The following is a 57,516-nucleotide window of genomic DNA, read 5'->3' on the forward strand; positions in this document are numbered from 1 at the left end:
CCGATCATGGCTAATCTCTTGGCAGAGCCATACTCCGCTATTGTGGATACGACTGGCAAGAGCGCATCTGATAAGGCTCCTGTCGGAACTGGACCTTACATGGTGACCAAGTACACTCCTGAGAGCGGAGCAGAGCTCAAGGCTTATGACGACTACTGGGATGGCAAGCCAAAAGTTGCTAATCTGAAGATTAAATACTTCTCTGATCCGACAGCTATTTCTGCAGCCCTCAAGTCTAAGGAAGTGGATGCTGTCTATGGTCTGCCTTATGCAAATCTAAGTACCTATGCTTCCGATAAGAACTACAAAATTTCTGAAGTAGAAGGTTCCCGCTACCTAGCATACTACTATAACTTTGAAAATCCTTACGTAGCAGATGACAAGTTCCGTCAGGCTTTAGATACCTTGGTAGACAAGAAGACCTACTCTGAATCCCTCTTTAAAGGCTCAGCTGTGCCAGCTGTTGGACCTTTCCCTACTAGCTTTGCCTTTGCCCTGCAAAAGAGTGTCCATGAATTTAACGTAGACAAGGCTAAGAAACTCTTGGATGAAGCTGGCTACAAGGATACTGACGGCGATGGTTATCGTGAAAAAGACGGCCAAAAAGTCAGCATTGAGCTGCTGTCCTTCACCCGTCTGCCTGAAATGCCGCTGGCTGTAGAAGCAAGCCAACAACAGCTCAAGGAAGTCGGAATCGAAGCGACTATTAAGAAAGTTGAAGTCAGTGCCGTTGCCAGTGAAAAGGATTATGCCTTCACACCTTACGCGGTGGTAGCAGCTCCGATTGGTGATCCGTATGCCTTCTTCAACAGTGCTGTTAAGACCAATGGTACAGCCAATATCGGTCACTACAGCAATCCAGAAGCGGATAAGAAAATCGAAGAGCTAGCGACTGAAACTGATCCAGCTAAGCGCAATCAGCTCAGCAAGGAAATCCAAGAAATCATGGATAAGGACTACGGCTTTACTATTATCGGCTTCTTCAAGGTCGCTCTGGTGATGGACAAGTCCGTCTCTGGTTTGGAATCCCATCCGACAGATTACTATCACGTCAGCAACAAACTATCAAAGGAATAAAACATGCTGGAAATGAAAGATCTGCTGGTGCAGTCAGCAGATAAAGTCATTCTCGATCGGGTCTCCCTCTCTCTTGCTGAGGGGGAGTCCCTTTCGATTGTGGGCGAGAGTGGCAGTGGCAAGTCTACCCTGCTCAAGATGCTGCTGGGCCTCCCTCTTAGGGGGCTGACAGTGACAGAGGGCAGTATTACCTTTGAGGGGCAGGAAATTCATCCCCAGGACCATCGCATTTATCTGCCTTTTGTAGGCCGAGAAGTGGCCTGGATTAGTCAGCATGCCAGTCTCAGCTTCAATAACCGTCGTAAGATCAAAAAGCATTATCAGGACTTGGTGAAAAATCAGGGCCAGCAAGCAGCAAATCTCCGTCCCTTGGAGGAATGTCTAGAGATGGTGGGACTGCTGCCTGAAAAAGTCGTCAATAAGTATCCTTTCGAGCTCAGTGGCGGTATGATGCAGCTGGTCGGTGTAGCGCTAGCTCTAGCCAGCAGGCCCAAACTATTGCTGGCTGATGAGCCGACTAGCGCTCTGGATGTCCTGTCGAAAATGAAGCTGCTTGATCTCTTGAGCAAGCTTCATCAGGAGGAAAAAATGGCCATTCTCTTTGTCACACATGATATCAGCGTAGCTGAGCATCTAGCGCAAAAAGTAGTTGTCATGAAAGAAGGGCAGATTGTCGAAAGTGGTCCAGCCCATCAAGTTCTTCGCCATCCTGAGCAGGTCTATACCCAGAAATTGTTGAAGGCCGTACCCAAGCTGGCAGAGTTTAGAGAAGGGGAGCAGCTATGAATCAAGTATTAGTCGGTCGCCAGTTGACCTACGAGTACAGTCAGATAGGCGAGCGGAGAATCGGTGTCTTTGAAATTGACATTAGCTTGGAAAAGGGACAGGCTTTGGGTCTGGTCGGTGAATCTGGCTCTGGTAAGAGCACCATTGCCAAACTCATCTGCCGCTTTTTAAAGCCGGACCAAGGGGAGCTGACCCTACTGGGCCAGCCAGTCTCTGCCTACAAGGATAGAGACTACTATGCTCGGGTCCAGTACATTGCCCAGCAACCCCAGTCAACCTTTCATCCCAAGCGCAGCATTCAGCAGAGTCTAGAAGAGGTCTGTCGTAACTTCTCTCTCTATCAGCAGCCGTCTGATAGGAAGCAAGTCATCCATGACTTGCTGAGATCGGTTGGTCTGACACCTGAGCTTGCTCAGAGGCTGCCACACCAGCTGAGTGGAGGAGAATGTCAGCGGGCAGCTATTGCCCGTGCCTTGCTGATTAATCCCGATGTGCTCATCTGCGATGAAATCACCAGTGCTCTGGATGTGACCGTTCAGTATGAAGTCATGCAGCTGCTGGCAGACATCAAGGAGCGCTCGCAGACCTCCTTTCTCTTCATCTCTCATGACATCGCTCTGGTCAGCAATTTTGCGGAAGATTTGGTCGTCCTCAAGGACGGAATCGTGCAGGAGAAGGGCAGCATGCGAGAGGTCGTCTCTGCTCCCAAGAGTGACTATACCAAGCTCTTGCTCAGTCAGTACAGGGAGGATAAAGATGAGGATTAAGCAACAACTAGACTCTATGGCTCCATGCAGCAGCTATCAAGGAAGTCTGCCCATCACGGATGAGCTGGCTATCCAGTACACTCTGCTCAAAGGACAGGCCTCCCAGCCCTTGCTGACCATCAGTGCTGCAGTCCATGGCTGTGAGTATGTCGGGGTTAAAGCGCTGATGGACTTGGCGCATGAATGGGACTTTAACTTTCAGGGCTCTGTCCTCCTCCTGCATGCAGTCAATGTCAGCGGTTTCTGGGCTCGGGAGACGACGCTTGTACCTGAGGACGGTCTCAATCTGAACAGGATTTTTCAGGACCAAGAGCCAGTTTCCAGCCTCAGCTATCAGATTCGGTCTGTGATTGAGAGCCAGGTCTTTAGTGTCAGTGACTTCCTGATTGACCTGCACAGTGGCAATCGGGAAGAACTGCTGACACCGCATGGTTACTACTCTCTGCGGGCGAATCCAGAGGTGGTCGAAAAGTCCTATCAGATGCTGCAGGCTTCTGGGACACCGATTATCTATCAATCTCAGGACCGCGGCAATCTTTATCACGCTGCCTCGGTGGACTATGGTTTGCCTAGCATCCTGCTGGAGCGGGGAGAAAACGGCACCTGTCTGCCAGAGGATGTGCTGGCCATGAAAGAGTCGGTCAAACAAGTCGCCCGCTATCTTTTTGAAGGGGTTATGCCCTATTATAAGCAGGCGCCGCTGATCTTTGACGACAGTTACTATCTGACCTGTCAGAGGTCGGGCTGCTGGATGTGCTTTGTCCGGCCCAATCAAACAGTACAGGCTGGTCAGGTCATCGGCGAAATCTGTGATATTTATGGCAATATTTTAGAAAAGGTGACTGCTAAGGAAGACGGTCTGGTCCTCTACCAGAAAGCGACCTTGGTCGTCCACCAAGGCGAAGTGCTGTTGGCCGTAGCTAGCAAGAAGCCTGAAAGCTACCAGACATCTGAAAGGGAGGCGCATGATTAAATTTATTATCAAAACGATTCTGCAATTCGTCCTCATCCTGCTCTGTGTCAGCTTTATCTCCTTTTTACTGGTTTATCTAGCACCGGGAGATCCGGCTGAGAGCATTCTCAACGCTCAGGGAATTCCTTTTACCAAGGAACTGCTGGAAATCAAGCGGGCGGAAATGGGCCTGAATGGCAGCTTTATGGAGCAATATCTGGCCTGGCTGGGCAGGATTGTCCATGGCGACTTTGGTGTGACCTATAATTCCGGAGCTTCGGTCTGGGAGCAGCTGGTTTTCTATTTTCCCAATACAGTCTACCTAGCTTTTTATACCCTGCTAGCAACTCTGGGAATTTCCCTGCCAACAGCTCTCTACACATCCTACCATGCTGGAAAGCCGGTTGATCGCTTCCTGATGGCAGGTCTGGCCTTTCTGAATGCCATTCCTAGCTTTGTTATGGGGATTATCCTGATTCTGATCTTTTCTGTTCAGCTGCACTGGTTTCCCATTCAGGCAACGGCCAATGAGCTGGGCTTGGTCTTACCAGTCATAACACTGGCCATGATCATGTCCACTCGCTATATTCCGCAGCTGCGAACCGCTTTGATTGAAGTGTTGCATTCGCCAGAAGTCGAAGGTGCGCGTGGTCGGGGGATTCGAGAGGGACATATCCTGTTGCACGATGTGATTTACAATGTTCTGCCCTTTCTCCTGACCCTAGTCAGCCTCTCTCTGGGTTCGCTCCTAGGCGGCGTGGCTATTATTGAGCATCTCTTTTCCTGGCCTGGCATCGGTAAGATGCTGATAGGAGTCGTCGCCAAGCGGGATTATCCCCTCATTCAGGGGGCGGTCCTCTTTATTACAGCTGGGGTCTTGACTGTAAATCTAGTCTTTCAGCTGCTCACGGTTTGGCTCAATCCTCGCGTCCGACTGGCTCAGGAAAATCCCAAACTGCTGCCGCGCACGAAGAAATTAAAAGCAAGCAAGGAGGGTTCGTATGGATAAGAAAATCAATCGAAAACTTCTGGTCTTGGGCGGTCTCATCGTCCTGGCCTTGATCCTCTCCTCCTTGGCTCCTCGTCTCTTGGGTGACAGTTTGACCAAGGTCAATCTGGGACAAGCCTTGCAAGGACCGAGCAGTAGTGAGTGGTTCGGAACAGACGCCCTGGGACGGTCTGTCTTTGCGCGTGCAGTGAGCGGGGGTGCGGAAACAGTTCTGCCAGCCCTGATGATTCTGATGCTAATTGCGGCGGTAGGCACCTTTATAGGCGTGACCAGCGCCTTCATTGGCGGGAAATTCGACCAGTTCATCTTGCTGCTTATCACGGCTTTTCAGTCTTTCCCATCTATCATTTTGGTCATTGCCATCGTCAGTATCTTGGGCATCGGTCTCCAGCAGACCCTCATCGCTATCTGCCTAACGGCCTGGACCAAGTATGCCTACCTGATGCGCTCCATGACCCTACAGCTGAAAAATGAACCCTATATCCAGTCCTCTAAAATGTATGGCAATAGTTTTTGGACGACTCTGAAAAACTATTATTTCCCCAGTCTTTTCCCTCAGATTCTGACGACCATGAGCTTTGACATCAGCACCATTATCATGGAAATCGCTGGTCTCAGCTTTGTTGGATTGGGAGCTCAGGCACCGTCGCCTGAGTGGGGAGCCATGATAAATGACGGACGGATCTACATTCAGGAAGCCCCTTGGATTGTGGTCTTCCCTTGTATCTTGCTGATTTTGACCATTCTCCTCTTTACCAAGTTTGGAGACGCTCTGAACAGCAAGTACAACCGCATGAATTGATCATCAAAAAAACATAAACTGCATCCCCTTATCTCTTGGGACTGCAATCATAAAAAAATATGAATACAAGAAAGTGATTCAATAAAAATGAGAAAAAAATTATTTTTATTAGTTGTCCTCTTGCTGCCTTTATTCCTGGTAGCCTGCCAGCAAAACTCAAACTCTTCCAAACAAGCCAATGAGAAAGACAAACTCACCATGGTCTGGGGCGAAGACTTTGGGGATGTCAATCCTCACCGCTATAATCCAGACCAATTTGTCATTCAGGATATGGTCTATGAAGGCCTAGTCCGCTACGGTGACAATGGTAAAATCGAGCCAGCCTTGGCTGAAAGTTGGGATATCAGCGAAGATGGTAAAACCTATACCTTCAAGCTGAGAAAGGCAAAATTCTCAGACGACTCTGACTTTAACGCAGAAAATGTCAAACGGAATTTCGATACCGTCTTTTCAGAGGAAAATAAGAAAAACCATACTTGGTTTGACTTTACCAACCAGTTGGAAAGCTATCGAGTTGTAGATGAGCATACCTTTGAGATTAAGCTCAAACAAGCCTACAGTGCAACTCTCTATGATTTATCAATGATTCGTCCAATCCGATTTATAGCTGATGCTGCCTTCCCTGATGGAGACGACACGACCAAGGACAATCTCAAAAAGCCAATCGGAACCGGTCAATGGGTTGTCAAAGACAAGAAGCAAAACGAGTACATTACCTTTACCCGTAACGAAAATTACTGGGGTGAAAAGCCTAAACTGAAAGAAGTAACGGTCAAGATTATTCCAGATCCACAAACTCGTGCTCTTGAGTTTGAGTCTGGCAATGTTGACTTGATCTATGGAAATGGCGTTATCGGTTTGGATAACTTTGCTAAGTATGCCAAGGATGACAAGTACACGACAGACGTATCTCAGCCAATGTCCAGCCGCCTTATGCTCTTGAATGCCAAGCAGGAAATTTTCAAAGACAAGACTGTCCGTCAGGCTATGAACCATGCGGTTGATAAGAAGTCTATCGCGAAAGACATTTTCCGCGGAACAGAAACACCAGCTGATACCATCTTCTCTAAGTCTACACCTCACTCTGATGCCAATCTGACTCCCTATGACTACGACATCAAGCAGGCTGAAAAGATGCTGGATCAAGCAGGCTGGAAGAAAGGTTCTGACGGTATCCGCGAAAAAGATGGCAAGAAATTAAGCCTGAATGTTCCTTATATCTCTTCTAAGGCGACAGACAAGGACTTGGTTGAGTACTTCCAAGGCGAATGGAAGAAAATCGGAATCGATGTTCAGCTCAAAGCTATGGAAGAAGATGACTACTGGGAAAATATTAAGACGGGCGACTTTGATTTGATGCTGACTTTCTCTTGGGGAGCACCTTGGGATCCGCATGCTTGGATGACTGCCCTGACTTCACCAGCTGACCACGGTCACCCAGAAAATGTTTCCCTAGAAGCTCTGCCATCTAAGCCAGAAATTGATAAAATTATCAAGGCAACTCTGGTCGAACCAGATGAGGCAAAAGTTGATGAAGGCTACAAGAAAGTTCTCACCATGCTCCATGATGAAGCTATCTATATCCCTCTGACTTACCAATCCGTTGTTTCCGTTTACCGCAAGGGAGAAATCGAGGGCATGCGCTTTGCTCCAGAAGAAAATGCTTTCCCACTGCGCTATATTGAGAAAAAATAAAAACTGGCTTCATAACTACAAATTTTAATATAAGGGGAGTAGTGCTGCTAAGTTGAAAAGCTTATCAGTCGCCCCTTTTCTTTTAAGGACTATGAAAAAAGATTTATTTAAAAAAATAGTTTCTTTCCTAGCTGCCCTGTTGATGATATCAGTATTGACCTTTCTCTTGGCCAAGCTATCCTCGGCTGATCAAGCAGAAAATTATTTAAGGGTATCTAAGATTCAAGTGACTCCTCAATCCTTGGAAAAAGCCAGAGAATATCTGGGGCTCAATCAACCTTGGCCTCAACAGTATCTAGGTTGGCTGACCAAGGCCCTTCGTGGGGATTTTGGAACGTCTTACCTATTAAAGGTTCCTGTCCTGCCTTTGGTGCTGGAACGTTTCCAGTCGACCCTTTCTCTAGGCCTGACATCTTTTGCTCTCATTTTGCTTACGTCCATTCCTTTGGGAATTTTTAGTGCAGTCTACAAGGGTTCTCTCTTTGATAAGGTCACTCGCTTTCTATCCTTTTCCAGCGTTTCCATGCCCAGCTTTTGGCTAGGTTACATGCTGATTGTGATTTTTGCTGTTCAGCTCAGATGGCTGCCAGTTTCGGGCAAGCAGGATTTTAGCAGCTTGATTCTTCCTAGTCTGACCCTAAGCATGTCATTGATTGGTCAATATATTGCTTTGATCCGCAAGGCTGTGCTGGAGCAGATGAACAGTGTCCATGTCGAAAATGCCCTCCTGCGCCGAGTCAGTAAGTTCTTCCTGGTCAAGAATCATCTCTTGAGAAATTCCCTGCCAGCCATTGCGACAGGCCTGAGCCTGACCTTGGTCTATCTCTTGACAGGTTCCTTAATTGTCGAAGAAGTCTTCTCCTGGAATGGTGTCGGCTCCCTCTTTGTAGATGCGCTGCAGTCTGTGGACCTGCCCATTATCCAGTGCTGCATGCTTTTATTTGGCCTATTATTCTTGGGGAATAATATTCTAACCCAGAAGTTGCAGCTCTGGATAGACCCTAGAGTCAGAAAAAGGAGGAGCAATGTCTAAACGATTTATTTTTTCAAGTGTCATTTTGCTGGTCCTCTTTATCTGCGCTCTCTTTGCTCCCTATCTATCGAGTTTCGACCCCCAGCAAGTTGAGATCTCAAACAAACTAATGGCACCTGACGCTGTTCATCTGCTGGGAACCGATCAGCTGGGCAGAGATGTCTTGTCTCGTCTGCTGCACGGGGCTCGTTATTCCCTCTTTTTATCTTTGACTATCAGTCTGCTGGAAGTGGTCATCGGTGTAACAGTCGGCTTGCTGATCGGATGGTACCAGGGAAAGGCGGAAGCCACCTTCTTATGGTTTGCAAATGTTATTTCCGCCTTTCCTAGCTTCCTGCTATCGCTAGCTACTGTTGGGATATTGGGACAAGGAATGACCAATATGATTCTAGCCATTGTCATCATAGAGTGGGTTTACTATGCAAGGGTGACGGCCAATCTGGTCAAGAGTGCCAAGGAGGAAGCCTATGTCATTTCTGCCCAGACCATGGGACTCTCTCAGGTTCATATTCTCAAAACTCATATCCTGCCCTTTATATACAAGCCTATTTTGATTATTGTGTTGATGAATATTGGGAATATCATTCTCATGATTTCTGGCTTTTCCTTTTTAGGAATCGGTGTCCAGCCCAACATTACCGAGTGGGGCATGATGCTGCATGATGCTAGAAGCCATTTTCAAACGGCAACTTGGATGATGCTGGCGCCTGGACTGGCTATCTTTCTGACTGTGGTCGCCTTTAATCTATTTGCCGAATGCTTTGAAGAGAAAGGCTGGAAACAGATATGGAAAAAATAGTAGTAAAGCAACTGACAGCCCAGATTGAGGGAAAGACCATACTGCAGGACATCAGCTTTGAAGTGGAGGCGGGTCAGTCTCTGGTCATCATTGGGGAGAGTGGTTCTGGTAAAACCCTCTTAACCAAGATATTGATTGGCCAACTGCCTTCATCCTTGAGCATGCAAGGAGAAGTTCACTATGGCTCCATGTCTCTGGAGCGCAACTCTCTCAAGGACTGGCAGCAGCTGCGGGGGAGACGAGTGGCCTATATGTCTCAAAATCCGATGGCTATGTTCAATCCTTTTCAGACCATTCAAAGTCATTTTTGGGAAACCCTGCGCAGCCATAGCAAGATTTCAAAGAGCGCTTGTCTGGCTAAGGCCCTAGCCTCTATGAAAGAAGTCAGACTGGGAGAGCCGGAAGAGCTTTTGAAGAAATATCCTTTTGAGCTCAGCGGCGGTATGCTGCAGCGGGTCATGCTGGCTATCTTGCTTTGCCTAGAGCCAGAGACCATCATTTTGGATGAGCCTACTTCAGCGCTAGACATCCACAATCGCGAGCAGATTATCCTCATCTTAAAGGAGCAGTTGGCTAAAGGCAAGACCCTCATCACGGTGACCCATGATTATCATTTGGCGCGGGAGCTAGGAGGCAAAATGCTTGTCATATATCAGGGGGCTATCATGGAGGAAGGTCCAGTGGACAAGATCCTCGAAAGTCCTTCGCAGACCTATAGCCAAGACCTTATCTTAGGAAATCCATACGAACGGTTGGTGAGACAAGATGCTGGAATGTAGACATGTTTTTAAAAAATTCGATGGTAAAATGGTTGTCAAAGACTGTAACTTCTCCGTCCAGAAGGGTGAAATGATCGGTCTGATGGGCGAGAGCGGCAGTGGCAAGAGCACGTTGGCTAAATTGCTGATTGGTCTAGAAAAGCCCAGTCAAGGCCAAGTCTTACTGGATGGCCAGCCCTACTCAGTCAAAAAGTCTGGCGTGAGAATTCTGTTGGTCTTTCAAGACTCGCTCCATTCGGTCAATCCGCACTTTACAGTCGAGCAGGTTTTGACAGAGGCCCTGTCAAAAGATGTGGCTAGAGACGAGATAGAAGCCATTCTAGAAGACGTCGGTTTGGATAAAAGCTATCTGACTCAGCCAGCGCGCCAGCTCAGTGGAGGCCAGCTCCAACGGATTTGCATCGCCCGCGGCCTGCTCTTAAAGCCAGATATTCTCATCTTTGATGAGGCTCTGAGCGGTTTGGATCCCATTGTTCAGGGAAGGTTGTTACGCCTCTTATATGATTTGTGGGAGAAATACCAGCTGACCTATCTTTTCATCTCGCATGACTTCAAGCTGAGCTATGCTCTCTGTCATCGGATTTTGGTCATGGCGGACGGGGAAATCGTTGACGAGATAAAGGACTTTGAGCTTCCTATCCAGGCTCGTCACCCCGTGACAAAAAAATTGATAGGCGACAAGGGACATTTCAGCTGACGAATATCTTAACTAGCTGATCTATTTTAAAATTAAAAATAAAGGAACATATATGAAACGTACTTTTGAAACGAGAAAACTTTACTTCGGCTTTCCAGTCTTCTTTTTAGGCTATAAGGACGATGTGCACGGCTATAATATTTCGACCTCAAGCTCGGTTTATTCCTTGGGCAGTATGATGGTTATTGCCATGCGTACCAAGGGAAATGCCATTACAGAGATTACCAAGCACCAGCAATTCACAGTCAATGTCCCAGAAAAGAATTTGACCAAAGAGTCTGAAATTGCTGGCTTCAACAGCCGCAAGGACAAGTTTGCCTTGACCGGTCTTAGCTACACAATCGGCGAGACCGTGGATGCTCCGCTGGTAGACCAATGCCCTGTGTCCATTGAGTGTCAGGTGCTGGATATGGTCGAATGCGGTGCCTTGACCAATGTCATCGCCCGTGTCACTCGGCGCGTGGTAGATGAGGACTTGATTGATGAGAATGACGCTTTCCGCAGTGACCGTTTTTCTCCTATCAGCTACATGGGAGACGGAGATGGCCGGCTTTACCGCTATTTCAGCGACGAGTCAGTCAAGATGGGTTCCATTATCAAAGAAATCCGCAAACAAGAAGAAAAATAAAGAAACCGCTGAGATATTTAGATCTCAGCGGTTTAGTTTTCTATCACAAGTTTTTCTTCTAGGCCAAATTTCTCTAGGAAACGGCCTTGCTCTTCTTGGATTTGCGGAGTTGGATTTTTGACGTTCATGACCAGTTCTATCATTTCCGGATGGACCTCACGCACCAGCTGACTCAGAGCCCAGATAGCTGTGGCGACATGAATGGGATTTTGCCCCTTGTCGATAATTTCCAGCATTTTAGGAATGGCAGAGCGGTCATTGGCATTTGCCAGAGCGATAATGGCATTGCGCTGCAGGATATTTTTCCCCCGCCAGCTGCCGGCCACATGACCGAATTTCTCCTTAAACTGACCGTTGGAAAGCTCCAAGAAAGGCAGGAGTTCTGGATGAGAAAGGTCGGGGTCAATCTCTGTCGCCAGAGGATTGTCCAAACCTTTATTGTAAGGGCAGCAGATTTGGCAGATATCACAGCCATAGATGACGGTTTTAATCTTCTTGCGAAATTCCAGATCCATGACGCCCTTGTCCTGAGTCTGAAAGGATAGACAACGCTTGGCATTCATGCTGCCGTCACCAATCAAGCAGGAAGTAGGACAGGCTGTCACGCAGCGGTTGCAGTCTCCGCAGCCGTAGTCTACAGGCTGATCAGGCTCGATGTCCAGATTGGTAATGAGCTCTCCTAAAAACATATAAGAACCAAATTCCTTGGAGATGACCAAGCCGTTCTTGCCGATAAAGCCGATTCCTGCTCTTTGAGCTACGGCGGTATCAACCAAGGCACCTGTGTCCACCATGCCCTTGTATTCAAAGTCAGCGGTCAGCTCTTCGATTCCCTTGGCAAGCCGGTCCAGCTTGTCCTGCAGGACATAGTGGTAGTCCAGCCCCCAGCTGTTAGGGGTGAATTTGCCCCGCTTGTAGGCCGTTTTCTGAGGTTGCTGCTTGAGCTTGTGGGGGTAGGCGACTGCGATGGAGATGATGGTCTTAGCCGAAGCCAGACTCAGCTTGGGTTTGATCCGTTCCTCGATGTTTTTATGTTCAAATCCTGAATTTCGTCCTTCTTCTACAGCCAAGCGCAGCGACTTCTCCAGATAGTCAAAATCATCCGCTGTCGTAAAGCCAATCTTAGAAATCCCAATGTCTTTTGCTAAGTTAATAATTTCTTCTTTGATGTTCATCCTTACTATTATAGCGGAAAAATGCCAACTTGGCGAATGATTAAGAAAGGGAATTATCCTATAAAACTATACCTATAGTTTTATAAGACTTCCTTAGCCTATATACTGTATGATATAATGAAATGTGGAATTTTTTTATAGAAAGTTCCGCAAAGTTTAGGGGAAATTTTATAAAGTTAAACAATGGGAGTTTACAAAATGAAAAAGAGATATTATGAATTTTTGAATGTTCTTGTTACGGATTGTAATCCAATTAGAAACTTAGATTTTTATAAGGCTGGTTTAATTGAGGTATTTTTTATCTCACTGGTATCTATAGTTTCTATTTTCTTACGCGGTGAGATGCATCATCTGAGCATGATAGTCATGAATTTTACTATCATTCACACGCTTATCTTATTTCTGGCCTTTTTACTCTTCCAAAAGTTTTTTGATACCAAAGCCTTGCAGCTCATTCCGACCAGCTCTTACCTATTTCTGCATTTTGAATTGCTTTTTTGGGGCTCCATCTTTTTTGGTGAGAACCACTTAGCATTTTTTATGATTTTTATCATACTCAGCTTGTCTTATCAGTTGATTAATTTGCTCTATCAGATGGTGATCGTTTCAAAATTGAGATATTTTGAACAGAAACAAAAGATCAATATTTTGCAGATTCATGCCATCGTCCTGTGCTGCTTGTCAGCAGGAGTAGCAGTCATCACTCGCTTGTTTATGCTGTCAGGAATCTATATGATTATTGCCTTGGTAGGCTTGAGCATCGCATTGACGCCCTTGTATCTATTGGGCTATGCACAAGTTTTCACAGGCTGGAGAAATCAAGTGCCTGAAAAATTGTAGAATTAAAGGGGGATTGTCTGTCTAGTCTTGAATACGTTAGGTTTCCTCTAACACATTGATTGAGAAGATTAGAGTATATGCATTTTAATCAGTAAGGTAGAGAAATAATTTTTCTCTGCCTTTATTTTTTTACAAATCTGAAAGCGCTTCATTGACAAAGTCTGCCAGATAGTTTATAATATAATAACAGTATAGAAAATGGCAAGGAAGCCTGATTTGATCGCAATGAAGCGAGTGTTTCAGAATCAAAGGGGTTTTCTATGCCATTTTTTTGCGCACTATTATTTTTTTATGGAGGATTGTTTCTATGCGGACAAAAGGAATTGTGCTGCTTTGTAGTTTGGCTTTGCTTCTGGGAGCTTGTCAAGCGGGGAATAATAAGACGACGACGGAGTCATCCTCGGCTAAGACGGAGACAACAGATAAGGACAAGGCTAAGACTTTGGATAAGGGCGTCTGGGAAGACAAGCTTTATGCCCGTCTGACCAAGCTCATCAAGGAGAATGGGAACACCAGCTCTACCTACGATAAAAATAAAAAACCTTATGCCGTCTTTGACTGGGACAATACGACAGTCATTAACGACATTGGCGAAGCAACCTTTACCTATCAAATTGAAAATCTGGCCTTTAAGATGACGCCGGAAGAATTTGACCAAGCAGTGCGGACCAATATACCGAGCGACGATTTTGTTGAAGATTTTCATAACAAAGATGGTGAACCAGTGAACATTGACAAGATTGCGGCCGACTTGCTTTCTGACTACACGGCTATTTACAATAGCTATAAGGGAATGAAAGGAGATAAGTCTCTGGAAGAAGTCAAAAAGACTGATGAATACCAAGACTTTGCTGCTAAACTCCGCTATCTTTACGAAGCGATTGGTGACACCTTCAGCTCTGACATCAGCTATCCATGGGTGACCTACCTCTATGCAGGTATGACTTCTGAAGAAGTTCAAGCCCTATCTGAAAAGTCTATTGACCAAGCTCTCCAAGACAAGCTGACTTCTGAAACTTGGGAAAGTCCAGAAGGCTTGAAAGGTGAGTCAGGCCAAATCACTGTGACCTTCAAGCGCGGTGTTCGCTCGGTCAAGGAAATGCAAAATCTCTATAAGACTCTGATGGCTAACGGCATTGATGTCTATATCTGCTCAGCGTCTTATATCGATGTGATTATCCCTTATGCTAGCAATTCTAAGTATGGCTACAATATTCCTAAAGAAAATGTTACTGCTATGCGTTTGAAAAAGGATGACAAGGGAGTAATTCAGCCAGAATATGATACCAACTATGCTCAGACTCAAGGTGAGGGCAAGACAGAGACCATCAAAAAGCTGATTGCTGTCAATCATGACAATCAAGAACCAATCCTGATTGCCGGCGACAGTAATGGTGACTATGCTATGCTCAAGGACTTCCCTAAACTGCAAATGGGTATCATCTTCAATCTTCTGAGAGATCCTAGCAAGGGAATCGGTCTTTTGCAAACCAAGGCAATTGAAACTTACGGCCAGGAAGATGCCCTTTACTATCTGCAAGGCCGCGATGAAAATAAAGGTGTACTGCTCAATGGCAGGGAAACTATCAAACTAGATAGTAAGGAAGCCCAGCTAAGCAGATAGCAGGCAGTTCCCTGTCATAGAGAGGAATGGATGCAAAATATGAAAAAAATCATGTTTGTCGGTCCGGTCGGAGTGGGTAAGACAACTCTGACTCAGCGACTGAAAGGCTTGGAGCTGACCTACTTTAAGACTCAGGCTATTGAGTTCTATGATGCCATCATTGACACGCCTGGAGAATTTCTCCAGCATCGTAAGTATTATAATGCTCTGAACGTGACAGCAACAGAAGCTGATGTGATTGGTCTCTTGGTGGCGGCTTCCAATCAGATGCAGACCTTTCCTCAGGGCTTTTCTTCCCTCTTCAATAAAGAAGTGATTGGCATTGTCACCAAGATCGATATGGCTGAACAGCCAGAGCAAATCGAAAAAGCACGGCGGCAGCTGAAAGCGGCCGGTGCCAAGGAAATTTTTGAAATATCAGCGACGGAAAACGAAGGAATTGACCGTCTCCAGGCTTATCTGGAGGCAGACTAAGGACGAAAAAGCCGAATATGGTATACTAGATTCTAACAAGGAAATGAGGAAGGAATGTCTATTTATGAAAGTAGAGCACGGTGGAAATGCGGCAGCTTTGGCTGAGGAATTTGGTTTTTCTCTAGAAGACTGTCTGGATTTCAGTGCCAATATCAACCCTTTGGGGATTTCTCCGCGGCTGAAGGCTTGTCTGACCGAGTCCATTGATTGGCTGGTTCATTATCCAGACATCAGCTACAGTCGCTCCAGAGAGCTTTTGGCACATCATCATGGACTAGAAAAGGACAAGGTCCTGCTGGCAAATGGTGCGGTAGAAGTCTTTTATGAGCTGGCCCGCTTCCTGCGTCCAAAAACGGTCCTGACTCTGAGCCCTACTTTTATGGAATATGAAAAAGCCTTCTCGCAAGTGCAGGCCAAGGTGGAGCGCTTTAGCCTTCCTTCTCCATCCTATGAATGGAATCTAGCTGACATGTTGCCAGCCTTAGATTCACTGACTGTAGGAGACGCTGTGCTCATCTGCAATCCTAATAATCCGACGGGTACCTTGATTCGGCTTACTGATCTAGAAAAGCTAGCTGAGAAGCTGCAGGAGCGGCAAATCTTTTTGATACTGGATGAGGCTTTTATGGACTTTCTGGACGATGAGGAGGACTATAGCTTCGTTTCACGTCTGGCCACCTATCCAAATGCAGTAGTGGTGCGGTCTCTGACTAAGTTTTATGCTATTCCTGGTCTGAGATTGGGCTATGCTCTCAGCTGTCATCCGACTTGCTTTGATGAGATAGAGGGGAGCCGTGCTCCTTGGTCGGTCAATGCCATGGCGGATCGCGCCCTGCCTGTCCTTTTGGCGGATCAGGCCTATCAGCAAGCTACCAAGGAGTGGCTTCGAGTAGAAAGAGACTTCCTTTTTCAAGGACTGACTGCATTTTCACAGATTCGGCCGGTCAAGCCTAGTGTCAATTATATCTTCTTTGAGTATCTAGGTCGGCTGGACCTGCGTCAGGAGCTTCGGCAGAGAAAGATTTTTATCCGTTCCTGTCAAAATTATCATGATCTGTCAGAACGGCATTACCGCATAGCCATCCGCAGCCATCAGGAAAATGAACAGCTTCTGGCTTGTCTGACAGAAGTCTTAGCGAAAGAGGCTCCTTATGACTAAGGTAATGGTTTCCTGTCCAGGTTCCTGCGGTGAATTATTTCAAGGTTTAGTTGGAGAGCAGGAAGTCCTGCTCTCCTATGGGATTGAGAAGAGCAGTCGAGTGAGATCGGACGGAGCTTCGTCTCTCGCAAGGCAAGACCAAGGTGAAAAGGTAAGGCGAGCTTTGGAGCTCCTGCCTGAGTCCAATGCTTTCTCTTTTGTTCAGGAGTCCGACCTGCCTATCAGCAAGGGCTATTCTAGCAGCACAGCAGATATGGTTAGCTGCCTGCAGGCAGCTGCTCTGGGGCAGAAGCAGCCTCTAAGAGCAGCAGATTTAACTCGTCTCTGTGCCAAGATTGAGCCTACTGACTCGGTGGCTTTTGAGGACTGGACGGTCATTAATCCCCTGACTGGTCAAGTGGTCTGGCAGACAGACTGGCAACCGGAGCTCTATGTTTATATCTTGGAGCCTGTGGAGATGGTGACTACTCTTGACTTGGTTCGGATGAAGGACAGTCCTAGCTATCCGGCTGAGGAGTCCAAACGCTTGCTTCCTCTCTTTCAGGAGGCTTGTCAGGAGAAGAGTCTGGAAAAGATTGGCCATTTAGCGAGTTATAGTGCTTTGTTGAATAACCAACGGCTGCCCAAGCCCTATCTGGAAGAATTACTGAATTTGGTAAAAAAATACCAATGCTTAGGGCTCAATGTTGCCCATAGTGGCACATTGGTTGGTCTGCTGCTGAGCAGGGAACAGCTAGAAAACTTGCCTCAATTGGAGGCTGAACTAGCTCGCTCAGCCAGTGGGGCTTATTATCAGACTCGGACCTTGAGCAGGATTATTTTTGAAGGGGTGCAGCCGGTCAGGGAGGAGACAGACTAGTTTGAAAGACTTAGAAAAAATTATTGAGCAGATTCTTCCGATAGATAAAGACAAGCTTCAAGAAGGCCAGCGCTACTGTGATCAGCTAGGAAAGCCGCCAGGCTCCTTAGGGAAGCTCGAGACCATCTATGCTCGCTTGCATGCCATGTTTTCTGGTCCCATTGATTTGGAGAAGAAGATTGTCCTTGTCTACGTAGCGGATAATGGCATCGTGGCTGAAGGCGTTTCTGCCAATCCTCAGGAAACGACCTATACTGTTGCTCGCAATATTCTAGCAGGGAAATCAGGCTTGTGTGCTATTTCCAAACATGCTGGTTCAGACATCTGCCTGGTAGACATTGGCTGCAAGAAGGATATCTTTGAGGAAAATAAGGACAAGGTCTGTCATGGGACGCGCAATATGCTTGAGGAGCAGGCCATGACTCGCGAGCAGGCCATAACGGCAATTCTAGTCGGCTACAAGAAGACAGAGGCCTTGATTAAAGACGGCTATCGTCTCTTTGGAACAGGAGAAATGGGGATTGGCAACACCACCACCTCGGCTGCTGTCATTGCGGCAGTTCTCGGTCTCAAAGCAGAAGACGTCACAGGCTATGGAGCTGGTCTGACTCAGGATATGAAGACTCATAAAACTGCCGTTATCCAGCAGTGTTTGGATCGTCACGCTCCTTATGGAGATATTCTGGATCTGACCGCTAAGCTTGGCGGGCTGGATATGCTGGCTATGGCAGGCACTCATCTTGCCTGTGCCCGCTATCAGCTGCCATGTGTAGTGGATGGCCTTATCTCTCTGACGGGGCTTCTGATTGCCCATCAGCTGACTCCTCATGTCTTGGACTATACCTTTGCTTCCCATGCTTCGACGGAGCCTGCTTACAGACTGGTCAGTGACTTTCTAGGACTGGAGCCCATGCTTTTGCTGGACATGCGACTGGGTGAAGGCTCAGGCTGTCCTTTGGCTTTCTTTCTGCTGGAAAATGCTGTTTATACCATGGAGCACATGCCAACCTTTGCAGAAGGCGGCTTGAAAGAAGAAGATTATGTTGATATTCGCAAAAATGTGACTTAAAGGAGGAAAAATATGCAACTCTATACAAAAACAGGTGACAAGGGCTTGACCAAGCTAGTTGGCGGTCAAAGTGTCGCCAAGGATGCAGAACGGGTTAATGCTTACGGGACCATTGATGAGCTGAACTCTTGGATTGGTTATACTATTACCAAGCTAGACAAGGATGATAAGCTGAGAGATGAGCTGCTCCAGCTACAGCATTATCTCTTTGACTGTGGTTCAGACCTCTCTACTCCTAAGGGAGTTTACCCTTATAAGGTCGATCAGCAGCTGATTGACTGGATTGAGGAGAGGATTGATACTTACGCAGAAATTCCACCAGCTTTGGAAAGGTTTATCCTGCCGGGCGGTGACGAGATTGCTTCCATGATTCATGTGGCTCGGACCATTGCAAGACGGGCAGAGCGTCATATCGTAGGAGCCATGTGGACTACAGAAATTAACAATAATGTCCTGATTTTTGTCAACCGTTTATCAGATTACTTCTTTGCCTTGGCTCGAGTAATCAACTTTACTAAAAACCAAGAAGACATCGCCTATGAAAGAGGTGCCAAGGTCTTCCACAATATCACCAAGGCGGATGTTGAGCGTTGGGCAAGCAAACGCCAGTGACAAAAAGAAACAGAAAAAGTTCTGTCTTTCCAAATTGACTCTTACTGAGTCTTGGAAGGACAGAACTTATTTTAATCTTCTAAAAAAGAAAGCCGCCTATACATCATCGTATCTTCATGCTAAGCTTCGTTGATTAGCACTAGCTTTCCAATTATTGACTCTGCTCCTTTGCAGAAAGACAAGTGAAACCTCATCTTTAGAAAATTAACGTACTTAAACGTAGAGTCAATAATGGAAACTAAGCTAAAATGTTTGTTCCAAACTGACATCACTACCTTACATCGAGGCATGAAATCTACTAAAATTTAAGAATAAAGACCTGACTTAAAGCTGAAAAGCTTATCACAGTGGCGGGACCGCGCTGGATTTGCACCAGACTTCCATATCCTTAAAAGTACTAAAATCAATTTCCTAGTAACTAGATTGTAACACCTTTCACAGGGAATTACAAGGAAAATGAACTAAATTTTAATAAAAATTTAATTCTTCAAATAAGCTTGGCTTTGTAAGAAGAAGCGGCACTAAAAACTTCTTATATTAATGACTTTTTTATTGCCATGAAAGCGCTTTTGTGTTATAATTCAATATAGTACAAAGGGGTACTGAAGATAAATAAGCAATGAAGCTATATGAAAATGCTGTGACGTGTGTAGGGGAACAGTCTTATTTTCATATAGCTTCTTTTTGTTTAAAAATAGATACAACAGAAAGGAGAAAAGATGTATAAGATTTCCTATAAGACTGAATTGCATGTGGGCAAGGGCGCTCTGCAGCAATTAAGCCATTATAAAAACGAGCATATTCTAGTCGTTGCCGATCCTTTTTTGAAGACATCTGGCACGTTGGATGCCATTTTAGCCAACTTTGATGACAGCAATGATATTGTTGTTTTCACGGATATTGTGCCTGATCCGCCAATCGAAACGGTTGTGGCTGGTATCAAGAGTGCAGGAGACAAGCCAATCAGCATTGTGCTTTCTATTGGTGGCGGCTCTGCTATTGATGCTTCCAAGGCTATGTATTATTTTGCCAAGAAACAGGGTGCCTTCTCCGAGGCTATTCTCATCGCCATCCCGACGACAAGCGGAACTGGATCTGAAGTAACATCCTTTTCTGTCATCACGGATGCAGAGAGAGGTACCAAATATCCTTTAGTGACCAAAGAAATCCTTCCGGATGTTGCGATCTTAGATGCGGATTTGGTTCTGTCACTTCCTGGTAACATCACGGCTGACACTGGAATGGATGTGCTGACCCATGCCATTGAAGCTTATGTATCGACCAAGGCTACGGACTTCTCTGATGCCTTGGCTGAAAAGGCAATCAAGCTGGTCTTTGAATACCTGCCTAAAGCCTACAAAAATGGTCAGGATGTAGAAGCGCGTGAAAAGATGCATGCAGCATCCACTCTGGCTGGTATGGCCTTTAACACAGCTTCTTTGGGTATCAATCACAGTCTGGCACATGCGGCAGGAGCTAAGTTCCATGTACCTCATGGTCGTTTAAACAGTATTTTAATGCCCCATGTCATTCAGTATAATGCTGGTATCGAATTCAACAATCGGAACCGGCAGGCGACAGACAAAACTGTAGCAAGCCGCTATCAGGATATTGCCAAACTACTGGGATGCAGTGCTTCAAGCCCTGTGTCAGGAGTAAGACAGCTGGTTGAAGCCATCAAGAAACTACAAAGAAAGCTGGAGATGCCAACTTCTCTGAGAGAATATGGTGTGAAAGCAGATGCTTTTGCTCAGTGCAAGGTAGAAATTTCAGAAGCTGCTCTGCATGATGGCTGTACTCCGACTAACCCTCGTGTCCCTACGGCAGAAGAACTGCTTAAAGTATTAGAGAAAGCGTTTTAATCCTCTGAATTGCTGTTATGCCAAAATTATTGTATAATGTTTAAGAGCATGCAGTACACTTCTGAAGGTTTAAAATCATGAAGAAGGTTTACTAAATTGGAAGAAAAACAAAGAATGATACAGGAATACGTTCCTGGGAAACAAGTGACCTTGGCGCACCTTATCGCTAATCCTGATGAAGTCATTTTTGAAAAATTAGGATTGCAGGCAGAAATCAAGGATGCGATTGGAATCTTGACGATCACTCCGAGTGAAGCGGCTATCATTGCGGTTGATATTGCGACCAAGGCTGCGGATGTTCAAGTTGGTTTTGTGGATCGTTTCAGCGGCTCTGTCGTGATGACAGGTGACGTTTCTTCTGTTGAGGCAGCTCTCATTGCCGTTTTACAAGGTCTGGAAGAGATTTTGGGCTTCTCCAGCACTGTCGTAACGCGGACATAAAAAATCAAACTGTCGAGGGGAAGTATGAAAGGCAGAATACTAATTGTTGATGATGATCCAATTGTAAGATTAGATATCCGAAATATATTAGAGGCAGCTGATTATGAAGTGGTGGCTGAGGCATCCGATGGCTTTGAGGCTATTGATTTGTGTCAGAAATATCGTTGTGACTTGGTCATGATGGACATCAAGCTTCCGCTTCTGGATGGCCTGACAGCAGGTAAGAAGATACTCGAAGACGCTTTAGCCTACAGTGTGATTCTACTGTCAGCCTACAGCGATGAACACTATGTTCAAAAAGCTAAAACCAATGGGATTAGTGCTTACTTGGTTAAACCTTTGGATGCCAAGTCCTTGATTCCAATGGTAGAGATCTGCATTGAGAAGGGCCGCCAGCTTCAGCAGATGTCCAATGAAATGGTCAAGTTGTCTAAAAAAATAGACGATCGGATTGTGATTGAAAAGGCTAAAGGCTTGCTGATGGCTCGAGATCATTTGTCAGAGCCAGAAGCTTTCAAGCGCATTCGGACAATTAGTATGCAAAAGAGAGTGCCAATGATTGAGATTGCTAAATTGCTGGTGCTCCAAGATGATGTGTAATGATGTATAAAGATAAGATAAAGCAGCTTTGTCAGGAACAGACAAATTTGGATGAGGCTGATATCGAGCATCTCGTCCAACAGGCTGACGAATTATTGAAAAACTCAGCTTATGCCAATGAAGATGTCTTCATTGACGTAAAGAATATCTTTTCGGAACATGCCATTGTCATCTTTCACAAAAAACCGGAAAGCAAGCTCAGCTTGTACGAAAAATCGGTCGTAGGTGCTATGGCTTACCTGGAAAATGAGCCAGGTGTTATCCGGACCTTGGAGACGGGCGCTCCCTCGATTGGGCTTTCGGCCAGATCGCAGGAGGGCTTAGCCATCCATCAGACAGTCTTTCCGATAGTGAGAGAAGAGCGCGTCATCGGAACGCTGATTATCGAAAGAAATGCTCCTCAGACTTTACCAGACCACTTTTCTTTAGATAAAGAGGACGGCGGTTTTGAGTTACGGAGCACTCCTGAGATTTCAGTTCAAGAGCAGTTTGTTTTATTTGATCATATAGACGAAGCTTGTCTGGTCTTTGACCGGCAGGGCTATCTCAAGTATTTCAATCAAGCAGCTGCCGACTCTTATCGCCATAAGCTGGGCTATATGGACTCGATTGAGGGAATGCATTATAGCAATCTGGTCTTAGACAGTCTGACTTTTGAAGAAATCCAGCAACTGGGACCGCAAGCCCCTCAAGAAAAACCTCACCAAGTTGAGGTACATTATGGCACTTATTGCTTTTTGGTCAAACGCTATTTGCTGGCTGAGAGTGAAAATGTGGTCATGATCTGTAAGGATATTACAGACATCAAGGAAAAGGAAGCGCAGCTCTTAACCCATACAACTACCATTCGTGAAATGAACCATCGGGTAAAGAATCACTTGCAAACCGTTGTTTCCTTGCTGCGACTACAGGCTCAGCAAAGTCCAGGAGCAGACACCAAAAAAGCTCTTAATGACAGTATGAATCGTGTGCTCTCCATAGCGGCGACTCACGAGCTCCTGTCTTCTCAGCAGGATGACAGCATTCAGATTGAGCATCTGCTGAAGAGAGTTATCGAAAATGTTCAGCGTTGTTTTTCTGGGCATAGGGAAATAACCCTGACCTACAGCCTGGAACCGGAACTCTGTCTCGATAGCAGCCGGGCCACTTCACTGGCGCTAATCGTCAATGAATTACTGCAGAATAGCTATGAACATGCTTTTAAGGACAAAAAAAATCCAGAAAAACCGCAAATCCATTTGCAGGTTGGACTTAAAAATGATATAATAACTTTAAAAGCACTGGATAATGGTAGCGGTTACGATCAAGAGCATTCCTTTGAGAATCATCTGGGTCTACTCTTGGTGGAGCGCTTTGTCCAAGGAAAATTGTTTGGAACCTTGTCTATCCACTCAGACCATGAGGGGACAACAACGACCATTCGTTTTAAAAAATAAATACTACCAGACTAACAATGATGTCAGTCGAAAAAAGCAATGACGCTTGAAGAATGTAAATGAACTCTGTTTGTTTGCATTGCTTTGAGCGTCTTTTTTTGGAGGTTTTTAGTATGTCAGATAAAATTTTGAGTGTGGGGCTCGATATCGGGACAGCCACTACACAGCTGATCTTGTCAGAGCTTACCATCGAGAATATTGCTTCTGTGTTTACTATTCCTCGTGTCTATATTACAGATAAAAAAGTTCTTTATAAAAGTGAAATTATCTTCACACCAATTTCGGATCAACTTTTGATCGAGGTGGATAAGATCAAAAACTTTGTCCTGAATGAATATGCGAAAGCAGGCATTCAGAAAAAAGATATTCAGATGGGGGCAGTCATCATTACTGGTGAGACGGCTCGCAAGGAAAATGCCAGCCAGGTGCTCCAAGCGCTGAGTGGTTATGCAGGTGACTTTGTCGTTGCGACGGCTGGACCAGACCTTGAGAGTATCATCGCTGGTAAAGGGGCCTGCAGTCATCAGTATTCTCAAGAGCATCATACATCAGTAGTCAATATTGATATTGGTGGGGGGACTTCCAATCTGGCGGTCTTCCGAGAAGGAGATGTGATTGATACAGGGTGTTTTGATATCGGAGGTCGGCTGATAAAGATGGATCCGCAGACCCAGCGGATTAGCTATATTGCTCCAAAACTGCAGACTATCATTGCAGAGCAGGGGCTTCAGCTGGCAGTTGGTGAAACGGTCCATCGGGCTGATTTGGATCGGCTGATTCAAGAAATGGTCTCCGTATTAGAACAGTCTGTAGGAATTGACAATCACAGTCCTTACTATGATCTCCTACAGACCAACCACGGTCTCAAGTTGAACTATGATCTCCACTGCGTATCTTTCTCTGGTGGTGTAGCTGATGGAATATACTTGGAAACGACCTCGGCGGATGATTTCCGCTATGGGGATATCGGTATCTTGCTAGGCAGGGCGCTGAGCAAATCCAAGATTTTTGATCAAAAGAAAGTCATCCAGTCAGCTGAGACCATCCGGGCAACCGTTGTTGGAGCGGGCAGCCATACGACCGATGTCAGCGGCAGTACCATTACCTACATCTCTGATATCCTTCCTATTAAAAACATTCCAGTTCTCAAACTGGCTGCTTCTGATGAGCATGAGGATAAGGAGGGACTGCAGCAGATTATCAGGGACAAGGTGGCCTGGTTCACACTGGAAAATGAAGTCCAGCAGGTGGCTTTGGCTATCAATGGAGAAAAAAGCCCAAGCTTCGCCCGGGTTTTGGAATACGCAGAGGCTATTGTCAAGGGAATGAGCGAAAGCATTGAAAAGAAAATTCCGTTGCTAGTGGTGGTCAGAGAAGATATGGCCAAGGTTCTAGGCCAATGTCTCTTTGCTCAATTGCCTAAGGATTATCCATTTGTCTGCATTGACTCAGTGGATGTCCAGAATGGCGACTATATCGATATTGGTAATCCAGTCATTGAAGGATCGGTCTTACCGATTGTCGTGAAAACATTGGTGTTTAATTAAACTTTTATTTACACAAAGGAGGAAGTAATCCATGATTTTGAAAACAAAATTGTTTGGTCGGCTTTACGAATTTAAATCCGTAAAAGAAGTGCTGGCCAAAGCCAATGAGTACAAATCCGGGGATCAGCTAGCCGGAGTAGCAGCAGAATCTGCCGAAGAGCGTGTCGCTGCTAAGGTTGTACTAGCTCAGCTGAAACTGTCTGATTTGTTCAATAATCCGGTAGTGCCTTATGAAGAAGATGAGGTAACACGGATTATCATCGACGACGTCAATCTTCGTACTTACGAAAAGATTAAGAACTGGACAGTAGAAGAGCTGCGTGAATGGATCTTGGATAACAAGACTAAGAACGTGGACATTCAGTGGCTGTCTCGTGGGTTGACTTCTGAAATGGTAGCAGCTGTTGCTAAGTTGATGACCAACTTGGACTTGATTGTAGCTGCCAATAAGATTGTCATTACCAAACATGCGAATACAACAATTGGTATGCCGGGAACATTCTCTTCTCGTCTTCAACCAAACCATACCACAGATGATCCAGACGGTATCATGGCTTCTACTATGGAAGGTTTTGCTTATGGATGTGGGGATGCTCTCTTGGGGTTGAACCCAGTGGATGACTCAGTAGAAAGTACCAAACGGGTCTTGCATAAGTTTAATGACTTCATCGAAGAGTACAAGATTCCAACTCAGCACTGTGTGCTAGCTCACGTTACTACTCAGATTGAAGCCATGAATCAAGGTGCTCCGACAGGATTGGTCTTCCAATCTATCGCTGGATCTGAAAAAGGAAATGAAGCCTTTGGTTTTGATGCTAAGATTATTCAGGAAGCTTGGGATACAGCTCTGAAAGTGGGAACAGCTGCTGGACCGAATGTCATGTACTTTGAAACAGGTCAAGGTTCTGAGCTTTCATCTGATGCTCACCATGGAGCAGACCAAGTGACTATGGAAGCACGTTGTTATGGTTTCGCTAAACGCTTTGATCCATTCTTGGTAAATACCGTTGTTGGATTCATCGGACCTGAGTATCTCTACGATTCTAAGCAGGTTATCCGTGCTGGTTTGGAAGACCACTTCATGGGCAAACTGACTGGTATCTCAATGGGTTGTGATATCTGCTACACTAACCACATGAAGGCTGACCAAAACGACGCTGAAAATCTTTTGGTTCTTCTCGGAGCAGCTAATGTTAACTACATCATGGCGATTCCTCATGGTGACGATATCATGCTTAACTATCAAACAACTGGTTACCATGAAACAGCAACCATGCGTTCACTTCTCAATAAACGTCCGATCAAGGAATTTGAAGAGTGGATGGAAAAAATGGGCTTGATGGAAGATGGTCACCTGACAGAAATCGGCGGAGACGGCTCCATCTTTATGAAATCAAATTAGCAAGGAGGAAATCATTGTGGATGAATTGCAATTAAAAGAAATGATTCGCTCATTGTTAAATGAGATGGGCGGCGACTCAGCTGTTAAAGAAACAGCAGCGACTGACCAGAACAAAGCAGAAAAACCTGTGGTTTCTCTGCAGGAAGAAGTCAAACAAGACACTTCAGTGATTGAAGATGGCATCATTCCGGACATAACAGAAGTAGATATTCAGGAACAGTTCTTGGTTCCGAATGCCATCAATGAAGAAGCCTACCGAAAGATTAAGAAATTTACTCCGGCACGTCTGGGCTTATGGCGGGCAGGCGATCGCTACAAGACACAAAGTGTTTTGCGTTTCCGTGCAGACCATGCGGCAGCTCAGGATGCGGTCTTCTCCTATGTATCAGATGACTTTGTCAAGGAAATGGGCTTCATTCCTGTACAGACCAAGGCAGCAACTAAGGATGAGTACTTGACACGTCCAGATTTTGGCCGGGTCTTCCCTGAAGATCAGCAGGAGATTATCAAGGAAAAATGCAAACCTAATGCCAAAGTTCAGATTGTCGTTGGTGATGGTCTTAGCTCATCAGCTATCGAGGCTAACGTCAAAGACTTCCTGCCAGCTCTGAAGCAAGGTCTGAAAATGTTCGGACTGGACTTTGGTGAAGTACTCTTTATCAAGCATGCTCGGGTTGCAGCTATGGACCAAATCGCAGAACTGACTGGAGCAGAAGTTATCTGTATGCTGGTCGGTGAGCGTCCAGGTCTTGTAACAGCTGAGTCTATGAGTGCTTATCTGGCTTACAAGCCAACAGTTGGTATGCCAGAAGCGAAACGGACCGTTGTTTCCAATATTCATAAAGGCGGAACACCAGCCGTTGAAGCTGGAGCCTATGTAGCAGAAATCATTAAGAAGATTCTTGATAATAAGAAATCAGGAATTGATTTGAAATAATAGGAGGTAGTGGCTTTGAAAAATGATCGATTAGGTGCAAATGTATTAAGTGCCCTTCTGATTTCAAACGTGGATGCAGGTTTGGCAGTTTCTTTGGAGCTTAAACCACATCACAGAAGCCTGGGAATTATCACTTCTGACTGTGATGATGTCACTTATGTAGCCTTGGATGAAGCAACCAAGGCAGCAGATGTCGAAGTGGTCTATGCTCGCAGTATGTATGCTGGTGCAGGCAACGCTTCAACTAAGCTGGCTGGTGAAGTCATCGGTATTTTGGCTGGTCCAAACCCAGAAGAAGTTCGCAGCGGTCTGGATGTAGCAGTCTATGAAATCGAAAATGGGGCTAGCTTCTACAGTGCCAATGATGATGACAGTATTCCTTATTTTGCTCATTGTATCTCTCGTGCAGGTTCTTACCTGTCAGAGGGGGCTAATGCAGAAGAAGGAACAGCGATTGCTTACTTGATTGCTCCACCGGGTGAAGCTATGGTAGCACTGGATGCGGCTTTGAAAGCGGCTGATGTGCAGGTTGGAGCTTTCTACGGCCCACCAAGTGAAACCAACTTTGCCGGTGGACTTCTGGTCGGATCACAGTCAGCATGCCGAGCTGCCTGCGACGCATTTGCGAATGCAGTTATCGCAGTAGCAAATGATCCTAAAAGTTATTGATTAGGAGTTGATTAAATGGCAGATAGAGCACTAGGTTTAATTGAAGTAAAAGGTTATCTAGGTGCTGTAGTTGCGGCAGATGCGGCTTTGAAGGCTGCCAATGTATCATTGCTTAATATTGAAACGGTCAAAGCTGGTTTGAATACGGTTCAATTAATAGGCGATGTCAGTGCAGTCCGCTCAGCGGTTGATGCAGCAGTTGAGTTGGTACAGGATAAACCTTACTATCTGGCCAGCCATGTAATTTCTAGGCTGGATAATCAGACAGACCTTCTCTTTGTACCAAAGAGAAATAGTAAAACAGCTAAAAAAGAGATTGCTTCTACGGCGGAAACAATCCCTTCAGAAAAAATCGAAGAAAAGCCTCAGCCTGTAAAGGAAACTAAGGCTGAACCAGCAGAGAAGCTTGAAGGAGAGACAAGGACCTACACCAGAGAAGAACTGGAAAAACTAAAAGTCGTCGAACTACGCAGCCTTGCCTATCATCAAGAAGGTATCCGTCTCAGCAAGAAAGAAATCAAATTTGCCAACAAGAAACTTCTCGTTGAGACTTTGATGGAAACAATAGGAGAGGAGTAATTGCGGATGTTTTTAGAAGATAAAGATTTGGTATCGATTCAGGAAGTAAGGAATTTGATTCGGGATGCAAAGAAAGCCCAAGCAGAACTTGCTAAAATGAGCCAAGAGCAAATTGATACCATTGTAAAAGTAGTAGCGAAAGCTTGTTATGATGAGCGTGAACGCCTAGCAAAAATGGCGGCTCAGGAAACTGGCTTTGGCCGCTGGGAAGACAAGGTATTGAAAAATGCTCTTGCTTCCAAAGGTATTCTTGAAGAAATCAAGGATATGAAAACGGTTGGGGTTCTCAGCGAAGACAAGGAAAAGAAAGTCTTGGAAGTTGGAGTTCCAGTCGGTGTCATTGCTGGCTTGATTCCATCAACCAACCCGACCTCAACGGTTATGTATAAGGCTTTGATCGCTTTGAAGGCAGGAAACAGTATCGTCTTCTCTCCTCACCCAAATGCTCTTAAGTGTATTGAGGAAACGGTGGAAATCATCAAGAAAGCTGCTAAGTCAGCTGGATGTCCGGATGGAGCCATCAGTGCGATTCATCGGGTATCCATCGCAGCTACAAATGAGTTGATGCGACACAAGGATACAAATCTGATTTTGGCGACTGGCGGAAATGCCATGGTCAAAGCAGCATACTCATCTGGTACACCAGCAATCGGTGTAGGTCCTGGTAATGGTCCAGCCTTCATCGAAAGAACAGCAGATGTACCAAAAGCAGTTCGTCAGATTTTGGATTCTAAGACTTTTGACAATGGTGTGATTTGTGCATCTGAGCAGTCTATCATCGTCGAAGAAGATATGAAGGAAAAGGTTGTAGCAGAGTTCAAGAAACAAGGTGCTTACTTTGTTCCAGCAGAAGATGCTAAGAAACTAGGCTCCTTCATTATCCAGCCGAGTGGTGCGATGAATCCGAAGATGGTTGGTAAAACACCGCAAGTGATTGCTGAGTTAGCTGGTATTTCAGTTCCAGCTGATGCTCGGGTCTTGATTGCAGAAGAAACAGGCGTCGGTAAGCAGTATCCATATTCTATGGAAAAACTGGCTCCAGTCTTAGGTTTCTACACTGTCAAGGACTGGTTGGAAGCTTGTGAGCTGAGTATTAAGATCTTGCATCATGAAGGTGCAGGCCACACTCTTGCTATCCACAGTCAAAACGAAGAAATTATTCGTGAATTTGCACTGAAAAAACCAGTATCTCGTCTGCTGATTAATACGCCAGCAGCTCTAGGTGGTGTCGGTGCAACGACTGGTCTCTTCCCAGCCTTTACTTTGGGTTGTGGAGCTGTGGGAGGCAGCGCGACATCTGATAATGTCAGCCCGCTCAATCTCTTCAATATCCGTCGTGTAGCTTACGGTACATCAGAACTGTCAGACCTGCGACAAGCAGAAAATATGGCAGTGGAAGAACCAAAAGCAGTAGCAGTTGACGGATCAAACGAAGAAGAACTGGTAACCTTGTTGGTTCAACGCGTATTGGAAAAACTAAAATAGTCAATATTAAACATTATAATTGGAGGATACAATCATGGCAAACGCAAATGCATTAGGAATGGTAGAAACAAGAGGACTTGTCGGCGCAATCGAAGCAGCTGATGCAATGGTCAAAGCCGCTAACGTAACTTTAGTTGGTAAAGAACAAGTCGGTGCTGGATTGGTAACAGTCTTGGTTCGTGGTGATGTCGGTGCAGTCAAAGCAGCGACAGATGCTGGAGCAGCTGCAGCTGAAAACGTTGGTGAATTGATTTCAGTTCACGTAATCCCACGTCCACACGCAGAAGTAGAAGTAATCTTGCCTCATCAAGAATAAGATTACAGACTTTCGGATAAAATTAAAAACAAGAGAATAATCGGAGGAAATAAACATGGCAAACGCAAATGCATTAGGAATGGTAGAAACAAAAGGACTCGTCGGCGCAATTGAAGCAGCTGATGCAATGGTTAAAGCCGCTAACGTAACTTTGATTGGTAAAGAACAAGTCGGTGCTGGTTTGGTAACTGTAATGGTTCGTGGTGATGTCGGCGCAGTCAAAGCAGCGACAGATGCTGGAGCAGCTGCAGCTGAAAATGTTGGTGAATTAATTTCAGTTCACGTAATTCCACGTCCACATGCTGAAGTGGAAGTCATTCTTCCCAAATAATCTGGGACAGATAAATATTTGCTGAAAGGGCCTGTATTCTAGTGTTTAGAACTGATATAGGCCCCAGAGGCAAATAGAATACTCAGTGAAAATGAAGCTTATGGGCAGCAGCCCGATACTAGACAGAAATGTTGATTTTCGAAGAGTATCAGATTGATTTTCACAGAGTATCAACGGAGTAGAAGGATGTGAATACATGTCAGTTTTTACAGAAGCTAAGATCAGAAAGCTTTATAGAGAATCCGTTCTCGCTGATAACGGTGTCTTTGAATTAAACAAAGATGAAAAACTGACGCCAGCAGCCAGAGGTTTTCTCAATGATCACCATATTCGAATTATCTGTTCAGGTCAGACCAAAGGGAAAACAGCCTCAGCTGCTGATGCTATCAGGGTGCCGATTACAAACCTTGAGGACTCTGCTGTGTATCCACGACTATTTAGACTGACTAAACTTTATACTTGCTTTTTGAAGAACCAGAGAGAATTGCATCAGGCTTTTCAGGATGAAAAGTGTGAGCAAGTTGGCCAACTATTGAACATAGTAGAACAAATCGTCGGCCATCATATTCTGGATGATATTTCTGATTACCAGACAGACCTGCCTAGCAATGCAGAATTGCAGGCCATTCGGGTCAGTCGACAGCTCGATCAAGAAACGGTTATGATGAGTTATCAAGAGCCGACTTGGCAGCTGAATTGCTATGAAACCTATATCGAAACGACTCTCCTGCGCAAAGAATTGGAGCAGGCTGCTGATGGTGACAGAGATCAATTTGCTTGTAAGGTTTCTCAATTATTAAAATCAATTGAAGTCTTGCTCTGGTTGATAGCAAGCTAATAACAAGAGAAAGAAGAACAGCAATGACTTTAGAAAATTTGGTAAATAAAGTAATTGATAAAGTTCAGGAAGAATTGCAGGGGTCATTTGAGGTAGAAGCGAGCGGACGTCATGTCCATTTGAGTCAGGAAGATTTGGAAGCCTTGTTTGGTCCCAACTATCAATTAACAAAAGCAAAAGACCTATCACAGCCAGGCCAGTTCGCTAGTCAAGAAAGGCTGACAGTTGTCGGTCCAAAAGGCGCTTTTCACAATGTGGTTATTCTGGGACCTGTTCGCAAACATTCTCAGGTAGAAGTTTCTCTGACCGACTGTTTGCAGCTGGGCACCAAGGCTCCCATTCGCGAAAGCGGCGATATCGAAGGAACACCGGGCGTCATTTTGGCTCATGGAGACAAGGCAGTTTGTCTGGATAAGGGCCTGATTGTAGCTAAGCGTCATGTTCATATGACACCGGAAGATGCCGAACGTCTGAATGTAAAAAATCACGAGATTGTACAAGTCAGAGTAGAAGGAGCTCGTCCGCTGATATTTGATGATGTGGTCATCCGTGTTAGTCCTAAATTTGCGACTTATATGCATATTGACTACGATGAAGCCAATGCTTGTGGTTTCAAAAAAGGAACACGCGGACGGATTATCAAGAAATAAGTCGTATGAGCAAATAAAAGGTAGGTAAAGAATGGAAAATCTAGATCATTTAGTAGATTTGATTACAGACCGCCTGATGGAAAAGTTGAAGAAAAAGCCTCAGAAACCCTCAGTATACGTCATTGGAGGCGATAAGATTCCTGACTTATTAGAAGGGGAAGGCTTTCAAGTTGTAAAAGATTCTTGCACAGCAGAGATTGTTGTTGTGGAGTCACTTGGTTTTGATGCTTTTCTAAGACTCTCATCCCTTTGCCCTTTAGCGGTGGAGGAAGCAGTCATTTTAAAGAGTCTTTTGAAAGGCAAAAAAGTCCTCGTATCAGACAACGCCTTTGCGATTCAGCAGTACAAGCAATCTTCTAAAGTGCACTTGTATCAGGAACTGCAGGGACAGCGCGAAAAACTGGTCCGCTACGGTCTGCAATTTTATAAAGAAGGCCAACTCTTAGCACTCCTAGAAAGTGATCAAGCTGAAGAGCCTCGTCCGGAAGTGAAACGGGCGGTGGCAGAAGAAGTCAGCTCGAAGACTAAGGCTCCGGGCAAGCCAGTTTTGCTGACAGAGAAGAGGCTGAGAGAGATGGGCTTACCTGAAAGCGGAAGCTTTAAAATAGAAAAAGGAATGATTGTGACAGCCTTGGCGAGAGATTATCTAAAACGTCAAAAAATAGAAATCATAGAATAAAGGAGTGGGTAGAGATGTTTGTTGGTAAAGTAAAAGGAAGCCTTTGGGCGACTAGAAAAGACGAAAATTTAAATGGTTTGAAATTTTTAGTGGTCGAACGGCAGCTAAATGAACATCAAAGTGACCCAGCTCTGCTTATTGTGGCCGACTGCATCGGTGCAGGCGAAGGAGACCAAGTAATGGTAACCACTGGCAGTTCTGCCCGGATGAGCCTAAATAAGACGAATATCCCTGTAGATATGGTCGTTGTGGCTATCATTGACAAGGTTGACTATCACAGTGATGAAGAATATTAGAAACTAAGGTAATGTTATGAGTATCAATGAAATTATCATTTATATCATGGTGCTATTCATGCTGATCGGTGCAGTGGATAAATGTATCGGTGGCAAACTAGGACTAAGTGAAAAATTTGAAGAAGGTATCATGGCTATGGGAGCTTTGGCTCTTTCTATGGCTGGGATTATGGTAATCGCTCCCCTCTTGGCGGATGTCTTGAAACCAATTGTCGTGCCTTTGTATGGCTTGGTGGGCGCTGACCCGTCTATTTTTGCGACAACCTTCATTGCCAATGATATGGGAGGAGCTCCTCTGGCTCTCAGTCTGGCTCAGGATCCAGCGGTAGGAAATTTCGCTGCCTTTGTACTGGGCTCTATGATGGGGCCAACCATCGTCTTTACGATTCCGGTTGCCTTGGGTATTATCGAAAAAGATGACCGTCCGCTTTTGGCTCGTGGAATCTTATACGGTTTAGTAACTGTTCCGATTGGCTGTCTCCTCGGAGGAATTTTCGTGCCAGGTCTGCCTTTTGGAACCTTGGTTGTCAATCTTATCCCGATTATCATTGTATCTGCTCTGATTTTCATAGGATTGCTTTTGGCGCCTAATGCCATGATTAAAGGTTTTGAAGTGTTTGGTCAGATTATTGTTATCTTGGCAACGCTTGGTTTGGCCTTTGGTGCAGCGCAGCTTCTGACTGGAAATGAATGGCTCATTAGCCTCTATCCAAAAGGTGCTGAGACACTGAAGGAAGCCTTTGAAGTTGTCGGAACGATTGCCGTAACCTTGGCTGGAGCCTTTGGTCTGGTAGCTGTCTTTACCAAGGTAGCCAACAAACCACTTTCTGCTATCGGAAAATCTCTGGGAATGAACGAAGTTGGTGCAGCTGGTTTGGTAGCTTCTCTGGCTAATAACATTGCCATGTTCCAGATGATGAAGGATATGGACAAACGCGGTAAGATTATCAACGTAGCCTTTGCCGTATCTGCTTCCTTCGTTATTGGAGATCACCTAGGCTTCACAGCTGGTCAAAAACCGGAAATGATTGTGCCGATGATGATTGGTAAATTTGTCGGCGGTATCACAGCGGTATTACTGGCTTTCTTCTTAACGAAAAAGGAAGCTTAGACTTGGAGGTATGAAGTATGGCAGATATTAATCGTTCTGACCTAGAAACATTGGTTCGTAAGATTTTATTGGAAGAATTAGCCACTAAAGATGGTGGGAAGAAAGTCAGCAAGGCAGGCGTAGCTTCTATCGCCCTGCCAGGTCTAGATGTTCGTCCAGAAGATCGCTTGGATACAGGTGATTCGAGCCATCAAGTTTATACACGAGACTTGCTGACCTTAGATGAGAGTCCAAGATTAGGCTTGGGTCTGATGACCATGGAAAAGACAACTTTCCCTTGGCATCTGGACTATGATGAAGTGGATTATGTCATTGAAGGGCGTCTTGATATTATCGTTGGTGACGAAGTCATGACAGCTGGCCCTGGCGAAGTACTCTTTATCCCTAAAGGCAGCGACATTCAGTTCTCTGTCAGAGATAAGGCCCGCTTTATCTATGTGACTTATCCGGCTGACTGGCAAGGCTAGTTTGTTGGAGGTTTGAACTATTGGATGATTCCCCACTAAGGGGAAGTGAAATACGGATGGTATCCCCATATAAAAACCAGTGCCTCTGTACTGCACTACAAAAGTTAGACACAAAAATCTAACTTTTTAGAGTCAGTACACTTTAGGTGCTGGTTTTCGTTTATATAACTATCAGCCCGTCTAGTTCCATAAGACTCTAGCCAATAAATCACGCCATGCAGGTGCAAATTGAAGATTCTCTTAAAAAATCCAAATGCGATACAATTAAGGTGTTGAAGTTTGCTCAAAACTGAGAGGGGAAAATATAGATTGAAAAGCACATAGTTTATCATGCACAAATTATCCTCTAATCTCCTGCTATCTCCCGGTTCTGTAAGCACAGTTTGATGAAGCTTTTTTGCTTTTTTCATTCTTGAAAGATATAGGAAAACATGCTATAATGAAAAGAACATTCTAAAAATCAGAAAGATTATTATATAGTAAGGAAAAAAATGGCGAATATTTTAAAGACTATCATTGAAAATGATAAAGGTGAATTAAGAAAATTAGAAAAAATGGCTGACAAAGTCTTGGCTTATGAAGACGAAATGGCAGCTTTGTCTGATGAAGAACTTCAGGCAAAAACAGAAGAATTCAAGAAACGCTATGCTGATGGCGAAACTCTCGATCAGCTCTTATTTGAAGCTTTTGCGGTTGTCCGTGAAGGAGCTAAGCGAGTGTTAGGCCTTTTCCCTTATAAGGTTCAGGTTATGGGAGGGATTGTTCTCCATCATGGCGACGTTCCGGAGATGCGTACTGGTGAAGGAAAAACCCTGACAGCGACAATGCCAGTTTACCTAAATGCCCTTGCAGGGAAAGGTGTGCATGTTGTCACAGTCAACGAATATCTGACTGAGCGTGATGCGACTGAAATGGGTGAACTTTATTCTTGGCTTGGCCTTTCTGTCGGTATCAATCTGGCAGCTAAGTCTCCATCTGAGAAGAAAGAAGCATACGCTTGTGATATTACCTATTCAACCAATGCTGAAATCGGCTTTGACTACCTGCGTGATAACATGGTAGTCCGCGCTGAAAACATGGTACAGCGCCCACTCAACTATGCCTTGGTCGATGAGGTGGACTCAATCCTGATTGATGAAGCCCGGACACCATTGATTGTATCTGGACCGGTTTCTTCAGATACCAACCAGCTTTATCATATGGCTGACCACTATGTCAAATCTCTGGATAAGGACGACTACATCATCGATGTTCAGTCTAAGACGATTGGTCTGTCTGATTCAGGGATTGACAAGGCAGAAAGCTACTTCAAGCTGGACAATCTCTACGATATTGAAAATGTTGCCCTGACTCACTTTATCGACAATGCTCTGCGAGCTAACTACATCATGCTCCTTGATATTGACTATGTGGTCAGTGAAGATCAGGAAATTCTGATTGTCGATCAGTTTACTGGTCGGACAATGGAAGGCCGCCGTTACTCTGATGGTCTCCACCAAGCGATTGAAGCCAAAGAAGGTGTGCCGATTCAGGAAGAAACAAAGACCTCTGCTTCCATTACTTATCAGAACCTCTTCCGTATGTATAAGAAGCTGTCCGGTATGACAGGTACAGCCAAGACAGAGGAAGAAGAGTTCCGCGAAACATACAACATTCGTGTTATTCCAATTCCAACCAACCGTCCGGTAGCACGTATTGACCATTCTGACCTGCTCTACCCAAGTATTGATTCTAAGTTTAAGGCAGTTGTTCAGGATGTTAAAGAGCGTCATGAAAAAGGCCAGCCAGTTCTGGTTGGTACTGTTGCGGTTGAAACCAGTGACTATATTTCTAAGAAATTGGTAGAAGCTGGGGTGCCTCACGAAGTTCTTAATGCGAAAAACCACTATAAAGAAGCACAAATTATCATGAACGCCGGCCAACGTGGTGCGGTTACTATTGCGACCAATATGGCCGGACGGGGAACCGACATCAAGTTGGGTGAAGGTGTTCGCGAACTGGGCGGTCTCTGTGTTATCGGTACAGAGCGCCATGAAAGCCGCCGGATTGACAATCAGCTGCGCGGACGTTCAGGCCGTCAGGGTGATCCAGGTGAGTCACAATTCTACCTGTCACTGGAAGATGAGCTGATGCGCCGCTTCGGCTCAGAGCGTATTAAAGCCCTGTTGGATCGAATGAACCTTAGTGACGAAGATTCTGTTATCAAGTCTGGCATGCTGACCCGTCAGGTAGAGGCAGCTCAGAAGCGTGTCGAAGGAAATAACTACGATACACGGAAACAAGTCTTGCAGTATGATGACGTGATGCGTGAGCAGCGGGAAATTATCTATGCTGAGCGCCACGATGTCATTACTGCTGACCGTGACCTCAGTCCTGAAATCCATGCTATGATTAAACGGACGATTAACCGCATCGTTGATGGCAGCAGCCACTCTGATCAGGATGATAAGATTGAAGCGATTTTAAACTTTGCTAAGTATAACTTGGTTTCAGAAGATTCCATTTCTGACAGTGATTTGGAAGGCAAGTCTGATCAAGAAATCAAAGATTATCTGTTTGAACGTGCATTGGAAGTCTACGACAGTCAGATTGCTAAGCTGCGAGACGAAGAAGCTGTACGTGAATTCCAGAAGGTCTTGATTCTGCGCGTGGTGGACAGCAAGTGGACTGACCATATCGACGCCCTTGACCAGCTGCGCAATGCTGTTGGATTGCGCGGTTATGCACAAAATAACCCAGTTGTCGAATATCAAGCAGAAAGCTTCCGTATGTTCAACGACATGATTGGTTCTATTGAGTTTGATGTGACTCGTCTGATGATGAAAGCACAGATTCATGAGCAAGAGCGTCCTCGGACAGAGCGGGCTATCAATACGACAGCTACCCGCAATATCTCTGCCAAGGCGCCAAATATGCCTGAGAATGTAGACCTGTCTAATGTAAAGAGAAATGACCCTTGTCCATGTGGTTCTGGCAAGAAATTCAAGAACTGTCACGGCCGCAAAAAGTAAACATAAAAGAAGGAGAATAGATGACCTTTAAAGCAACTAGTCAACCCATTGATGTAGCAGAAGTTCGCCAACTTGCTAAGCTAGAAGGCGACATGTTAGCTCGCAAGGAAAAGCGTGACCGAGAGTTGGAAGCAATTCTGCGTGGTCAAGACGACCGCATTCTCTTGGTTATCGGTCCCTGCTCTTCAGATAACGAAGAAGCGGTGCTAGAGTATGCCAAGCGTCTATCTGCTCTCCAAGAAGAAGTAAAAGATCGCATCTTTATGGTCATGCGGGTTTATACTGCTAAGCCTCGGACGAACGGAGATGGTTACAAAGGGCTTATTCATCAGCCCAATGCGACTGCCGCTCCAAGTCTGATTAACGGCATCAAGGCAGTCCGTAATCTGCACTATCGGGTTATTTCCGAGACAGGCATGACCACAGCTGATGAGATGCTCTATCCAGAAAATCTGCCTCTGGTAGATGATTTGATTTCTTACATGGCTGTCGGAGCTCGGTCGGTCGAAGACCAGCAGCACCGCTTTGTGGCTAGTGGAGCAGATCTGCCGACTGGCTTGAAAAATCCGACTTCTGGTAATCTCAATGTCATGTTTAACGGCATCTATGCAGCTCAGAACAAGCAGAGTTTCCTATTCGCTGGTAAGGAAGTTGAAACGTCTGGCAACCCTTTGGCGCATGCCATCTTGCGTGGTGCTCTGAATGAATACGGTAAGAACATTCCCAATTACTATTATGATAACCTGCTGGATACCATTGCCCAGTATGAAAAAATGGGCTTAGAAAATCCCTTTATCATCATTGATACCAATCATGATAACTCTGGTAAGCAGTATCTGGAGCAGGTTCGTATCGTTCGCCAGACTCTGATTAACCGAGACTGGAATGAAAAGATTAAGGCTACCGTACGGGGCTTTATGATTGAGTCTTACCTGGAAGACGGCCGTCAGGACGAGCCAGAAGTCTTTGGCAAGTCCATTACTGACCCTTGTCTGGGCTGGGCTAATACAGAACAGCTGGTTCGTGAAATTTATGATACATTAGGAAAATAGTATGGCATTTATTGAAAAAGGTCAGAAGATTGACATTGAGCAGATTAAGTCCAGAACCAGACTGACTGGTCAGGCCTTGACTCATAAAAACAAGCGAGACCAAGAACTAGCTGAGATTCTCAGTGGGGAAGACGAGCGTATTCTCTTGGTGATTGGCCCTTGTTCATCGGACAATGAAGAGGCTGTGCTGAATTATGCCCGCCGCTTGTCAGAGCTGCAGAAGAAGGTCGCGGATAAGATTTTTATCGTCATGCGGGTCTATACTGCTAAGCCGCGGACCAATGGGGATGGCTATAAGGGCTTGGTTCACCAGCCAGATACTTCTAAAGCTCCTAGTCTTATCAATGGTTTGCAGGCAGTTCGTCAGTTGCACTACCGCGTCATTACAGAGACTGGTCTGACGACGGCTGATGAGATGCTCTATCCGTCCAATCTTGTGTTGGTAGACGACTTGGTCAGCTATCATGCTGTGGGTGCACGCTCAGTTGAAGACCAGGAGCACCGTTTTGTGGCGTCAGGTATTGATGCCCCGGTAGGCATGAAAAATCCAACTTCTGGCAATCTGGGGGTTATGTTTAACGCTGTCTATGCGGCACAAAATAAGCAGACTTTCCTTTTTCATGGCCAGGAAGTAGAAACCTCTGGAAATCCTTTGGCTCACGTTATTCTGCGTGGGGCGACCAATGAATACGGTAAGAACATTCCAAATTTCTACTATGAAAATATGCTGGATGCCATTTCCTACTATGAAAAAATGGGCTTGGAGAATCCTTTCATCGTCATCGATACCAATCACGATAACTCCGGCAAACAATATCTGGAACAGATTAGGATTGTACGTCAGACCTTGCTGAATCGGGATTGGAACGAAAAGATTAAGAGAGCGGTTCGTGGTTTTATGATTGAGTCTTATCTGGAAGACGGCCGGCAAAATGAGGCGGAAGTCTTTGGTAAATCTATCACTGACCCTTGCCTGGGCTGGGATAATACTGTTCAGCTCATTGAAGAAATTTACAACACTTTAGATAAATAAGGAAAATTGAAAGGGACAGTCTTGACCTGTAAAGAGGACTAACTGTCGGGTGAAGACGAACTCAGCTGGCGGCCCAGCTGAGTTTTGTCGCCTTTCCAGAGAATGATATGATAAAAGGACACGGAATTGACATAGAAGAGTTGGCTGCCATTGAGCGAGCCTATCTGAAAAATGCCCGCTTTGCAAAGAAGGTGCTGACCGAGGCGGAGCTTTCTCGTTTTGAGGAGTTATCCGGTAAGCGGAAAATCGAATTTCTAGCTGGCCGTTGGGCTGCCAAGGAGGCTTTTTCTAAAGCTTGGGGAACTGGTATCGGTAAGCTCAGGTTTCAGGACTTGGAGATTTTAAACGACCGTCAGGGAGCGCCTTATTTCAGCCGGTCACCTTTTACTGGCAAGGTTTGGATTTCGATTAGCCACGCTGCTGGCTTAGTTACAGCCAGCGTTATTTTGGAGGAAAATGATGAAAGCTAGTCTGCATAGACCTAGCAAGGCAGTGATTGATTTGGCTGCCATTGCTTTTAATATTAGACAACTGAGTGCCCATCTGCCTCAGACGACTGAAAAGTGGGCTGTCGTTAAAGCCAATGCTTATGGTCATGGAGCTATTGAGGTTTCTAGGCATATTGAGCCCCTCGTAGATGGATTTTGTGTGTCTAATATCGATGAAGCCTTGGAGCTGCGCTCAGCGGGCATTGGCAAAAAAATTCTGGTGCTAGGAGTGTCAGATCTGGCTGCGCTTCCGCTGGCTAGAAAGGGAAAGGTCTCTCTGACTGTAGCCAGTCTGGAGTGGTTGGATTTAGCTTTAGCTGCGGAAAAAGACTTAACAGGATTGAATTTTCATATCAAGATTGACTCTGGTATGGGGCGGATTGGTTTTCGAGATAGTCAGGAAGCTCAGGAGGCAGTCCATCGCTTGCAGGCTGCTGGGGCTGTCGCAGAGGGGATTTTTACCCACTTTGCAACAGCAGATGAAGTGGATCACTATAAGTTTGAAGCCCAGCTGGCTCGTTTCCATCAGATCTTATCTGAGCTGGACAGTGTGCCTCCTCTCGTTCACGCTAGTAATTCCGCCACCTCTCTCTGGCACAGCGAGACCGTTCTAAATGCAGTTCGGCTGGGTGACATCATTTATGGCCTCAACCCTAGCGGAACTGTTTTAAAACTTCCTTACGAATTCAAGCCGGCTCTGTCACTGGTCTCAGAATTGGTACATGTCAAGGAAGTAGAGGCTGGAGCAGATGTTGGCTATGGAGCCACCTACACTAGCAAGTCTCAAGAGTGGATTGGCACCATTCCTTTGGGTTATGCAGATGGCTGGACACGCGATATGCAGGGCTTTGATGTCTTGATTGATGGTCAGCGTTGTCCGATTGTCGGCCGCGTTTCCATGGACCAAATTACAGTGCGCCTGCCTCAGTCTTATCCCCTTGGCACGCCGGTTGTGTTGATTGGAAATAGCGGAGCGGAGACCATTACGGTGACAGATGTGGCAGAAAAGCGTGGCACCATTAACTATGAGGTGGTTTGCCTGATTAGCGACCGTGTACCGAGGGTCTATAAAGACTAAGAAGATTAATGCAGGGAACCGCTTGAAGTATTTAATAATGTTCTAGCTTGGCCCCCTGTCTGCGATATTAGCACCGCAGCAGTATCAGAACTGAAAGAGGAATTATGAATTTACACCAACCTTTGACGGTTCTGCCTGGTGTGGGACCGAAATCAGCAGAAAAATTTGCCAAGCTGGGTCTAGAGACCTTGCAGGATTTGCTGCTTTATTTTCCTTTTCGTTATGAGGATTTTAAGAGTAAGAATGTCCTAGACTTGGAGGATGGAGAAAAGGCGGTTGTTTCTGGTCAGGTCGTAACCCCGGCTAATGTCCAGTATTATGGCTACAAACGCAATCGCCTGCGCTTTACCATCAAGCAAGGGGAAGTCGCTCTGGCAGTTAATTTCTTTAACCAGCCTTATCTGGCGGACAAGATTGAAGTGGGAGCCAATATAGCTGTCTTTGGCAAGTGGGACAAAGCCAAGGCCAGTCTGACTGGAATGAAACTGCTGGCTCAGGTAGAGGACGACTTGCAGCCTGTCTATCGGCTGGCTCAGGGAATTAGTCAGGCTAGTTTGGTCAAGCTGATTAAGACTGCCTTTGACCAAGGTTTGGACTTGCTCTTAGAGGAAAATCTGCCCCAGCCCCTGCTGGAACGCTACCAGCTAGTGAGCAGAGTGGAGGCTGTGCGGGCTATGCATTTTCCAAAGGACTTGGCGGACTACAAGCAGGCTCTTCGGCGGGTTAAATTTGAAGAACTCTTTTATTTTCAAATGCAGCTGCAGGTCTTAAAGAGAGAAACCAAGGCTGTCAGCAATGGATTAAAAATTGATTGGCAGTTGGATGCTGTGGCCGAGAAAAAGCAGAGCTTACCTTTTGAGCTGACTTCGGCTCAAGAGCGCAGTCTGACAGAGATTTTGCAGGATTTGCGATCGCCTGGACACATGAATCGCCTGCTGCAGGGCGATGTGGGAAGCGGAAAGACAGTAGTCGCTGGTCTGGCTATGTATGCTGTTTATACAGCTGGCTTTCAGTCAGCTCTGATGGTTCCAACAGAAATTTTGGCTGAGCAGCATTTTGACAGCCTAGCTCAGCTATTTCCAGAATTGAAGCTGGCCCTGCTAACTGGTGGGATGAAAGCAGCTGAGCGCCGGGAAACCTTGGCAGCGATTGAAAACGGTCAGGTGGACATGATTGTCGGAACTCATGCCTTGATTCAGGAAGGAGTCCGTTACCATGCATTGGGCTTGGTCATCATTGACGAGCAGCATCGCTTTGGTGTAGAGCAGCGCAGGATTTTACGGGAAAAGGGAGACAATCCTGATGTCCTCATGATGACGGCGACGCCTATTCCCAGAACCCTTGCAATTACAGCATTTGGTGATATGGATGTGTCCATTATTGACCAGATGCCGGCAGGACGCAAGCCTATCATCACCCGCTGGGTCAAGCATGAGCAGCTGGAAGTCGTCCTCGACTGGCTTAAAAAAGAGCTCCACAAGGGCGCTCAGGTCTACTTTATCTCTCCCTTGATTGAGGAGTCAGAAGCTTTGGATCTTAAGAATGCCATTGCCCTAGAAGAAGAACTGACAGCCTATTTTGGTCAGCAGGCCCAAGTGGCTCTGCTTCATGGCAAGATGAAGAGCGAGGAAAAAGAGGCGATTATGCAGGACTTCAAGGAAGGACGGACTGATATTCTAGTCTCTACCACAGTCATTGAGGTCGGAGTCAATGTCCCAAATGCTACGGTGATGGTCATCATGGATGCGGACCGCTTTGGACTCAGCCAGCTTCATCAGCTGAGAGGCCGCGTCGGCCGAGGGAATAAGCAGTCTTATGCCGTCCTTGTTGCCAATCCTAAGACGGAGTCGGGCAAGCGCCGCATGAAAATCATGACTGAGACGACCGATGGTTTCCTGTTGGCTGAGGAGGATCTGAAAATGCGAGGCTCTGGAGAAATCTTTGGCACTCGGCAGTCTGGTATTCCTGAGTTTCAAGTGGCAGACATCGTGGAAGATTATCCGATTTTAGAAGAAGCCAGAAAGGTTGCCAGCCAGATTACAGCTGATCCGAACTGGCGGACAGATCCTAATTGGCACTTGATCGCTCTTCATTTGGACAAGCGAGATTACCTAGATTAAAGGTTCTTTGAATTAAGTTTCCTGCAAGTTATTTATAAGTAGGCTTTAAGTTTGAGGGATTATATTATTGTCAAATCAAAGAAAGAGGTAGGACCAATGACAATGTAAACATCCCTTAAAATCCTGTAACCAAAGCTTGAAGACTAGAAGACCTGCGAGGTATGTGTTTCTCAAAGAATAAGAATAATTTAGAATTTTTTCATCATAAATCTCCTAACAATCACAAGCTTCACCCAATCGGTGAAGTTTTTTTGTATGTGGTTGAAAAGACTTGTTCGTTTCAAATAGTAGATAGGAATTGCTGCCGGATTTCTTTGACTATAAGCTTTCCCTAAGAAATCTATAAGAGATTCTTAAGTTTAGGGCTGTATCCTTATATCCAAGTAAGAACAAAAAGATTAGAGACCAAACTTGAGGTCAAACACTCCAAGAGTTTCGTTTTTGCTCTTAAAGAATGAATAATAAGAGAGGAAAAAGCTATGAAAGTTGCAATCAAAGTCCACTATCCGAAAACATTTAAGCAAGCTCAGAAAATAGAGGTGACCTATGGTAAGTGATTATATTTTTGAAATTCTAGAGTCTCTGTTTGAGGTTATCTTTTAAGGCTGGCGATTCAATGAAGTTTTCCCAATGTTAGAATATGAAAGAGTCAAAAAAGTGCTAAGCAACCTTAGCACTTTTTGATTTAAAGAAAGTAAATAAGGACTTTTTCTCTCAGCCTTCCATATAATCTCCTAGTTCTTGGTCTTTGAGTCCAGCATTCAGGGCGATGAGCAGTTTGATTCTGGCTTTTTGAGCATTGAGCTCCTTGACAAAGAAAATACCAGCCTGGTGCAGTTGAACGCCGCCTCCTTCATAAGCATAGACTGGCTCAGCAATTCCGTTGAAGCAGCGAGAGACCAGAGCAACTGGCAAGCCGTCAGCTATCATATCAGCCAGTTTGCCCGCCACTTCTTTGGGAAGATTGCCAGCACCGAATGCTTCTATGATGAGGCCGTCTATCTTGTCTAAATTCAGCATGTCCAGAAGCTCTGTCTTCATACCAGCATAAGCTGGAATGATGGGCACCAGACCAGAAATGCTGTTCAAGTCAAAGCGGACTCGAGGCTCCGCTGTCTTAAAATAGAGAATTTCCTGCTTCATAATCAAACCAAGTGGTCCGTGAGTCGGCGTCTGGAAGGTGCTGACATTGGTCGTGTGGGTTTTGGTTACATACTTAGCAGCATGTGCCTCGTCATTCATAACGACAAGTACGCCTTTATCACTAGCTTTTTCATCACTAGCCACCCGCAGGGCTGTCAGGTAGTTATAGACTCCATCGCTCCCCAGCTCATTGGAACTACGCATAGCTCCGGTCAGAACGACCGGAATCTTCGGCAGCTGCATAGTATCCAGAAAATAAGCTGTCTCTTCTAAAGTGTCTGTCCCATGAGTAATGACTACTCCGTCAAACTGGTCAGCACTGGCTTTGATTTTTTGATAAAGCTTGAGCATATGCTGGGGTGTGATATGAGGACTGGGAATATTAAAAAAGTCAATGACTTCCGTCTCTATCCCCTCAAGCGGAACGGTCACATGGTTCATAGGGTTATCAGCATTGGTAACGACAGCCCCAGATCCGTCAGCCTGCATGGAAATGGTTCCTCCTGTGTGCAGGACCAAGATTTTCTTTGTCATAAATCCTTTTTCTCCTTATAGTCATGATGCAGAGTTGAAAAAATACATTATATTTTCATAGAGTTTTCAATCCTATTGCATAGATATTACTCCAGCTTTTCTTTTCTGCAATTCATGTGATTGTATGTCATTTTTGTGTTATAATTTATTGTATCATAAAAGGAAAGAATGAGAAAATTAATGGAAGTAAAGGCCGTCTTTTTTGATATTGATGGGACACTGGTCAATGACAGTCGAACGGTTTTGAAATCTACAGAAAAGGCTATTCAGAGTTTAAAGGAGCAAGGAATATTGGTCGGTTTGGCAACCGGTCGCGGTCCTTTCTTTGTCAAACCTTTTATGGAGCAATTGGACTTAGATTTTGCTGTGACCTATAATGGCCAGTACATTTTTTCAAGAGACAGAGTGATTTCTGCCAGTCCCATTGACAAGCAGAGTTTGCGGGATTTAATCGCCTATGCTAAGAAACATCGGAAAGAAATTTCCTTGGGAACGGCTGAGGCTATGCTGGGCTCCAAGATTATGTCCTTTGGCATGAGCCCTTTCTCCCAGTGGACTAGCCGCTTCATCCCTAAGCAAATGGCGCGAACAGTCAGTCATGGTTTTAATAAAGTCATCAGCAAGGCCTTGCCCCAGCATGAAAAGGATCTCCTGCAGCTGATTCAGGAGCCGATTTATCAAGCTTTGATTTTAGCCAGTCCAGAAGAAAGCCGTAAGATTGAAGCAGACTTTCCTGATTTGAAATTTACCCGCAGCAGCCCCTATGCGGTTGATATTATCAATAAAGATACATCTAAGCTAGAGGGGATTCGCCGAGTCGGCAAGGAATATGGTTTTGACATTCATCAGGTCATGGCCTTCGGCGACTCTGACAATGACTTGGAAATGCTATCGGGAGTTGGCCTCTCCATTGCTATGGGAAATGGAACCAGCTCGGTCAAGGAAGTGGCCAAGCATACGACTAGCAGCAATAGTCAGGATGGGATTCACAGGGCTTTGGAGCATTTTGGTATCCTAGCGAGGGAAAAGGTCTTTACCAGCAGCGACCATCACTTTAATAAGGTTAAAGAGTTCCATAGTGTTATGGATGAAAGCACTCAGGAAGAGCCAATTGCTTGGTCGCCTCAGGACGCTCGCTATCGGGCAGGCTTCAAGCTAGAAGAGCTGGTCGAGTTTCTGCGAGCAGCTAGTAACTCAGAGGAAGACTTTGATAGCTCTGTAGCCTATCTCCATCAGGCTCTTGACAAGGCTGCCGACAAGGTTCGCTCCAAGAGTCAGGCTGAGGTTTCTCTAGTCGGTCAGGTGGATGCCTTGATTGATACTCTATACTTCACTTATGGCAGTTTTGTCCTGATGGGAGTGGATCCAGAGCAGCTGTTCGATATTGTCCATCGGGCTAATATGGGCAAAATTTTCCCAGATGGAAAAGCTCACTTTGACCCCGTTACCCATAAAATTCTCAAACCAGATGATTGGGAAGAAAAATACGCTCCTGAAGGAGCTATCAAAGAAGAACTGGAACGACAGATTCAGGCCTACCAGCGTACCATAGAGCAGAAAGAAGAAAACAAAGAATAAATGTTTGGAGAGCAGAAATTTTTTGCTCTTTTTTTATTTTATGGTACAATAAGAAAAAAATGTAGAGGAGAGGACGGATGGATCAATACCAAGTTAAGAGCGACCTATCAACAGCAGCCCGTCATGCAACAGCAATCGGAGATGCAAATTTCCTGCAGATGATGGCTATTACTCGAGATTCGCAGACAACCGTTGCTGGAAATTCTAATGCAAATGCAGGGATTTCAAATGTTGAGAACCTACAAGGGCAGCTCGGGGCACACATTACAAGTATTATTCAGAATGTTCATAGTGTAGCAGCAGAGTTTGAGGATAAGGATGCTATGATTCGTCAAAGTCTGACTACTAACTATTTACCGCCTAAAAAGGAACCGACAGTCACTAAAAAAGATTTAGGTCTGAATACCTTGACTGCTTTGGAGGAATAATCAATGCAGGAAGATAAGCGATGGACTGCCTTGTTGGCCAAGGAGCGGAGGCTTGCTGATCATGAATGGGAACTCTATCAAAAGTTGGGACAGGCAAAAACTCAAGAAGAAGATGTATTGTGTCAGTTGGATTCTATGGGGACGTGGTTTCATGATTTGTCTTATGATTTCGAAGGAAGTCGATATTACAGTAAGATAACAGATTATCAGCTAGATTTTTCTCATCGAAGTAGACGGCTAAAGCTTGATATAGAGGATCAGATACAAAAACTGCGGAAAGTTCATCAAAACGCAGAAAATCAACTAGAAGAAGTCTACAAAGAGAAGCGTGCCTTAGCTGGCGAGGAGTAAGGATGAGTATTGATATGTATTTAGAAGCTGCTCGAACGCAGGCAGAAAGCCTTGGAAGAGTGGTTGAACAATGTTTGGGGCAGAATCTTAAATTAATAAGCGTTTTATCAGCTTTTCATAATGAGGATGAACTAAAAGGTAAAGCGTATGATTCTGCCAAAAATCATGTTGTCGGAACGGTCATCCCGATTGTTCAGGGAGTCATTCTCTATCAGGAAGCGATAGCCTTAGCTTGTCAAAATTTTGTTAGTAACTACACGGCAGAAGTAGACGGTAAGAGCTGGCGCCAATCAGAACTGGAAGAGAAAATTCGTTTTGCAGAACAGCAACTGGCAGAGTTGGAACGCAAATCGCAACTCTATTCAAATAATAAGGGTATGTCTATTGTGGATTTCAGTGCTTCCATCGCTGTTGCAGAAAGTGCTAGGCAAGTCTTCCAAGAAATTCTGGATAATTTGCTTACTTTTAATGAGAGTTCGCCAACTATTTTCGCGGAAGCAGAGACTTATTTAGTAGCCGCATCTACTGGCCTGTCTCAGGCAGCACAGAGCTGGGATGCATCTACTCAGACTTATCTTCCTCCTCGCCGAGATGCTGATCTCAGCTGGAAAGGTACCATCAATACTGGATGGACTAAGCGGCAGGAGAGAATAGAGGAGACGAAGAGTCAACAGTCTTTCGTGAAATATATTGACGAATTGTCATTTTCCAAGATGGAAGAGCGATATGGTAAACTTATCAGTGAGTACGAAAGCTATCTCAATACTGGTTATAACTTTCCTCAAAGAGCCGATTTGACTGCAGAACAAATTAATTATATTTATTCTCGATATCAGTATTTGAGAGAAGGGGGAGGTGCGATATATATTGAAAGTGAAAGTTCAAAAAAAATGAAGGCAAATCTTCTAGCATCTGATAAAGAAGAAGTAGATGGTATGTCGTTAGTTGAGCTAGCGGATAAGTATCCAGAATTTTTACGTGGAAGAATAAGTATCGAATTTGACTATATCTTCATGTCAGATGAGGAAAAAGCAAAGAAAGATTATAGTTATGTTCGCTTCAACCAATTAATGAACGCTGAACCGATTGATTGGCGTGATCCAGATTACGCTGCAAAGCGGAATAAATATATTCTTGAAACAGGAAAAAATCCAAGTACTAATGAACCGGCTACAGAAGCTGAAATCATCACAGCAAAAAACTACGGATGGGTCAAAGCTATTCCAGATACGGTTGCTTGGACAGATATGATGGTTGGATCTTATGTGGGGCATCAAGTCTACAATGGGAAGCCTGTTTATGGAATTGATACAAATTTTGCAGGTGAGTTAAGGAATCCAATCGTAAGTAGTCAGACAGTTTTTGGTCCTCAACTTCCATCAAAGAATTGGACACTAGAATTGCCGAAAGTTGAAACTAAGACAATTATGGGAAGTCAGTCGATGGTGTCGGAGATTAATCCAGGAGGGAATACTGATGCTCCTGCTATAAACACTGGAGGCGTAGAAGTTTCCAATAATTTGAAGTTTAATTTGAATGATATAGATAGCTTTGATAACGCGAATATTAAAAGTGTTGAAGCTTTTTTAGACAATGAACTTCAAGGTTATAGGAAAGCGCCTTTGAAAAGGGGCGATGGAGTGAGATATTATGACGGTAAAGGAAATTCATGGCAATTAAATTATGGATATGAGAATGCGACAGATAATATACATGGAAAGCCATATTTGAAGACTACCTATAATGGGGAAATTGTTAGAATTCCATTACAAAAATAAAGGAAATTAAGATGGATAAAATAGATTTAATTGAATTACTACAATCATTTTTAGAAGAAGATGCAATAGTGAGTAGAATATTTTCATACTTTTGCCTAAAGAAAAATTATAACATTGCTTTATTGAATGATATTATCTCAATTGGATTGAGAGAGAATATACTTATTATTATTAATTCTAGCGATGAGCAAATTGAATACGACCGTATTGAATGGAAAAAAGATAATACTTATCAGGAAGTGGTTTTTAGAAATCCAGAAAAATATGTTCCAGTTTTGTTTTCAGAAGCTATTTTAATTCCTGAGCCTTTCTCACAATTTTTAAAGTCTTGTTGAGTGAATTGTATTTATGAAAGATAAGGGTGTCTTAGATACTTACTAATAAAGAGGTAAATTATGAACAAAACAGAATTCAAAAAAATTGTTGGCGAAATTTTGAAATCACATAGTTTTGCTTATGAAAATAAATATTATACATTTGAAAATACTGATTTAAAGGTATTTATTGGCTTTCAAAAATCTAACTTTGAGAACTCTTTCTATATCAATTACGGCTTTTTAATCAAAGGCATTTATGATGGGAAATTACCTCTATATAAACAAGGTTTGGAAGACTTTGGTGGTAGATTTGTTTATCAGAACCTAGATAGCTATAATCTAGAGAAGATAACCTCAGAAAGTTTAGTGGCTTCTATTAATAGTAATATCAAAATGTTGATTCATCCTGCCTTTGATGATGGACTAGCAAACTATTTTGAGTTGTACCCTCACTTCAAGTTTCTTTGTAAAAAACGTGTGAAAGAATATCTGGGCTTCTAATTTTTAATGAATAATACAGAATTCAAAAAAATTGTTGGCGAAACTTTGAAATCACAAAATTTTGCTTATGAAAATAAATATTATACATTTGAAAATACTGATTTAAAGGTATTTGTTGGCTTTCAAAAATCTAACTTTGAGAACTCTTTTTATATCAATTACGGCTTTTTTATAAAAAAGCTTCATGAAAAATTAGAGAAGTTGAGTCATGGCTTTGGAGATTTTGGAGGTCGCTTTGTTTACAATGATAACGACAAAATGCTTGGAGATTATAAACTATCTGATCTGACGAAGGAAAGTCTTTCAGAGAATACAGAGAAGTTTATTAAACCAGCCTTTGAGAAAGGGATTGATGACTATTTGGAAATGTATCCTCACTTAAAACGAAGACTTCCTTTGACAGTAAAGGAATATTTAGATTCCGCCTACAAATGAACAAAGCAGAATTCAAAAAAATTGTTAGTGAAACTTTAAAATCACAAGATTTTGCTTATGAAAATAAATGGAAGAAAAAATGCACAGAGGGGAAGATACTTTTCCTGTGATTTTAGAAGATTAATCTAGTATAAAGAATTTAGGGTAGGATGCTTTCCTTGCCCTTTTCGTATCATAATCATCATCCCTCTCATAAACAAAAAAACTAGAGCAGATGTGTACTACACATCTGCTCTAGTTTTTATAAAGTTTTTTCTGGGTCTCTGACCACCAGCAAGTCAACCTTGGCATGACGCAGGATATATTCGGAGGAAGAGCCGACTAGCAGCCGTTCAAAGGCATTGAGACCGGTAGCACCGACCATGATCAGATCTACCTTGTGCTCTTCTGGGATATCTGTAGCCAAGAGAGTCTTGGGATTGCCCATCTCAATGACAATGTTAACATACTTGATACCGGATTTTTGAGCCTTTTCTTTTAACTCAGCTGTCAGTTTTTTGGCATCTTCCTGTAAGTCCTCGTAGACATCTGCATCAAAGGTTGAGACACTTTGCAAAGCTCGGGTGTCAATGACATGGGCGATAGTGAGACGAGAGCCGTTTCGGAGAGCCACGTTAACACCTTTTTCAAAAGCTAGTTCGGATTCATGAGAACCATCCACAGCAACCATAATGTTTTCATATTTCTGAGTCATAGAGCTACCTCCTTTAAAATGGTCGGCAAAGGACGTCGCATCATTCACAGAATGATTGGGCTGACCAAAAATCAATCAGTCCATAACGTCCGAGTGATTTGCAACTATTTTCTTGTTTCTATTGTAACCCTTTTCAGAAAAAAAGTAAAGATAAAATGGAAATGCTGTCAGAAAATTGCAAGCAGAAAAAGATTCCTTTACTTTGAGGGGTTAGAAAAGGAATAGTGCTCTTTATCTTATAAATCGCTTCATAATCGCGTGAAAAGTGAGCTTATTTTTTTGTTGTCAATCGCTTTTTCTGGTGGTATAATGATAACATTCTGATGAATAGAGGAAAAATAAGAATGAAAGAATTTGACAAGTCCAGCAAGCTGGAACATGTTGCCTATGATATTCGCGGTCCGGTTTTGGATGAAGCTATGCGCATGCGGGCCAACGGTGAAAAGATTCTCCGCCTCAATACAGGAAATCCGGCTGAATTTGGTTTTACCGCTCCTGATGAGGTCATTCATGATTTGATTATGAATGCGCGTGACAGTGAGGGTTACTCTGACTCCAAGGGGATTTTTTCAGCCCGTAAGGCTATCATGCAGTACTGCCAGCTTAAGAATTTTCCTAATGTAGATATTGATGACATTTATCTGGGAAATGGTGTCAGCGAACTGATTGTCATGTCCATGCAGGGCTTGCTGGATGACGGGGACGAGGTGCTGGTACCAATGCCAGACTATCCACTCTGGACGGCTGCAGTCAGTCTGGCTGGTGGGAATGCTGTTCACTATGTTTGTGATGAGCAGGCAGAATGGTATCCAGATATTGACGATATCAAGTCAAAAATCACATCTAATACCAAGGCTATCATTATCATCAACCCTAACAATCCAACAGGGGCACTTTATCCTAAGGAACTGCTGCTGGAAATTGTGGAAATTGCTCGCCAAAATAATCTCATTATTTTTGCGGATGAAATTTATGACCGCATGGTGATGGATGGCAATGTCCATACGTCTGTGGCTAGTCTGGCTCCTGATATCTTCTGTGTCAGCATGAATGGTCTTTCCAAGTCGCACCGCATCGCAGGCTTCCGTGTTGGCTGGATGGTGCTATCTGGACCTAAGCATCATGTTAAGGGGTATATTGAAGGGTTGAACATGCTCTCCAATATGCGCCTGTGCTCCAATGTCTTGGCTCAACAGGTCGTCCAAACCTCACTTGGCGGTCACCAATCTGTGGATGAACTGCTTTTGCCAGGTGGTCGTATCTATGAACAGCGTAATTTCATCTATCAGGCTATTCAGGACATCCCGGGACTGTCAGCTGTAAAACCTAAAGCTGGTCTCTATATTTTCCCGAAAATTGACCGGAACATGTATCATATCGACGATGATGAGCAGTTTGTGCTCAATTTCCTCAAGCAGGAAAAAGTCCTTCTCGTCCATGGACGAGGCTTTAACTGGAAGGATCCAGATCATTTCCGCATCGTTTATCTGCCTCGAGTAGATGAGCTAGCTCAAATCCAAGAAAAAATGACGCGCTTCTTGCGCCAATATCGCCGTTAATAAGCGGATGTTATAAAAAGGCTGGAAAATATTCCGGCCTTTTTCTTATCTATCTTACATATTTTTTAGTTTTATGGCTGTCTTTGAATTGCAAAAATAAGATGCTCTGGAAATTGAATTCGAGGCCAATTGGTAAAAATTATAGGCGGTTTTACCGACATTTTTTAGGATTTTGTCCAACATTTTTTATGTATCTGTCCAAAAATGCTTAAAAAAATGTGTTAGCGTCTTCCTTCCAGAAGATAAACATGGTAGAATGTGTTTGTCAATGTTTTTAACAATGATGAAAAAGTGGAGGAGATTATATTGACAATGAAAAAGACACTTAGTGCTTTTTCTGTCAGTGCAGCGGCATTGTCTTTGGTGCTCGCAGAAGGAGTTCAGGCTGATCAATTAGTTGATAATCAGTCTTATTCTGATGCGCCCGTTAGTCAAAGCCAACCACAGGCAGAAAACACACAGAAGAATGAATCTGTTTCGAAAGAACAGGTAGACGCTGCTCAGGCTCTTGTACAAGAAGCCGACAGCAATGTTGCACAAGGGAAAGCTGATTTGGCTCAAGCTCAGGCAAATACTGCTGCGGCTCAAAGTCAGGTCGAGCAAGCACAAGCTGAAGCTAACCGGGCACAGGAGGCAGCTGATAAAGCTGGTCCGGAAGCTATTGAAACAGCTAAGCAAGAAGAGAGCAATCAAAAAGCTCAAGTGGAAAGCAACAAGTCAGAACTGGCTAAAGCTGACCAAGCAACCAAGACGGCTGAAGCTGAGCGCGATGCTCAGGCAGCCAAGACTAAAGAAGCTCAAGAGCAAGCGAAAACTCAAGAAGGACGCCTTGCTAAAGCTCAAAATGACGTGAAGGAAGCTCAGGCTAACCTGAGCGGTGAATCTACAGCTAAGGCAGAAAAGAATGTGAAAGCAGCCCAAGATAAGGTGGCAGCTGACCAGTCTGCTGTTGAAACAGCTCAAGCAAAAGTAGCTACAGCTCGTCAGACTGACAGTCAGAAGCAGGCTGAGGTTGCAAAAGCTCAGACCAACCAGACTCAGGCTAAGACGGCTCGTGATGCTTCCCAGAAGAACTTGCAGGAAAAGACTGCTGCAGCTGAGAAGACCCAGTCAGACTTGAACCAAGCTCAACAAGCTTTGAAAAAAGCTCAAGCTGGAACGATTACTACTGAAGCTTCTAGCAATAAAAATCGTGTGTCAATGACTCCGGAATACATTGCAGCCTTGAGAGAGCTAGTTGCACCGAATTTATCAGAGCAAAAAACTAATGAGATTCAAAAGAGACTTGCTGCACTGAATGCCAGTGCTAAGGCTCTCAATCGTTATGTGGCTGATCCTACAGATAGCAAAGCTTTGATTGATACCAACAATATTCCACAGAATGTTCGTCAGGAACTTTCACAGTTTGCTTCAGAACTCATCAACCAGCTGCGTGTTCAGATGGGAACAGGTGAAGTAGTTGTGACACCGTCTTCAATTGATTTCGCTGATAAAGTGGCAACAGAATACCGCAAAGACAACTGGAACTGGGATTTGATGGAGGAATACCATCACGATGCTCGAGGAATTAACCGCGTAGCGCGTGAATATGGTTTGATGACCACAAGTGCTGAGCAGGAGAGCAAAGGTCTCCAGTACTATGAAAACGCTTATATCTGGAGAGAAAATGCTAGTCAAATGAGTGTGGCTGAAATGAAGAGACGGGTCTATGATTCTGTTGTTGAATTCATGTTTAATGGCTACGAATGGCTGCATGCTACATCTATCTCTGGTCTCAATACTGGTCGCCAGAAAAACTATCTGGGAGTTGATTTCTCAATGGAAGGCGACATCACTATGGCTCATTTCACCATGGTGTCAGAAGATCAGATTAAATATGCTAGCAAAAAGAACTTCAATGCCAGCCCTATTACAGGAAAAGCTCCAACAGCAAAAGTAGATCCGCAGGAAGTAGCCAAGGCTCAAACAGCCTATGATGCCGCCTTCAAGGCCAATCAACTGGCTCTGGCATCTAAGGGAGTTGCCCAATCTACTTATAATCGGAGAGCTGCAGCTTTAGAGCAAGCCAACCAGCAACTTGCTCAGGCGCAAGCTCAAGCAGGTGAGTCAGCAACTGCTCAGGCTCAAGCAGCTCTTGCAGCAGTTCAAGAGAAGTTGGCAGCAGATCAAGCAGCTTTGGCAGCAGCACAAGCGGCTCTGCAAAACTCAAACTTGGATGACAAGACTAAAGCGGACAAATTAACTCAGGCCCAAGAAGCTCTGACTGCTGTTCAAGCAACAGTTGCCGCAGCTCAAGAAGCTCTAAAAACTGAATCAGATAAGTTGGCTCAGCTAGAAGCAGTTTTGAATGCAGCAAAAGAAAGAAAGACTAACCTTGAAAAAGCTGTTACAGATGCTGAAGCAGCTTTGCAAAAGGCTAAAGAGTCATTGTCAAATCTTGAAAATGCAGAAGGAAACTTGGAACAAGCTAAAAGCAAGTTAGCTGTAGCTCAGGCAGCTTACCAAGCGGCTCTTACAGCTCAAACAGATCAAGAAGCAAAAGTAGCAGTTTTAACTGCAGTTCAAGCACAAGCTAAGGCGACCTACGACTTGCTAGCTCAAACTTATGCTGAGCAAAACAAGGAAGAAGATATTCGCTATTATCAGTCTGTTTTGGCTCACACAGAGGAGCGTTTCGCTCGCTCTCCGCTTACTGGACAAGTAGGAGATCCTCAGCAGACAGCTCTTGGAACTACTGGAGATGCTAGAAGTGCTAGCCCTGGAAATCATAAACAGGCAGCTGCTTCAGGTCATACCTTGCCTAAAACAGGGGAAAACTCTTCTTGGCTTCTTCTAGCAGGCCAAATGCTTCTGCTCATGGCTATGAAATTGTTCTACAAGAAGCGTTCTCTTGATTAGAAAGAACAAAAGTAATCAAAAACAGTCAAATTCTTGACTGTTTTTTGTTTAATATAACTTGACATATCAAGTCATATACCTGAAAAATTCTTTATTTTATAGAATTGTATGTAATTGTTTTTCAATAAAAAATTTTCAGATAATTATTGAAATTTCACTGCTTTTATGTTACAATGAAGCTAATAAATATGAGGTAAAAATATGGCCGATTTACTAGAAAAAACACGAAAAATTACGTCTATTCTGAAGCGCTCGGAAGAGCAGATGCAGGAAGATTTGCCCTATAATGCTATTACGCGTCAGTTGGCTGATATTATCCACTGCAATGCCTGCATTATCAATAGCAAGGGACGTCTACTAGGCTATTTCATGCGCTACAAGACCAATAATGACCGTGTGGAAGCTTTTTTCCAGGATAAGAATTTCCCAGAGGAATACGTTCACGAAGCCAATCTGGTCTATGAAACAGAGGCTAATCTGCCAGTTGCACATGATTTGACGATTTTCCCAGTGGAGACCAAGGATGAGTTTCCAGATGGGCTGACCACCATTGCTCCTATTCATGTGTCAGGGATTCGTCTGGGTTCATTGATTATCTGGCGCAATGACAAGGAATTTGCGGACGATGATCTGATTTTGATTGAGATTGCCAGCACAGTGGTTGGTATCCAGCTGCTTAACTTCCAGCGGGAAGAGGATGAGAAAAATATCCGCCGCCGGACAGCAGTGACCATGGCAGTCAATACCCTGTCTTACTCAGAACTGAGAGCTGTTTCAGCTATTCTGGGCGAGCTCAATGGCAATGAAGGCCAGCTGACAGCATCTGTCATTGCTGACCGTATTGGGATTACCCGCTCAGTGATTGTTAATGCCTTGCGCAAGCTGGAAAGTGCTGGGATTATTGAAAGCCGCTCACTGGGAATGAAGGGAACTTATCTGAAAGTCCTGATTCCGGATGTCTTTGATGAAATTAAAAAGAGGGACTATTAATGGCTAAAGCACTGATTTCCATTGATTATACAGTTGATTTTGTCGCAGATGAGGGCAAGTTGACAGCAGGAGCGCCAGCGCAGGCAATTTCTGAAGCCATTGCTCGAGTAACTAAGTCAGCTTTTGACAGAGGAGATTATATCTTCTTTGCTATTGATGCCCATGATGAGAATGATTCCTTTCACCCTGAGAGTAAGCTGTTTCCGCCTCACAATATCAAAGGGACCAGCGGTCGCAATCTTTATGGTCCTTTGGCTGATTTTTATGACAAGCATCAAGCAGACTCTCGGGTCTTTTGGATGGATAAGCGCCATTATTCTGCTTTTTCTGGTACGGATTTAGATATCCGCCTGCGGGAAAGAAAGGTAGATACGGTTATTTTGACAGGGGTCTTGACGGATATTTGCGTCTTGCATACAGCGATTGATGCCTATAATCTTGGTTATCAGATTCAGGTGGTAGAGCCAGCTGTAGCTTCTCTGTCAGAGGAAAATCACAAATTTGCCTTAAACCACTTGCAAAATGTCCTGGGTTCGACTATAATAGATACAATTTAAGAGTAAAAGAGAAGCAGAGTAGGCTTGCTGACTTGCACAGAGAGTGCTGATAGCTGAGAGCAGTACCAAGAAAGCAAAACCGAAGAACATGTTTCGTAATCTTTTGTGTGATTAAGCACAAACGTCGCTCACGTTACGAGCTCAGAGGCTGCCTTTTAGGGCGGCGAATAACAGTGGTACCACGGCTTTCGTCTGTTTCATAGACGAAAGCTTTTTATTTTGCAGTAGGTCCAGTGAAGATGATGGAAGATTGCTGCTTATATCCTGAACAGCAGGGTGGAGCTACAAATTGATTTGAGAGGGAAAGAACATGAAAGAAATTTTTATCGGGAACTATGGTTTAGAGCAGGTCGGACAGACCATGACCGCAACTGGCTGGGTAGCCAATATCCGCAATCATGGTAAGCTGGCCTTTATTGAATTGCGGGATCGCGAGGGCTTGCTTCAGGTCTTCGTTGGCGGTGAGATTGAAGATTTTGCTAAGCTGGA

58 protein-coding genes and 1 riboswitch (2 of these 59 cut by a window edge) are annotated in these 57,516 nt (G+C 44.5%); of the genes, 55 read left to right on the plus strand and 3 right to left on the minus strand.

The window, feature by feature from the left end; all coding sequences use genetic code 11:
* The 12 genes from K1I94_RS09710 to K1I94_RS09765 all read left to right on the plus strand — a co-directional run.
* A protein-coding gene (locus K1I94_RS09710; protein WP_223315246.1) for an ABC transporter substrate-binding protein crosses the window boundary here: on the plus strand, positions 1–1,077 show its 3' portion. It extends 519 nt beyond the left edge of the window; the window shows 1,077 of its 1,596 coding nt (coding positions 520–1,596); its start codon lies off the left edge, out of view; the stop codon is at positions 1,075–1,077.
* Positions 1,078–1,080: 3 nt separating this feature from the next.
* Entirely contained in the window at positions 1,081–1,863 is a 783-nt protein-coding gene (locus K1I94_RS09715) for an ATP-binding cassette domain-containing protein (protein WP_223315192.1), read from the plus strand.
* Complete coding sequence (locus tag K1I94_RS09720) at positions 1,860–2,630, plus strand: ABC transporter ATP-binding protein (RefSeq protein ID WP_223315193.1); 771 nt, start codon at positions 1,860–1,862, stop codon at positions 2,628–2,630. Before K1I94_RS09715 ends, K1I94_RS09720 begins: the two co-directional genes overlap by 4 nt.
* Positions 2,620–3,603 (plus strand): M14 family metallopeptidase, encoded by a 984-nt coding sequence (locus K1I94_RS09725; RefSeq protein WP_223315194.1) that lies wholly within the window; start codon positions 2,620–2,622, stop codon positions 3,601–3,603. The genes K1I94_RS09720 and K1I94_RS09725 overlap by 11 nt, the downstream gene beginning before the upstream one ends.
* The gene (locus K1I94_RS09730) at positions 3,596–4,591 is read left to right on the plus strand and encodes an ABC transporter permease (protein ID WP_002902484.1); all 996 of its coding nucleotides are present in this window, start codon (positions 3,596–3,598) and stop codon (positions 4,589–4,591) included. Before K1I94_RS09725 ends, K1I94_RS09730 begins: the two co-directional genes overlap by 8 nt.
* On the plus strand, positions 4,584–5,393 hold the full coding sequence (locus K1I94_RS09735; protein ID WP_223315195.1) for an ABC transporter permease: 810 nt from the start codon (positions 4,584–4,586) through the stop codon (positions 5,391–5,393). Before K1I94_RS09730 ends, K1I94_RS09735 begins: the two co-directional genes overlap by 8 nt.
* Before the next feature lie 87 nt (positions 5,394–5,480).
* Positions 5,481–7,088 (plus strand): nickel ABC transporter substrate-binding protein, encoded by a 1,608-nt coding sequence (gene nikA, locus K1I94_RS09740; protein WP_223315196.1) that lies wholly within the window; start codon positions 5,481–5,483, stop codon positions 7,086–7,088.
* A 91-nt stretch (positions 7,089–7,179) separates the two neighbouring features.
* Positions 7,180–8,121, plus strand: coding sequence for an ABC transporter permease (locus K1I94_RS09745; RefSeq protein ID WP_223315197.1), 942 nt, complete (start codon positions 7,180–7,182; stop codon positions 8,119–8,121).
* Entirely contained in the window at positions 8,114–8,920 is an 807-nt protein-coding gene (locus K1I94_RS09750) for an ABC transporter permease (RefSeq protein ID WP_002922112.1), read from the plus strand. Before K1I94_RS09745 ends, K1I94_RS09750 begins: the two co-directional genes overlap by 8 nt.
* Entirely contained in the window at positions 8,908–9,699 is a 792-nt protein-coding gene (locus tag K1I94_RS09755) for an ATP-binding cassette domain-containing protein (RefSeq protein ID WP_223315198.1), read from the plus strand. The genes K1I94_RS09750 and K1I94_RS09755 overlap by 13 nt, the downstream gene beginning before the upstream one ends.
* Positions 9,686–10,396 carry an ABC transporter ATP-binding protein gene (locus K1I94_RS09760; protein WP_223315199.1) on the plus strand — a complete coding sequence of 237 codons (711 nt, stop codon included), beginning with the start codon at positions 9,686–9,688 and terminating at the stop codon, positions 10,394–10,396. The genes K1I94_RS09755 and K1I94_RS09760 overlap by 14 nt, the downstream gene beginning before the upstream one ends.
* Positions 10,397–10,448: 52 nt before the next feature.
* The gene (locus K1I94_RS09765; protein ID WP_002903891.1) at positions 10,449–11,024 is read left to right on the plus strand and encodes a flavin reductase family protein; all 576 of its coding nucleotides are present in this window, start codon (positions 10,449–10,451) and stop codon (positions 11,022–11,024) included.
* Between the two features lie 32 nt (positions 11,025–11,056).
* On the opposite strand, the gene queG is transcribed toward K1I94_RS09765, so the two are convergent.
* Positions 11,057–12,199, minus strand: coding sequence for a tRNA epoxyqueuosine(34) reductase QueG (gene queG / locus K1I94_RS09770; RefSeq protein ID WP_002903892.1), 1,143 nt, complete (start codon positions 12,197–12,199; stop codon positions 11,057–11,059).
* Between the two features lie 183 nt (positions 12,200–12,382).
* Between queG and K1I94_RS09775 the strand changes: the two genes are divergently transcribed.
* The 31 genes from K1I94_RS09775 to recG all read left to right on the plus strand — a co-directional run bounded on the left by K1I94_RS09775 (position 12,383) and on the right by recG (position 43,264).
* Positions 12,383–13,039: a lantibiotic ABC transporter permease gene (locus tag K1I94_RS09775; RefSeq protein ID WP_223315200.1), complete on the plus strand. Its 657-nt coding sequence runs from the start codon at positions 12,383–12,385 to the stop codon at positions 13,037–13,039.
* A 307-nt stretch (positions 13,040–13,346) separates the two neighbouring features.
* Positions 13,347–14,663 carry an HAD family hydrolase gene (locus K1I94_RS09780; RefSeq protein ID WP_223315201.1) on the plus strand — a complete coding sequence of 439 codons (1,317 nt, stop codon included), beginning with the start codon at positions 13,347–13,349 and terminating at the stop codon, positions 14,661–14,663.
* 39 nt (positions 14,664–14,702) lie between these two features.
* Entirely contained in the window at positions 14,703–15,137 is a 435-nt protein-coding gene (locus tag K1I94_RS09785) for a EutP/PduV family microcompartment system protein (protein WP_223315202.1), read from the plus strand.
* A gap of 64 nt (positions 15,138–15,201) precedes the next feature.
* A complete protein-coding gene (gene cobD, locus K1I94_RS09790; RefSeq protein WP_223315203.1) occupies positions 15,202–16,296 on the plus strand; it encodes a threonine-phosphate decarboxylase CobD in 1,095 nt (364 codons plus the stop codon).
* Positions 16,289–17,155, plus strand: a complete 867-nt coding sequence (locus tag K1I94_RS09795) for a GHMP family kinase ATP-binding protein (protein WP_002896400.1) — start codon at positions 16,289–16,291, stop codon at positions 17,153–17,155. The genes cobD and K1I94_RS09795 overlap by 8 nt, the downstream gene beginning before the upstream one ends.
* A 1-nt stretch (position 17,156) precedes the next feature.
* Complete coding sequence (cobT, locus tag K1I94_RS09800) at positions 17,157–18,224, plus strand: nicotinate-nucleotide--dimethylbenzimidazole phosphoribosyltransferase (protein WP_223315204.1); 1,068 nt, start codon at positions 17,157–17,159, stop codon at positions 18,222–18,224.
* 12 nt (positions 18,225–18,236) lie between these two features.
* Positions 18,237–18,836: a cob(I)yrinic acid a,c-diamide adenosyltransferase gene (locus tag K1I94_RS09805; protein ID WP_002896396.1), complete on the plus strand. Its 600-nt coding sequence runs from the start codon at positions 18,237–18,239 to the stop codon at positions 18,834–18,836.
* 260 nt (positions 18,837–19,096) lie between these two features.
* Positions 19,097–19,245: riboswitch (adenosylcobalamin (AdoCbl) riboswitch) on the minus strand.
* A 310-nt stretch (positions 19,246–19,555) separates the two neighbouring features.
* Positions 19,556–20,698, plus strand: coding sequence for a 1-propanol dehydrogenase PduQ (locus K1I94_RS09810; protein WP_223315205.1), 1,143 nt, complete (start codon positions 19,556–19,558; stop codon positions 20,696–20,698).
* 96 nt (positions 20,699–20,794) lie between these two features.
* Positions 20,795–21,139 (plus strand): BMC domain-containing protein, encoded by a 345-nt coding sequence (locus tag K1I94_RS09815; protein ID WP_002898216.1) that lies wholly within the window; start codon positions 20,795–20,797, stop codon positions 21,137–21,139.
* A 24-nt stretch (positions 21,140–21,163) separates the two neighbouring features.
* Positions 21,164–21,739, plus strand: coding sequence for an ANTAR domain-containing response regulator (locus K1I94_RS09820; protein WP_002910490.1), 576 nt, complete (start codon positions 21,164–21,166; stop codon positions 21,737–21,739).
* Positions 21,739–23,175, plus strand: a complete 1,437-nt coding sequence (locus K1I94_RS09825) for a sensor histidine kinase (RefSeq protein WP_223315206.1) — start codon at positions 21,739–21,741, stop codon at positions 23,173–23,175. Before K1I94_RS09820 ends, K1I94_RS09825 begins: the two co-directional genes overlap by 1 nt.
* Positions 23,176–23,288: 113 nt before the next feature.
* Positions 23,289–24,722 (plus strand): ethanolamine ammonia-lyase reactivating factor EutA, encoded by a 1,434-nt coding sequence (eutA, locus tag K1I94_RS09830; protein WP_002907140.1) that lies wholly within the window; start codon positions 23,289–23,291, stop codon positions 24,720–24,722.
* 31 nt (positions 24,723–24,753) lie between these two features.
* Positions 24,754–26,124, plus strand: a complete 1,371-nt coding sequence (locus tag K1I94_RS09835) for an ethanolamine ammonia-lyase subunit EutB (RefSeq protein WP_002903902.1) — start codon at positions 24,754–24,756, stop codon at positions 26,122–26,124.
* Between the two features lie 16 nt (positions 26,125–26,140).
* Positions 26,141–27,061, plus strand: coding sequence for an ethanolamine ammonia-lyase subunit EutC (gene eutC / locus K1I94_RS09840; protein WP_223315207.1), 921 nt, complete (start codon positions 26,141–26,143; stop codon positions 27,059–27,061).
* Between the two features lie 15 nt (positions 27,062–27,076).
* Positions 27,077–27,730, plus strand: a complete 654-nt coding sequence (gene eutL, locus K1I94_RS09845; RefSeq protein ID WP_223315208.1) for an ethanolamine utilization microcompartment protein EutL — start codon at positions 27,077–27,079, stop codon at positions 27,728–27,730.
* A gap of 15 nt (positions 27,731–27,745) precedes the next feature.
* Positions 27,746–28,309: a BMC domain-containing protein gene (locus K1I94_RS09850; RefSeq protein ID WP_002910480.1), complete on the plus strand. Its 564-nt coding sequence runs from the start codon at positions 27,746–27,748 to the stop codon at positions 28,307–28,309.
* A 6-nt stretch (positions 28,310–28,315) separates the two neighbouring features.
* Positions 28,316–29,794: an acetaldehyde dehydrogenase (acetylating) gene (locus K1I94_RS09855; RefSeq protein WP_002901059.1), complete on the plus strand. Its 1,479-nt coding sequence runs from the start codon at positions 28,316–28,318 to the stop codon at positions 29,792–29,794.
* Between the two features lie 34 nt (positions 29,795–29,828).
* A complete protein-coding gene (pduA, locus tag K1I94_RS09860; protein ID WP_002898203.1) occupies positions 29,829–30,110 on the plus strand; it encodes a propanediol utilization microcompartment protein PduA in 282 nt (93 codons plus the stop codon).
* 55 nt (positions 30,111–30,165) lie between these two features.
* Positions 30,166–30,441, plus strand: coding sequence for a propanediol utilization microcompartment protein PduA (gene pduA, locus K1I94_RS09865; protein ID WP_002896373.1), 276 nt, complete (start codon positions 30,166–30,168; stop codon positions 30,439–30,441).
* Positions 30,442–30,637: 196 nt separating this feature from the next.
* Positions 30,638–31,279 carry a hypothetical protein gene (locus tag K1I94_RS09870; RefSeq protein ID WP_002901058.1) on the plus strand — a complete coding sequence of 214 codons (642 nt, stop codon included), beginning with the start codon at positions 30,638–30,640 and terminating at the stop codon, positions 31,277–31,279.
* A gap of 23 nt (positions 31,280–31,302) precedes the next feature.
* Positions 31,303–31,929 (plus strand): ethanolamine utilization phosphate acetyltransferase EutD, encoded by a 627-nt coding sequence (gene eutD / locus K1I94_RS09875; protein ID WP_002896361.1) that lies wholly within the window; start codon positions 31,303–31,305, stop codon positions 31,927–31,929.
* Positions 31,930–31,960: 31 nt separating this feature from the next.
* Entirely contained in the window at positions 31,961–32,608 is a 648-nt protein-coding gene (locus K1I94_RS09880) for an ethanolamine utilization protein (protein ID WP_223315209.1), read from the plus strand.
* Between the two features lie 14 nt (positions 32,609–32,622).
* Positions 32,623–32,904 (plus strand): EutN/CcmL family microcompartment protein, encoded by a 282-nt coding sequence (locus K1I94_RS09885; protein ID WP_002896356.1) that lies wholly within the window; start codon positions 32,623–32,625, stop codon positions 32,902–32,904.
* Positions 32,905–32,920: 16 nt separating this feature from the next.
* Complete coding sequence (locus K1I94_RS09890; RefSeq protein WP_002896353.1) at positions 32,921–34,015, plus strand: ethanolamine utilization protein EutH; 1,095 nt, start codon at positions 32,921–32,923, stop codon at positions 34,013–34,015.
* 17 nt (positions 34,016–34,032) lie between these two features.
* The gene (locus tag K1I94_RS09895; protein ID WP_002898196.1) at positions 34,033–34,482 is read left to right on the plus strand and encodes a cupin domain-containing protein; all 450 of its coding nucleotides are present in this window, start codon (positions 34,033–34,035) and stop codon (positions 34,480–34,482) included.
* Between the two features lie 491 nt (positions 34,483–34,973).
* Positions 34,974–37,493, plus strand: coding sequence for a preprotein translocase subunit SecA (gene secA / locus K1I94_RS09900; RefSeq protein WP_125410662.1), 2,520 nt, complete (start codon positions 34,974–34,976; stop codon positions 37,491–37,493).
* Between the two features lie 20 nt (positions 37,494–37,513).
* The gene (locus K1I94_RS09905) at positions 37,514–38,545 is read left to right on the plus strand and encodes a 3-deoxy-7-phosphoheptulonate synthase (protein WP_002901054.1); all 1,032 of its coding nucleotides are present in this window, start codon (positions 37,514–37,516) and stop codon (positions 38,543–38,545) included.
* A gap of 1 nt (position 38,546) precedes the next feature.
* Positions 38,547–39,578: a 3-deoxy-7-phosphoheptulonate synthase gene (locus K1I94_RS09910; RefSeq protein WP_223315210.1), complete on the plus strand. Its 1,032-nt coding sequence runs from the start codon at positions 38,547–38,549 to the stop codon at positions 39,576–39,578.
* 107 nt (positions 39,579–39,685) lie between these two features.
* On the plus strand, positions 39,686–40,048 hold the full coding sequence (gene acpS / locus K1I94_RS09915) for a holo-ACP synthase (protein WP_223315211.1): 363 nt from the start codon (positions 39,686–39,688) through the stop codon (positions 40,046–40,048).
* Positions 40,038–41,144: an alanine racemase gene (alr, locus tag K1I94_RS09920; protein WP_317627943.1), complete on the plus strand. Its 1,107-nt coding sequence runs from the start codon at positions 40,038–40,040 to the stop codon at positions 41,142–41,144. The genes acpS and alr overlap by 11 nt, the downstream gene beginning before the upstream one ends.
* Before the next feature lie 104 nt (positions 41,145–41,248).
* Positions 41,249–43,264 carry an ATP-dependent DNA helicase RecG gene (recG, locus tag K1I94_RS09925; RefSeq protein WP_223315213.1) on the plus strand — a complete coding sequence of 672 codons (2,016 nt, stop codon included), beginning with the start codon at positions 41,249–41,251 and terminating at the stop codon, positions 43,262–43,264.
* 714 nt (positions 43,265–43,978) lie between these two features.
* Here recG and K1I94_RS09930 read toward each other — a convergent pair.
* The gene (locus K1I94_RS09930; RefSeq protein ID WP_124764580.1) at positions 43,979–44,941 is read right to left on the minus strand and encodes an asparaginase; all 963 of its coding nucleotides are present in this window, start codon (positions 44,939–44,941) and stop codon (positions 43,979–43,981) included.
* Between the two features lie 180 nt (positions 44,942–45,121).
* Here K1I94_RS09930 and K1I94_RS09935 point away from each other — a divergent pair, with 180 nt between their 5' ends.
* The 7 genes from K1I94_RS09935 (at position 45,122) to K1I94_RS09965 (ending at position 50,329) form a co-directional block, all read left to right on the plus strand.
* A complete protein-coding gene (locus tag K1I94_RS09935; RefSeq protein ID WP_317627944.1) occupies positions 45,122–46,519 on the plus strand; it encodes a Cof-type HAD-IIB family hydrolase in 1,398 nt (465 codons plus the stop codon).
* A gap of 77 nt (positions 46,520–46,596) precedes the next feature.
* Positions 46,597–46,947, plus strand: coding sequence for a TIGR04197 family type VII secretion effector (locus K1I94_RS09940; RefSeq protein WP_002910455.1), 351 nt, complete (start codon positions 46,597–46,599; stop codon positions 46,945–46,947).
* A 3-nt stretch (positions 46,948–46,950) separates the two neighbouring features.
* On the plus strand, positions 46,951–47,298 hold the full coding sequence (locus K1I94_RS09945; protein WP_002910452.1) for a DUF3958 family protein: 348 nt from the start codon (positions 46,951–46,953) through the stop codon (positions 47,296–47,298).
* Between the two features lie 2 nt (positions 47,299–47,300).
* Positions 47,301–49,076 carry an LXG domain-containing protein gene (locus tag K1I94_RS09950; protein WP_223315215.1) on the plus strand — a complete coding sequence of 592 codons (1,776 nt, stop codon included), beginning with the start codon at positions 47,301–47,303 and terminating at the stop codon, positions 49,074–49,076.
* A gap of 11 nt (positions 49,077–49,087) precedes the next feature.
* Positions 49,088–49,411 (plus strand): hypothetical protein, encoded by a 324-nt coding sequence (locus tag K1I94_RS09955; RefSeq protein WP_002898147.1) that lies wholly within the window; start codon positions 49,088–49,090, stop codon positions 49,409–49,411.
* 60 nt (positions 49,412–49,471) lie between these two features.
* Positions 49,472–49,894: a DUF4304 domain-containing protein gene (locus K1I94_RS09960; RefSeq protein ID WP_002910450.1), complete on the plus strand. Its 423-nt coding sequence runs from the start codon at positions 49,472–49,474 to the stop codon at positions 49,892–49,894.
* A gap of 6 nt (positions 49,895–49,900) precedes the next feature.
* Positions 49,901–50,329 carry a DUF4304 domain-containing protein gene (locus tag K1I94_RS09965; RefSeq protein WP_002898143.1) on the plus strand — a complete coding sequence of 143 codons (429 nt, stop codon included), beginning with the start codon at positions 49,901–49,903 and terminating at the stop codon, positions 50,327–50,329.
* Between the two features lie 241 nt (positions 50,330–50,570).
* On the opposite strand, the gene K1I94_RS09970 is transcribed toward K1I94_RS09965, so the two are convergent.
* Positions 50,571–51,023 (minus strand): universal stress protein, encoded by a 453-nt coding sequence (locus tag K1I94_RS09970; RefSeq protein WP_049544232.1) that lies wholly within the window; start codon positions 51,021–51,023, stop codon positions 50,571–50,573.
* A gap of 344 nt (positions 51,024–51,367) precedes the next feature.
* On the opposite strand from K1I94_RS09970, the gene K1I94_RS09975 reads away from it, so the two are divergent.
* The 5 genes from K1I94_RS09975 to aspS form a co-directional block, all read left to right on the plus strand.
* Positions 51,368–52,582 carry a pyridoxal phosphate-dependent aminotransferase gene (locus K1I94_RS09975; protein WP_009659361.1) on the plus strand — a complete coding sequence of 405 codons (1,215 nt, stop codon included), beginning with the start codon at positions 51,368–51,370 and terminating at the stop codon, positions 52,580–52,582.
* Between the two features lie 312 nt (positions 52,583–52,894).
* Positions 52,895–55,480: an SEC10/PgrA surface exclusion domain-containing protein gene (locus tag K1I94_RS09980; protein WP_223315216.1), complete on the plus strand. Its 2,586-nt coding sequence runs from the start codon at positions 52,895–52,897 to the stop codon at positions 55,478–55,480.
* Between the two features lie 201 nt (positions 55,481–55,681).
* Entirely contained in the window at positions 55,682–56,470 is a 789-nt protein-coding gene (gene codY / locus K1I94_RS09985) for a GTP-sensing pleiotropic transcriptional regulator CodY (RefSeq protein ID WP_223315217.1), read from the plus strand.
* Positions 56,470–57,027, plus strand: coding sequence for a cysteine hydrolase family protein (locus K1I94_RS09990; protein WP_223315218.1), 558 nt, complete (start codon positions 56,470–56,472; stop codon positions 57,025–57,027). Before codY ends, K1I94_RS09990 begins: the two co-directional genes overlap by 1 nt.
* Before the next feature lie 310 nt (positions 57,028–57,337).
* Positions 57,338–57,516, plus strand: partial view of an aspartate--tRNA ligase gene (gene aspS, locus K1I94_RS09995; protein WP_223315219.1) — the start only. Its footprint extends 1,558 nt past the window's final position; 179 of the gene's 1,737 nt are visible here — the first part of the coding sequence; its start codon is at positions 57,338–57,340; the stop codon falls past the right edge of the window.

This window comes from Streptococcus sanguinis, from assembly GCF_019929145.1.
Taxonomy (GTDB): Bacteria; Bacillota; Bacilli; order Lactobacillales; family Streptococcaceae; genus Streptococcus; species Streptococcus sanguinis_U.

Coding starts and splice junctions, on each gene's coding strand:
- K1I94_RS09960 (WP_002910450.1), top strand. CDS start 49,472: ATGAACAAAACAGAATTCAAAAAAATTGTTGGCGAAATTTTGAAATCA.
- K1I94_RS09835 (WP_002903902.1), top strand. CDS start 24,754: ATGATTTTGAAAACAAAATTGTTTGGTCGGCTTTACGAATTTAAATCC.
- recG (WP_223315213.1), top strand. CDS start 41,249: ATGAATTTACACCAACCTTTGACGGTTCTGCCTGGTGTGGGACCGAAA.
- K1I94_RS09775 (WP_223315200.1), top strand. CDS start 12,383: ATGGGAGTTTACAAAATGAAAAAGAGATATTATGAATTTTTGAATGTT.
- K1I94_RS09825 (WP_223315206.1), top strand. CDS start 21,739: ATGATGTATAAAGATAAGATAAAGCAGCTTTGTCAGGAACAGACAAAT.
- acpS (WP_223315211.1), top strand. CDS start 39,686: ATGATAAAAGGACACGGAATTGACATAGAAGAGTTGGCTGCCATTGAG.
- K1I94_RS09735 (WP_223315195.1), top strand. CDS start 4,584: ATGGATAAGAAAATCAATCGAAAACTTCTGGTCTTGGGCGGTCTCATC.
- K1I94_RS09765 (WP_002903891.1), top strand. CDS start 10,449: ATGAAACGTACTTTTGAAACGAGAAAACTTTACTTCGGCTTTCCAGTC.
- pduA (WP_002896373.1), top strand. CDS start 30,166: ATGGCAAACGCAAATGCATTAGGAATGGTAGAAACAAAAGGACTCGTC.
- K1I94_RS09755 (WP_223315198.1), top strand. CDS start 8,908: ATGGAAAAAATAGTAGTAAAGCAACTGACAGCCCAGATTGAGGGAAAG.
- K1I94_RS09890 (WP_002896353.1), top strand. CDS start 32,921: ATGAGTATCAATGAAATTATCATTTATATCATGGTGCTATTCATGCTG.
- alr (WP_317627943.1), top strand. CDS start 40,038: ATGAAAGCTAGTCTGCATAGACCTAGCAAGGCAGTGATTGATTTGGCT.
- K1I94_RS09990 (WP_223315218.1), top strand. CDS start 56,470: ATGGCTAAAGCACTGATTTCCATTGATTATACAGTTGATTTTGTCGCA.
- pduA (WP_002898203.1), top strand. CDS start 29,829: ATGGCAAACGCAAATGCATTAGGAATGGTAGAAACAAGAGGACTTGTC.
- secA (WP_125410662.1), top strand. CDS start 34,974: ATGGCGAATATTTTAAAGACTATCATTGAAAATGATAAAGGTGAATTA.
- K1I94_RS09970 (WP_049544232.1), bottom strand. CDS start 51,023: ATGACTCAGAAATATGAAAACATTATGGTTGCTGTGGATGGTTCTCAT.
- K1I94_RS09965 (WP_002898143.1), top strand. CDS start 49,901: ATGAATAATACAGAATTCAAAAAAATTGTTGGCGAAACTTTGAAATCA.
- K1I94_RS09930 (WP_124764580.1), bottom strand. CDS start 44,941: ATGACAAAGAAAATCTTGGTCCTGCACACAGGAGGAACCATTTCCATG.
- K1I94_RS09715 (WP_223315192.1), top strand. CDS start 1,081: ATGCTGGAAATGAAAGATCTGCTGGTGCAGTCAGCAGATAAAGTCATT.
- K1I94_RS09895 (WP_002898196.1), top strand. CDS start 34,033: ATGGCAGATATTAATCGTTCTGACCTAGAAACATTGGTTCGTAAGATT.
- K1I94_RS09805 (WP_002896396.1), top strand. CDS start 18,237: ATGCAACTCTATACAAAAACAGGTGACAAGGGCTTGACCAAGCTAGTT.
- K1I94_RS09730 (WP_002902484.1), top strand. CDS start 3,596: ATGATTAAATTTATTATCAAAACGATTCTGCAATTCGTCCTCATCCTG.
- K1I94_RS09785 (WP_223315202.1), top strand. CDS start 14,703: ATGAAAAAAATCATGTTTGTCGGTCCGGTCGGAGTGGGTAAGACAACT.
- K1I94_RS09725 (WP_223315194.1), top strand. CDS start 2,620: ATGAGGATTAAGCAACAACTAGACTCTATGGCTCCATGCAGCAGCTAT.
- eutA (WP_002907140.1), top strand. CDS start 23,289: ATGTCAGATAAAATTTTGAGTGTGGGGCTCGATATCGGGACAGCCACT.
- K1I94_RS09820 (WP_002910490.1), top strand. CDS start 21,164: ATGAAAGGCAGAATACTAATTGTTGATGATGATCCAATTGTAAGATTA.
- eutD (WP_002896361.1), top strand. CDS start 31,303: ATGACTTTAGAAAATTTGGTAAATAAAGTAATTGATAAAGTTCAGGAA.
- K1I94_RS09750 (WP_002922112.1), top strand. CDS start 8,114: ATGTCTAAACGATTTATTTTTTCAAGTGTCATTTTGCTGGTCCTCTTT.
- K1I94_RS09975 (WP_009659361.1), top strand. CDS start 51,368: ATGAAAGAATTTGACAAGTCCAGCAAGCTGGAACATGTTGCCTATGAT.
- K1I94_RS09850 (WP_002910480.1), top strand. CDS start 27,746: ATGGCAGATAGAGCACTAGGTTTAATTGAAGTAAAAGGTTATCTAGGT.
- K1I94_RS09945 (WP_002910452.1), top strand. CDS start 46,951: ATGCAGGAAGATAAGCGATGGACTGCCTTGTTGGCCAAGGAGCGGAGG.
- K1I94_RS09940 (WP_002910455.1), top strand. CDS start 46,597: ATGGATCAATACCAAGTTAAGAGCGACCTATCAACAGCAGCCCGTCAT.
- K1I94_RS09795 (WP_002896400.1), top strand. CDS start 16,289: ATGACTAAGGTAATGGTTTCCTGTCCAGGTTCCTGCGGTGAATTATTT.
- K1I94_RS09810 (WP_223315205.1), top strand. CDS start 19,556: ATGTATAAGATTTCCTATAAGACTGAATTGCATGTGGGCAAGGGCGCT.
- codY (WP_223315217.1), top strand. CDS start 55,682: ATGGCCGATTTACTAGAAAAAACACGAAAAATTACGTCTATTCTGAAG.
- nikA (WP_223315196.1), top strand. CDS start 5,481: ATGAGAAAAAAATTATTTTTATTAGTTGTCCTCTTGCTGCCTTTATTC.
- K1I94_RS09745 (WP_223315197.1), top strand. CDS start 7,180: ATGAAAAAAGATTTATTTAAAAAAATAGTTTCTTTCCTAGCTGCCCTG.
- K1I94_RS09905 (WP_002901054.1), top strand. CDS start 37,514: ATGACCTTTAAAGCAACTAGTCAACCCATTGATGTAGCAGAAGTTCGC.
- K1I94_RS09760 (WP_223315199.1), top strand. CDS start 9,686: ATGCTGGAATGTAGACATGTTTTTAAAAAATTCGATGGTAAAATGGTT.
- K1I94_RS09955 (WP_002898147.1), top strand. CDS start 49,088: ATGGATAAAATAGATTTAATTGAATTACTACAATCATTTTTAGAAGAA.
- K1I94_RS09980 (WP_223315216.1), top strand. CDS start 52,895: ATGAAAAAGACACTTAGTGCTTTTTCTGTCAGTGCAGCGGCATTGTCT.
- K1I94_RS09855 (WP_002901059.1), top strand. CDS start 28,316: ATGTTTTTAGAAGATAAAGATTTGGTATCGATTCAGGAAGTAAGGAAT.
- K1I94_RS09870 (WP_002901058.1), top strand. CDS start 30,638: ATGTCAGTTTTTACAGAAGCTAAGATCAGAAAGCTTTATAGAGAATCC.
- queG (WP_002903892.1), bottom strand. CDS start 12,199: ATGAACATCAAAGAAGAAATTATTAACTTAGCAAAAGACATTGGGATT.
- K1I94_RS09910 (WP_223315210.1), top strand. CDS start 38,547: ATGGCATTTATTGAAAAAGGTCAGAAGATTGACATTGAGCAGATTAAG.
- K1I94_RS09885 (WP_002896356.1), top strand. CDS start 32,623: ATGTTTGTTGGTAAAGTAAAAGGAAGCCTTTGGGCGACTAGAAAAGAC.
- cobD (WP_223315203.1), top strand. CDS start 15,202: ATGAAAGTAGAGCACGGTGGAAATGCGGCAGCTTTGGCTGAGGAATTT.
- K1I94_RS09720 (WP_223315193.1), top strand. CDS start 1,860: ATGAATCAAGTATTAGTCGGTCGCCAGTTGACCTACGAGTACAGTCAG.
- K1I94_RS09950 (WP_223315215.1), top strand. CDS start 47,301: ATGAGTATTGATATGTATTTAGAAGCTGCTCGAACGCAGGCAGAAAGC.
- K1I94_RS09935 (WP_317627944.1), top strand. CDS start 45,122: ATGGAAGTAAAGGCCGTCTTTTTTGATATTGATGGGACACTGGTCAAT.
- K1I94_RS09780 (WP_223315201.1), top strand. CDS start 13,347: ATGCGGACAAAAGGAATTGTGCTGCTTTGTAGTTTGGCTTTGCTTCTG.
- K1I94_RS09880 (WP_223315209.1), top strand. CDS start 31,961: ATGGAAAATCTAGATCATTTAGTAGATTTGATTACAGACCGCCTGATG.